This window comes from Limosilactobacillus avium (assembly GCF_947381485.1).
Taxonomy (GTDB): Bacteria; Bacillota; Bacilli; order Lactobacillales; family Lactobacillaceae; genus Limosilactobacillus; species Limosilactobacillus avium.
Genome location: NZ_CANCWN010000004.1, coordinates 57,535 through 106,582, shown reverse-complemented (window position 1 = coordinate 106,582; position 49,048 = coordinate 57,535). Strand labels below are relative to the sequence as shown.

Here is a 49,048-nt window from a genome sequence, read left to right as displayed (position 1 = left end):
CTACCCGATTTGCCTGATCATGGAATTCGTCGTCATCGTGCTAAAGAAAAGCGTGGTACGTTCAGTCACGGCCGCTCCATTGAGGAGCGTCCTCATAAAGTCGAAACTCGCCAAGAATTCGGCCACTTTGAAGCTGATACCGTACTTTCTGGCAAACGTAAAGGTCAAGCTGTGGCCACTTTTGTGGAGCGTAAGAGTCGCCTGACAATTATTAAACGGCTCCATGGTCGCGACAGTCAGTCCATGACTCAAGCCGTACTTGAACTAGTTAGTCAACTTCAAGACAAACTCAAGACGCTGACCGTAGATCATGGTAAAGAGTTCGCTAACTACCAGGCAATTGAGCAGCTAACTGGTACTCCAGTTTATTTTGCCCATGCTTATTCACCACATGAACGCGGCAGTAATGAGAACCGTAACCGAGTTTTACGGCGCTTTATTCCCAAAGGCCAAGCTATTGAAGCGTTAAGCGATCACAAGCTAGTTCAAATTAATTGGTATCTGAATTCACGGCCACTTAAATGTCTTAATTGGCATACACCAATCGAGATCTTCCTGCTTAATCTACGTCATTAAATTCGTTCAAGTTATTTCTTGCAATCTGCCATAAAGTAAAGGAGAACTGATTATGCAAAAGATTGTTACTTTTGGTGAAATGATGATGCGCCTGAAGCCTTCCCACATGCGGCGGGTCCTGCAGACCAACCAGTTTGACGTGGACTACGGTGGCTCAGAAGCCAACGTGGCCGTCTCCCTTAGCCTGTTCGGGGACGACGCCAGTTACGTAACCAAGCTGCCGGAAAACGTCCTCGGTATGGCAGCCCGCAACAAGCTGCGTCAATACGGGGTCGACACCTCACGGATCCTTTACGGTGGTCCACGCTTGGGGATGTATGTCTTTGAAAAGGGCCACAGCGTCCGGTCGACGAAGGTCACTTATGACCGGGCCGGAAGCTCCTTTGCCTCCTCAAAGGCAGCCGAATACGACTGGGCTAAGCTGCTTGATGGGGCAGATTACTTCTACTTCTCCGGAATCACGCCAGCCCTTTCTGAAGAGTTACGGCAAGCGGTCCTGAGTGCCTGTGAATACTGTAAGGAACACGGCATCAAGGTCGCCTGTGACCTGAACTTCCGGGGCAAGCTGTGGACACCAGAAGAGGCCCAGGCTTACATGAAGAAGATCATGCCTTACCTGACGATTTGCCTGGTCAATGATGAAGACTTCGAACAATCCCTCGGCATCCATGCCTTTGACGGTGACATGTCCCACGGAATTGAACAGAAGGCGACCTTTGAAAACGGCATGAAGGAAATCACCAAGCGCTATCCAAACGTCAAGGTGGTGGCCAGTGTTCTGCGGAACATCCAGTCCGTCGACAAGTCCACCTGGATGGGCCTGGTCTTAAAGGACGGCAAGTTTACCGAGAGTCCGGCTTACGACATTGATGTCCTAGAAGGGGTTGCCGGTGGTGACGCCTTTGGTGGCGGTCTGATGCACGGGATTTTGAACAACTTTGCCGACCAGGAGCTAATTGACTACGCCATTGCAGCCAGTGTCCTCAAGTTAACCGTCCTCGGTGACTTGAACGTGACGACGGAAGCAGACGTCCGGGCCGTCATGGACGGCGGTGCCGGTGTCCGGGTTTCCCGGTAAAAACTAAATAGGACTTGTTATCTGCCAGCTAAACTACTAGTATATTAGTTGGCAGATAATTTTTTGACTAAGGAAAGAGGTTTTTCGCCAATGTTACCAAAGTATGAAGCACTGAAAGCTGTTGAAAAGGCCGGTATCCTGGCAGTTGTCCGGGGTCGGAGTGAAGAAAATGCCTACAAGATCTCTAAGGCCAGCATCAAGGGTGGGGTCAAGGCCATTGAATTAGCCTTCACTTCCCCAAACGCTGACGTTACGATCAAGCACTTAAACGAAGAATACGCTGATGACCCCGAAGTTGTTGTTGGTGCCGGGACTGTTCTCGACCCCGCAACTGCCCGGATGGCCATGGTAGCGGGTGCCAAGTTCATCGTCAGCCCGTCCTACAACGAAGAAGTTGCCAAGCTCTGCAACCTCTATACTGTTCCTTACATGCCCGGCTGCTTCACGCCAACCGAAGTTCAAACAGCCCTGATGACTGGTGCGGACGTGGTCAAGATCTTCCCTGGTGCCATTGCCGGCCAGAAGATGATCCCAGAACTGCAAGGACCATTCCCACAGGCAAACATCATGCCAAGTGGCGGGGTTTCCCTGGACAACATGAAGGACTGGTTCAAGGCCGGGACCTTCTGTGTTGGTGCTGGTGGGAGCCTGGTTGGCCCTGGTGCTGATGGTGACTACGACCAAGTAACTGAAAACGCCAAGAAGTTCCACGAAGAACTGCTGCGGATTCGGAATGAAAAGTAATTAAGGAACCGTTTAAAACAGAAGAGACCGGTAGTCCAAGTTCACACTTGGCTGCCGGTTTTATTTGTTGCCTAAAGTGTAATTGATAAAGTAATTAGGGAAGGCTCTGATTAGGCTGTCCTCCTCGGTCAGCATCCGGTGCATGTGGTTGGCGGTCAGTCGCTCAACCTCATTGATATCACGTTCACGGACCGCTTCAAGGAGGGCCTTGTGCTCATCAATTAGGCCAACCCAAGACAGGCCTTCGATTTTGAGCCTTAAAAAGCGGAAGCGGTCGAACTGGATGTTGATTCGCTTAAGCCAGTTCCAAATCCGTAGGTGGTCGGTGATGACGTAGAAGTAGCGGTGGAACTCGTCATCACTGGTTAAGAAGTTGGTAAAGCTATCTTCCTTCATGATCAGGTACTGCTTAGACAGGATCTGCTTGAAGGTATCAACCTCTTCATGGGTGAGACGAACAGTTGTGGCGTCACGCATGATCCGTTGTTCGACACTAGCCCGGACAAGGCGGGCGTCTAATACTTCCTTCATGTCAATCTTTGAAATATATGTTCCTGATTGGGGAATGACATTAATCAGGTTTTCCTGGCGGAGCTGTAAAAGGGCTTCCCGTACCGGGGTCCGACCAATATTAATGTCTGCCTCAATCTTTTTTTCTGAAATCTTCTGGCCGGGCTTGTACTCCGCATTAATAATTTTTTTAATGATGATGTTGTACGCTTGCCCGGTTAGGTTACTTGTTTGCGCGCTATTCATTTCCTCATTCCTCCGTTTGTCACCATTATACCATCATTACTTTTTAAAAATTAGTTTGTGATTTTCTTGACAAAGCAGCTGGAAGCGTTTACTATAATAAGCGAACTGATATATTAGTATATTACTTAGAAGGGAGAACTTTCCATGGTGAAATTATTAGATGACTATCAAAAGGATGCAGGGTCATTTCACCAAGCAGGAATTACGGTTCCAAAGTTTGATCAAGCAGCAATGGTTGCTGAAACGGCGGAAAACCCAGTTTGGGTCCACTTCGGTGGTGGAAACCTGTTTCGGTGCTTCCACTCAACAATCGCCCAGGACTTACTCAACGAGGGGGCAATAAAGAGTGGGGTAATTGTTGCAGAAACTTATGATGACGAGGTAATCGACAAGGTTTACCACCCACTGAAAAACCGCTTCTTATCGGTTGAGATGAAGAGCGACGGGACCTTTGACAAGGAACTGGTTGCCAGTGTTGCCGACAGCATTTACGCCGGCGCCGATAACAAGGCCGGCCGGGCAAAGCTAGAAGAAGTCTTTGAAAAGCCGTCCTTGCAATTTGCCACCTTTTCAATTACTGAGAAGGGGTACGCACTGAAGGACATGAACGGGAAGCTGACCAAGGCTACCGAAGCCGACATTGCTAATGGTCCAGAAAACCCGGTAACAAACATGGCCTTTGTTGCCAGTCTCCTGTTGGCCCGTTACAAAGCAAACCAAGCACCAATCGCAATGGTAAGTACCGATAACTTCTCGCAAAACGGGCAACGCCTTGAAGATGCGGTGATGCTGATTGCTAACGGCTGGCTAAAGAACGGTCACGTTGACCAAGGCTTCATCGACTACCTGAATGACCGGCAGAAGGTGACCTTCCCATGGAGCATGATCGACCGTATCACTCCTAACCCATCCGAAGATGTTGCCTCACTCCTTAAGAAGGACGGTTTTGAGGATACCGAATTAGTTCACACCACAAAGCACACTAACATCGCGCCATTTGGTAACACCGAAGAAATCCACTACCTGGTAATCGAAGACGACTTTCCAAATGGCCGGCCCGCACTAGAAAAGGCCGGGGTAATGATGACTGATCGGGAAACGGTCAATGATGCCGACCAGATGAAGGTTACCGCCTGCTTGAACCCGCTCCACACTTCACTAGCAATCTTTGGCTGCCTGCTCGGCTTCAAGTCGATTGCCGCCGAAGCAGCGGACGAAGACCTCCTGAAGATGATTAAGAACCTGGGCTACGGTGAAGACTTACCGGTTGTTAAGGATCCGAAGATCATCAACCCGAAGGAATTCATCGACACCTTGATTAGCAAGCGGCTGCCAAACAAGAACATTCCGGACACACCGCAACGGATTGCTTCAGATACGTCACAAAAGGTTGGTATTCGTTACGGCGTGACCCTCCAACACTACGTTGACGATCCAAAGCTGGACCCTGCTAAGCTCGAGTTCATCCCACTGATCATCGCCGGCTGGTGCCGCTACCTGATGGCCATTGACGACCAGGGGAATGCATTTACGCCGAGTCCGGACCCACTTTATGACCAGCTTCACAAGTACGTTGCTGATATCAAGCTGGGTGACGATGGGGCAGACGTTCACGAAAAGCTCCAACCAATCCTCAGCAACAAGTCCATCTTTGGCAACGACCTGTACGAGATTGGTCTGGGTGAAAAGATTGAAAACTACTTCAAGCAGATGATTGTTAAGCCGGGAGCAGTTCGCGAAACGATTCAAGCAACCATTCAAAAGTTTGGTAAGTATTAATAAGGAAGAAGGAAAACGTAACTTATGAAGAACATGGGATTTCGCTGGTATGGCGACGGCAACGACTCCATCAAGTTGTCCGATATTCGTCAGATTCCAGGAACAACACAAGTCGTTGGAGCCCTCTTTGATATACCAGTTGGTGAAGTTTGGCCCAAGGAACGGATCGCCGCACTGAAGAAGGAAGTTGAAGACGCCGGTCTCAAGCTGGAAGTCATCGAATCCGTCAACATTCACGACGACATCAAGATTGGCCTGCCGAGCCGGGACAAGTACATCGAAAACTACAAGGAAACGATCAAAAACCTAGCCGCTTACGGCATCAAGGTAATCTGCTACAACTTCATGCCGATCTTTGACTGGGTCCGGACCGACCTCCACTATCCACTGCCGGACGGCTCAACGGACATGGCCTTCCAACACAAGTACGTTGAAGGGTCACCGGAAGAAATCATCAAGTCGGTGGAAAAGAACTCCAACGGTTACGTCCTGCCGGGCTGGGAACCGGAACGGCTGGCCGAAGTTAAGCGCCTGTTTGAAGCTTACAAGGATGTCGACGAAAAGAAGCTCCGTGAGAACCTGAAGTACTTTTTAGACGCCATCATTCCAACCTGTGAGAAGTACGACGTCCGGATGGCTATGCACCCGGATGACCCGCCGATGCCACTGTTCGGTCTGCCGCGGATCTACAAGAACCGGGAAGACATGATCAAGATTGAACAGATGCACGAATCTAAGTACAACGGCTTCACCATCTGTACCGGGAGCCTGGGTGAGAACCCGAAGAACGACGTGCCGGCAATTATCCGTGAGTTCGTCAAGAAGGACCGGGCACCATTCATTCACGCCCGGAACATCAAGTTCATGGGCAACGGTGACTTCCATGAATCCGCCCACCTGTCCTCTGAAGGTTCACTGGACATGTACGAAATCATGAAGGCCCTGTACGACACTCACTTTGACGGTTACATCCGTCCAGACCACGGCCGTGACATCTGGGGCGAAGAAGGACGCCCTGGCTACGGCTTGTACGACCGGGCCCTCGGGATTACCTACCTGAACGGGCTTTGGGAAGCAATTCAAAAGGATAACCAATAAAAATATTTTCTTGTTCTATCATGACCTGACCATATCTCATGATATTAGCCCATGGGGTATGGTTTTTGTTAGCAATTATTTGTGAAAAAATGAACTTCGAAAAATGGTGAAATTATGAATAAACATAAAAAGACCAGTTGGGTTTATACACCGAAGAAGATTAACGTTTGGCGTGGGATTGGATTCGGTATGAACGACCTTATGGGCGGTGGTTGGAACAACATCGTCTCTGGTGTTATCTTCGTTTTCGTTATGAGTAATGGTATCAGTCCGGCCCTGGCCGGGGCGATTACCGGGATTGGCCGGATCTTTGATGCATTGTTCTCCCTGTTCTTCGGGGCAATCACCGATGGCTTTTACCGGAACAAACTTGGTCAAAAGTTTGGGCGGCGGCACTTCTTCATCCTGCTTGGTGGGATCCTGTTTGCCTGCATCTTCCCACTGTTCTGGGTCAAGTCGACTAACTGGGTTTACTACCTGGTTGTCTACGTGGCAATTGAATTGATCATTGCCATGATCCTGATTCCTTGGGAAACCCTGCCAACTGAAATGACCAACGATTACAACCTCCGGACAGTATTGTCTGGTTCCCGGATGGTTATTTCCGCAACGGGGACGGCCTTAGTATTCTTCATCCTGGCTGCTCTGAAGCACGCTCAGAACCCGAACGCTTACCTGGTTACGGGTATTATCTGGACGATTATCTTTGTTATCGCAATCTTTACTTCCTACCGGAGCACTTGGGAACGTCCGTTGACCGAGGACTACGTTAAGAAGCTGAACGCTCAACCACGGTTATCAATGGGTGAGTTCATGAAGAAGACCGTTCATGATTACTTCTCGACCTTCAAGAACAAGGCCTTCCGTCAACACCTGGCAATTTACCTGCTTTCCTTTACTGGGAAGGACTTCTACTCAACCATGCTGCCAACCTTCATCGTTTGTTGTATCAACGGTGCCAAGGAAGACCTTCCTTGGACCCTGCAAGCTTTGTCCGCAGTTGGTATTTTGGCAACCCTGGCTGCTACCCGGATCATGATCACCCACGGTCCACGGTTCCTTTACGGCTTAGGTTACTCCACAATTATTCTGACGATGATTGGTTACATTGTCACCTGGATCTTTGATGTTAACAACCCGGTTGTTATCCTGATTGTTATCTCGCTGTTCTACCAATGTGGTCGTGCCATCCTGGAATTCACTCCATGGAACGTCTTCCCATTCATCCCTGATGTTGACCGGATCATGACCCGCCAGGACCGTGCCGGTATCTACGCCGCTGTTATGACCTTCTTCCGTAAGTCCACTGGTGCCATCGCTTCTTGGATTGCCGGTATCTTACTTGAAGTAATTGGCTTCAACTCTAAGTCAATGCTTAACTACGGTACGACACCACACTCCATTCAATTCGGAATCATGCTGATCTTCTTCGTCGGTCCTGTTCTGTTGATTGGTTGGGCCCTCTGGATCTCACGTAAGTTTAAGCTTAACCGTGATACCCACGAAATCCTTAAGAACGAAATTACCCGTCTGGAAAACGGTGGTTCCAAGGCCGATGTTACCCCTGAAACCAAGGAAGTTGTTGAGGAATTAACTGGTGAATCTTACGACAAGGTATGGCCTGAAAATGTACCAGACCAAACCAAGGCAAACAACTAAGGATAAGCAATTGGAGGTAAGAAAAATGGCGCTTATTGATAAAAACTTTCTGTTAACTAATGACTGGGCCAAGAAACTCTTCTTCGACTATGCAAAGGACATGCCGATCATTGACTTCCACTGTCATCTGGTACCTAAGGAAATTTACGAAAACAAGAACTACAAAAACATCACGCGCCTGTGGTTAAATGATGGCACGTATGGTGACCACTACAAGTGGCGCCTAGAACGGGCCAACGGTGTTCCCGAAGAACTGATTACCGGTGACGGGGACGACTATGACAAGTTCCTGGCCTGGGCGGGAACAATTGAAAAGGCCGTTGGGAACCCAGTTTATGAATGGACCCACCTGGAGTTGCACCGCTTCTTTGGGATTGACGAACCGTTGACCCGGAAGAACGCACCGGAAGTTTGGAAGAAGGCCAATGCCATGCTCCAAACTGACGACTTCAAGCCTCGTAACCTGATTAAGAAGTCCCACGTGGTTGCGGTCTGCACGACTGATGACCCCGCTTCTGACCTCCACTACCACAAGTTATTAAAGAAGGACGAAAAGGAAAACGGCTTCCGGACCCTGCCAGCCATGCGGCCTGACAACCTGATCTACATTGATAAGGAAGGTTACGGCAAGTACCTGGAAGAACTGGGTAAGATTACCGGAATCAAGATCACTTCCTTCAAGGACATCCTGAAAGCAATGGACAAGCGTTTCCAATACTTCAACGACATGGGTGCCCGCTTGTCTGACCACTCCCTGAGTACTTACCACTTCATCGAGGCCAGTGACGAAGAGCTTGACCACATCGTCAACAAGGCTGTCAAGAACGAACAGCTGACTGATCAGGAACGTGACCAGTACCTGACGATGCTGATGGAAGGGCTGATGAAGCTCAACAAGAAGTATGACTGGACGATGCAGTTCCACAACAACGTATTGCGGAGCATCAACCACCCAATGTTTAATAAGATTGGGGCCGATACCGGTTTCGACGCAATGGGGACCCAACCAGACATGATTGCTCAGATCCAGCAGCTCTTCACTAAGATGAAGGACGAAGATGGCCTGCCAAAGATCATCTTCTACTCCCTCAATCCTAACGACTGGATGCAATTGATCACGCTGATGGGCTGCTTCCAGGAAGGCGGCAAGCAACGGATGCAGCTCGGGGCTGCCTGGTGGTTTAACGACACCGCTGAAGGGATGGACACTCAGTTGCGTGACTTCGCCCAACAGAGTCTGTTGCCAAACTTCGTCGGGATGCTGACTGACTCACGAAGCTTCCTGTCGTACCCACGGCATGAGTACTTCCGGCGGGTTCTCTGCAACTTCTTCGGTAAGCTGATCGAAGCAGGGCGGGCTCCTGAAGACAAAGAATACGTTGGCAAGATTGTCCAAGACATTTCCTACAACAACGCTCTGAATTACTTTGACTTCTTCCCAGATGCTAAGCCAAGCGAACTATTTGGTGAGCACGAAAATAAGTTTCAATTCTAACCTAGTATAACGAGGGGGACGGCAAATTTTAGCCGACCCCTCTTTTCGTATTGAAAAAATAAATATAGAAAGGTGTGGTTAAAACATGTCCGCAGATATGGTCTCGCTGCTTTGGATTTTCATCGGCATATGCCTCTTAGTCTTCTTAATTGTTGGCTTGAAGTTACATAACATCATTTCACTTCTCATTGCCGGAATTTTTATTGCGTTTGCGGAGGGGGTGCCAATTACCAAAGTTGTCCCCACCGTTGAAAAGGGGATTGGTGGTGTCCTATCGACACTAGCCCTGATTGTCATCTTTGGGGCGATTGTTGGGGAACTAATGACCCAGTCAGGCGCTTCTCAGCAAATAGCGGATACGATCGTCTCAAAAATGGGACGAAGGTATTTGTCATTTGCCCTGCTCATCATTGGGATGATTTTTGGGATGTCAATGTTTTATGAGGTTGCCTTTCTTATTACGGCACCACTAGTTATCAGTATTGCACGGGAAGCCAAGATTCCTTACATGCGTCTGATTATTCCAACGGTTGCTGGTGCAACGATGGGGCACAGTATTTTTCCACCACAACCTGGTCCAATGGCATTGGTAACGGCTTTTCATGCTGATATCGCCCAGGTTTATATTTGGGGACTCGTCGTCATTATTCCGTCAATCATTTGTTCTGGAATCCTAATTCGACGCTTCATTCCTGGTCTGGACAAGATGCCCCTTGGTAATGTGATGAAGCCGGCACCAAAAATGCCGAAGGATCAGCTGCCGAGCTTTGGTATTAGTTTGCTGGTCCCGTTACTACCAGCGATTATTATCATTGCTTCTTCAATTGTGAAGTCCTTGACTAAGCCATCGGCAATGCCGTACAAGTTAATGTCCTTTATCGGTAGTGCCGAAATAAGTATGCTGATTACCGTGATTGTGGCAATGGTTGCCTTTGGCTATGCGCGTGGCAAAAGTGGAAAGGAGATTACTGACGAGCTAACTAAGGCGATTAAGGGGATTTCCAACGTCCTGCTTGTCATTGCTGCTGGGGGTGTAATGAAGGAAGTTATTATTGATACCGGCGTCGGTAACATTATTGTCACCATGTTTGATAAGCTGCCCGTGTCACCATTTATCTTGGCCTGGTTAATTACGGTTTTGATTCGGATCCTGACCGGTCAAGGGGCGGTGGCCGCAATCACCGCAGCCGGAATCGTTGCACCGATGATTACCGCAATGCACGTTAGCCCGGTACTGATGGTTCTAGCCTGCGCTTGTGGTAGTAACACGATGACCCTGATGTATGATGGGGGCTTCCTGCTGTTCCAACAATCGTTTGGGATTTCAATGAAGGATACTTTCAAGACCTGGGGCGGACTGGAATTCGTTAACTCACTAGTCGGGTTACTGATGGTCCTTCTCTTAAGTGTCTTTGTTCATTAAAAATATATAACTAACATAGTGGATCCTAGCGACTGACTTTGCAGGAGTTAGGATCCTTTTTTGCGGAATTTAAAAAGAAATCCCTTACATACAAAAAGTTAGTGCAAAGGGGTTGAAACTCATAATATATATAGTAGAATACAAACTGTTCATTGATTGTTCACGTTAACATAACATGTTAACTTATCTGTGAGAGGAGAGAATTTCAAATGAATTTTATCAAGACTTTAGCAATTTTCATCGTAGCAAGTATCGCATTAGCCGGGGCCGCTAGCGCTAGTTCAATCTACACGACTACTAATAACAACCACAGCCTTAGTCAACAAATGACAAACGTGGTTGCCAAGAATACCGAAGCTGTTAATACCCAGCTCAACAAATAATTTTTAACTGCTAAGAAGGGTCAAGTCGGCATACCGTCGGCTTTTCTCTTTACTCCAGCTTGATCAATTCTAAACAAATTGCCAAAAGATATTGAATGTTTCACGTTAACATTCTATAATGTAAATAGATTGAGAGCGCATCCATCCTTTGCTGTTCCAACGGTGGTGGTTACGTCTTCAATAATGAGCTTGTCTTGCGATTATTTGCACATCATCCTCTCACAGATGCGACAGCGACTCGGCAGACAAGCGGCTGCAGTAGATATTGGTTAATAAATTCTGGAGGTTTTCTAAGATGGAAAGTCTTAATAATAGTTTTCGTAAATTGCCACAGTACCCCAACAAGGTTATTCAATTTGGTGAAGGTAACTTCTTACGGGCCTTCATTGACTGGCAGATTCACCAGATGAACAAGCAGGGCCTGTTCAAGGGGGGCGTTCAAGTTGTTCAACCCCTGCCAACTGGCCGGATTAAGGAACTGGACGAACAAGACGACCTGTACACTGTTCTTCTCGAAGGAATTTTAAACGGTAAGAAGATTCAAAGCCACGAAATCATCGAATCCATCAACGGGACGGTTAACCCTTACACCGACTACGACAAGTACATGGCCTTAGCAGAAGACGACAACATCGAAGTAATTTTCTCTAACACGACAGAAGCCGGGATTGAATTTGTCCCTGAAGACACGCTGGACGCCGTTAAGAAGGGTGAAAAGAGTTCTTACCCAGCTAAGTTAACGGCACTGCTTTACCACCGCTTTGAATTAGGCAAGAAGGGCTTCCACATCATCCCTTGCGAACTGATCAACCACAACGGGGATGCCCTGAAGAAGGCCATCCTGCAATACGCTGACCTGTGGAACCTTGGCCAAGACTTTGTTGACTGGATCAACAATGACAACGAATTCTACTCAACATTAGTTGATCGGATCGTTCCAGGTTACCCACGTGACCGGGCTGCTGACCTGGAGAAGGAATGGGGTTACAAGGACCAAAACATGGTTAAGACCGAACCATTCCTGATCTTCGTTATCGAAGGTAGCAAGGACATTGAAAAGGTATTGCCACTCAAGGAAGCCGGCATTAACCTGGTCGTTACTGACGACATGCAACCATACCGGAACCGGAAAGTTTCTATATTGAACGGTCCCCACACGACAATGTCCCCAATCGGCCGCTTAGCTGGTCTGGAAACCGTTGGCCAAGTAATGGATGACAAGGACTTCTACAAGTTTATTGATGACGAAATGCACAAGGAAATTATTCCGGTTGTTCCACTTCCAAAGGATGAACTGGAAAGTTACGCCAAGGGGATTCAAGAACGGTTTGAAAACCCATACGTTAAGCACGAACTGAGTGCCTTAGCCCTGAACAGTATTTCCAAATACGCTGCCCGCCTGTTGCCAAACTACAAGCGTTACTACAACAAGTTCGGCAAGCTGCCAAAGCGGATGAGCCTGGCCCTGGCCGCTTACCTGTGGATCTACAACGGTAAGTCCAAGTTTGACATCAACGATACTGCTGACGTCACGGTCGGCTTCAAGAAGATCCAGGGCGACGACAACTTTATTCACGAAGCCCTTTCTAACCCTGACTTCTGGGGCGAAGACCTGACCAAGATCCCTGGCCTGGAAGACTTAGTAACTAAGTACTACAACGAAATTGCCGAGAAGGGCACCCGGGCAATTGTCCAAGAAATTAATGCAGAGGAGTAGTAGTTTCATGGAAAAACTAGTTATCTTAAATGGCAGTGACAACGTGGCCATTGCGACCACTAACCTGACTGCCAAAGATACTGTTGAAGTTGCTGGCCACCAGCTCACACTCACGGCTGATGTGCCGGCCGGCAATAAGGTCGCAACCCAAGCCATTAGCAAGGGTGAAGACGTTATTAAGCTTGGTCAAGTAATTGGCCAGACAACGGCGGATGTTCCTGAAGGGGCACTCGTCAACGAAGGTAACCTGGTTGATAAGACCACAAGTGTTGCCGATCAGGCCCCCGTTGCGGACTTGTCCCAGTACGTATCAAAGCAAAACTTCATGGGCTACCGGCGAAAGAACGGCAAGGTCGGCATTAGAAACGACCTCTTCATCGTCCCAACGGTTGGCTGCATTACCCCACTGATGGACGTGATGGTCCAACAGTTTAAGGCGGTCCACCCGGATAACGGTTCCTTTGATAACATCGTTTTGCTGAAGCACCCATACGGCTGTTCCCAACTGGGTGAGGACTTTGAGCAAACTCGTCAGGTCCTTTGTGATGCGGCCCTCCACCCGAATGCGGGTGGGGTACTTGTCTTCGGCCTTGGTTGTGAAAACAACCAGATGGACGGGATGAAGGAGACCATTGATAAGATGGCCGGTATCGACCCGCAACGGATGAAGTTCCTGGTTGCCCAGGAAGTCAAGGATGAGTTTGCCAATGCCCAACAGATGCTGGAAGAACTGAATGATGCGGCGGCTAATGACCACCGTGAACCGGTTCCGTTGAGTGAATTAACGGTCGGCCTACAAGGGGTTCAACCGGATGCTCTGGCACCAGTCACCGCGGACCGGCTTCTCGGCCGGCTTGCCGATGTCGTTGATGCCAATGGTGGGAAGACCGTCATTACCGGTTTACCGGAAATGGCTGCCAACCAGGCTAACTTGGCCAAGCGGGCCGGGGATGATGCCACGGCCGCCAAGGTTAACCAGGTCTTTGACCACATGCGGAATTACTACGGCGAATTTGACCAGGAAATGGTCAAGAAGCCTGGCCAAAAGGAATTTGCAAAGGGAGTTACGACCGCTACTGAAGCAGCCGTCAACGCGAGCCAAAAGGGTGGCCAAGCCCCAGTTAGCGATGCCCTGTTTTACGGTCACAAGGCTGAAAAGGCTGGCTTAAACATCCTGGAGGCCCCGAACAACGACCTGATTGACTCCTCCGCCGAAGCAGCGGTTGACTGCCAGTTAGTTGTGACGAGCACTGGGGTGGCAACCCCTTACGCCAGCTTTGTCCCATCCGTGAAGGTGGCCACAACGACCGAACTAGCAAGTAAGAAGCAGCGTTGGATTGACTTCGATGGTGGCCAGGTTCTGAACAGGCCATTTGAAGAAGTCGCCAAGGAATTTATCGATGACATCATTGCCATCGCAAGTGGTAAGGAAACGAAGAACGAACAAGCTGGGTTGCACGGCCTTGCGATCTTCAAGATCGGGGTCACCGAATAGTAAGGAAGTTATTTAAATGATTAAAATTGAAAATGCTGACTTTCGTGCAGAAATTGACGAACACGGAGCACAGTTAACCCACCTGGTTAATAAGCAGGCCAACTTTGACTACATTTGGAACGGTAAGGAGTGGGGCAAGCACGCCCCGGTCCTGTTCCCGGCAATCGGTCGGTCCAACGATGACAAGTATGTTCTCGACGGCAAGACCTATGAGATGCCGCAGCACGGTTTCGTCAGTGACCAGGACTTAACGGTCACCTACCAAACCGAAAACGCGGTTACCCTGGAATTAAAGGCTAACGAGGCGACCAAGAAGTACTACCCGTTTGACTTTACCCTGGCAATCACCTTTACCCTGTTGAGCACCGGCCTGTCGCTGAGCTTTGCGGTTACCAACAACACTGACCGCCAGATGCCATACTCCATCGGTTCCCACCCGGCATTTAACGTCCCAATCAACGGGGTGGCTAAGTTTAACAACTACCGGGTTAAGTTTGCCGGTATCGAGGGGCCAATCAACGACTACGAAATTGTCAAAACGCCTAACCCGTACCGGACTGGTAAGGAAGAATTGTTGACTGAAAACAATGAACTGGCCCTGAACTACGAAACCTTCAAGCCCGGCCTGCGGATTATCAGCAATCCAGGGATCAAGAGTATCAAGCTATACTCACCACTGACCTCACATGCGGTCGAGATGGACATCAGTCAGTTTAAGAACGTCTGCCTGTGGACGAAGGAAGACGAAGACTGCGCATTCCTGTGCATGGAACCGTTCAACGGCTTCCCCGACGTTCTCGGTGAACCAGTTGACTGGATGAAGAAGGAGGGCAACATTATCTTGCCTGCCCACGAAACCAAGGTATCCCAGTACGAAATGCACTTATCATAATTAAATTGCAAAAGGAGAAATTGAATTTATGTTACCAAAGTATGAAGCACTGAAAGCCGTTGAAAAGGCCGGTATCCTGGCAGTTGTCCGGGGCCGGAGTGAAGAAAATGCCTACAAGATCTCCAAAGCCAGCATCAAAGGTGGGGTCAAGGCCATCGAACTCGCCTTCACCTCCCCAAACGCTGACGTAACGATCAAGCACTTAAACGAAGAATACGCTGATGACCCCGAAGTTGTTGTTGGTGCCGGGACTGTTCTCGACCCCGCAACTGCCCGGATGGCCATGGTAGCGGGTGCCAAGTTCATTGTCAGCCCGTCCTACAACGAGGAAGTTGCCAAGCTCTGCAACCTCTACGCTGTTCCTTACATGCCTGGTTGCTTCACGCCAACCGAGGTTCAAACAGCCCTGATGACTGGTGCGGACGTGGTCAAGATCTTCCCTGGTGCCATTGCCGGCCAGAAGATGATCCCAGAACTGCAAGGACCATTCCCACAGGCAAACATCATGCCAAGTGGTGGGGTTTCCCTGGACAACATGAAGGACTGGTTCAAGGCCGGTGCCTTCTGTGTTGGTGCCGGTGGGAGCCTGGTTGGCCCTGGTGCTGATGGTGACTACGACCAAGTAACTGAAAACGCCAAGAAGTTCCATGAAGAACTGCTGCGGATTCGGAATGAGAAGTAAAAGGAGTTATGAATAATGAATAATTTCATTATTTTGGATGAACATGATTCCGTTGCGGTCGCTCTGCAGGACCTGCCAAAGGGAACGGTTTTAAAGACCGCCAACCACGGTGACGTAACCACCCTGGAAGACATCACTCGGGGCCATAAGATCGCCCTGGAGGACATCAAGAAGGGTGCCGACATCATCAAGTATGGTTACCCGATCGGTCACGCAACCCAGGACATTAAACGTGGGGAACATGTTCACATTCACAACATCGCAACGAACCTTTCTGGTGAGTTGGAATACAGCTACAAGCCAATTAAGATCACAACGAAGGTCGGCAAGGACGACCGGAAATTCATGGGTTACAAGCGACCAAACGGCAAGGTCGGCATCCGAAACGACCTCTACATTATCCCAGTTGTTGGCTCGGTTAGTGAACTGATTGACCCGCTGGTCACCCAGTTCAAGGCCCTGCACCCGGACAACGGTAACTTCGATAACGTCGTGCCCCTTAAGCACACTTACGGAATTGACACGCCCCAGGATAACTATAAGCGGGCACGGAAGATCCTTGTGGACGCAGCCTTGCAACCTAACGCCGGGGCTGTCCTGATTTGTGGCCTGGGCTGTGCCGACGATGACGAGCTGGCCCAAATGAAAGCTGCTCTTCAAGAGGCCAACGGGAGTATCGATACGGACCGGATCAAGTTCTTGTCATCCGCCGACAGTGATGATGAGATCACTGATGGCTTAGCAATGCTGGAAGAACTGAACGCGGCAGTCAAGGACGACCAGCGGACGCCACAACCACTGAGTGAATTGAAGATTGGTTTGAAGTGTGGGGGCTCTGATGGGCTCTCTGGGGTAACCGCCAACCCGCTTTTGGGGCGGCTCTCTGACTTTGTTGCCGCTCAGGGTGGGACCACGGTCCTGTCCGAAGTTCCAGAAATGTTTGGTGCCGAGACAATCCTGATGTCCCGGGCCAAGGACGAAAAGACCTTTGACAAGACGGTCAACTTGATTAACAACTTTAAGGCCTACTTCGAGCGCTTCCACCAGCCGATTTACGAGAACCCGTCACCAGGTAACAAGGCTGGCGGGATCTCAACCCTGGAAGATAAGTCGCTTGGCTGTACCCAAAAGTCCGGGACGTCCGCCGTTAACGACGTCTTAAAGTACGGGGACAAGATTAAGACTAAGGGCCTGAACTTGCTACAGGCACCCGGTAATGACCTAGTTTCTTCATCGGCCGAGGCTTCGGCGGACTGTCAGATGGTCCTGTTTACCACGGGACGGGGGACGCCATTTGCCACCTACGTTCCAACGGTTAAGGTTTCTTCCAACTCCTATATCGCTAACCTTAAGCCGCGTTGGATCGACTTTGACGCCGGCCAGTTGATGAACGAATCGATGGATGACTTGGCAGCGAAGTTTATCCAGTACATCATCGACGTGGCCAGTGGTAAGAAGACCAACAACGAAAAGTATGATGTTCACGGAATCGCCATCTTCAAGACCGGCGTAACGGAATAGCATTTTGGATGTAACAACCTCAGAAAAAAGGCAAGGTGCCATAAATTGTGACACCTTGCCTTTTCATATTCACATTAGGTAACTAGTTTTGTTGACTGCCACCTGCTGGCTTGTCAGCGGCCTTCTTGAGCTGGGCGTTGGTTTCCTTCAAGCGGGCGTTTTCCTTTAACAGGTCCTTGACCTGATTCTGCAGCTTTTGCAGCTGCTTGGGGTCAACCTTGCTGGCCCGCAACTCCTTGAGCTCCTTATCCTGTTTCAAGTGATTTGAGAAGGAGAGGAGGTAGATGATTAGGGCCCCGATTAAGAAGCAGACCAAAATCAAGAGAATTAACGGCAGCTGGAACTTGGCAAACAGGAGGTTTACCGCCACGGATGCCGTGTTAGCAACCGCAAAAATGGCAATGATGATAATTAGGATAATTGAAATAATAGTAGTTGATTGTTTCTTCAATGTTCTTCCCCCAAACTAAATTTACCTTCATTGTATAACTTATTTTGTTTGGCGCATACCCTTAGGACACAGCTTTTGGTCGTTTCGGGAACTTTTGGTATACTAATAGCGGTATTATTCCAGACTCTTCAGGGCCTGGTTGGCAAGGTGGTGGGCACCGGCATTTTGACTGTCGGGGACCCACTGGGTGACGACGGTCGGGAAGTGGTCAATCAACCGGTTCAGGGTAGCGAGCTGTGCTTGGTAATGTTTTGTATAATTTTTGCCAATTGCGTCACTAAGTAAGCGGCTATCGGTGTAGAATAGGACTGTTTGTTCGCCAGCAAAGTGGTCACAAAGGTACTGAAAGCCAAACGTGGCCGCCGCGAACTCGCCACTGTGGTTATCAGCTCTGGCGACCGTCTTCGTCAGCTGGTACTGCTGGTGGTTGAAAAGGATTAGGACTCCTAAGCCGGTTGGCCCCGGGTTACCCTTGGTTGCCGCGTCAGTATAAATTTTAATCATTAAAAATCACCTCATCGGAAGGATGTTAATCATAAATGGAAGAAGAAATACGTTATTTTTATCAACCAGACCTGACCGGGACCATTATTTCCTGGTGCTGGACCTTCATTATTTTCTTGGCGGGCCTGATTATCTGGTTGGAAATTACTCATTTTCAGTGGATCACGGCCGTCCTGTTCGTCATCTTCGCTGTCCTGGTATTCTTAGAGATCAAGCGGCGGACCGTAGTGGTGACGCCAACCAAGATGACCTTTAGTCGCCTCCTGCAGAAGGACTACCTGGTGATTCCACTGGCTGACATCCGCCAACCCCATTTTACTAAACATACGATGTCAATGACAGTCAACGGCGAGGTTCTCAACTTCACCTTCACGAACAAGGCCATTCGCCGCCTCCAGGCCCTGCTTGACCGCCAGGAAAAAGAAGGGGCCCAGTCATGACCGTGGTTATTTCCTTAATCCTAGCCATTGTCCTGGTGGCTCTCGACCAGCTGGTGAAGCACTGGGTGGTTGCTAACGTGGCCTTAAACACCGCCCATCCCTTGATTCCCCACGTCCTTGCTCTGACGAACCTGCGAAACTACGGTGCCGCGTGGAGTATCCTGGAAGGGCAGCAGTGGTTCTTTTCAGTGGTGACCGTGGTCGCCTTAGCGGTCATCCTCTACCTGTTCTATCGCTGGCGCCACAACCCGCGCCTCCTGTGGCCACTGAGCCTCATCCTCGCCGGAGCGGTTGGTAACTTTATTGACCGCCTCCAGCACGGCTACGTGGTTGACATGTTTGAAACCCTGTTTATGAACTTTCCCGTCTTTAACGTGGCGGACTGCTGCCTGACGATCGGCGTCGTTTGGTTGGTCATTATCATTATTCGTGAGGAAGAGGAATAGTATGGAAGAAAATTTACGGTTAGTGGTTGAAGAGGGGATGACCGGGCGAATTGATAAGCAACTGGGTCACCACTTCAACCAGTATTCCCGCTCACAGATTCAAAAATGGATCGGTGACGGGAACGTAAAGGTTAATGGGCACCCGGTTAAGCCCAAATACAAGCTTGCGGTCGGTGATGAGGTGACTATCGAGCCAGAAAAGCCCCAGAAGATTGACCTGGAGTCCGAGAATATACCCCTCGACATCGTTTACGAAGACGATGACGTGGTGGTCGTAAATAAGCCCCAGGGGATGGTGGTCCACCCGGCACCGGGGCACCCCAATCACACCCTCGTTAACGCCCTCTTGCACCACTGCCCACTCTCGACAATCAATGGGGAATTTCGTCCCGGGATTGTTCACCGGATTGACAAGGACACCTCAGGCCTTTTGATGGTGGCCAAAAACGACATGGCCCATCGCTCCTTGGCTGCCCAATTAAAGGCCAAAACCAATAAGCGGGAGTACGTGGCGCTGGTGCATGGTGTCATTAAGGACGACCAGGGGACCATTGACGCGCCGATTGGGCGGTCAAGAAAGGACCGGAAGAAACAGGCCATCGTCAGTGACGGACGGCACGCCGTTACCCACTTCAAGGTGTTGAAGCGTTACCGGCACTACACGCTAGTTTCCTGCCGGCTGGAGACGGGCCGGACCCACCAGATCCGGGTCCACATGAAGTCGATTGGCCACCCGCTTGCTGGGGACCCCCTGTATGGTCCGCGGAAGACCCTCCCGGGGGCGGGCCAGTACCTTCACGCCCGGCTGCTCGGCTTTAAACACCCCCGGACGGGAAAAGAAATGGTGTTTACGACCCCACTGCCCGACTACTTTCAGAAAATGCTGGATAAGCTGGACAAGACGGATTCTAATTAACAGAAAGCACCAAGTCGTATATAATTGGAAGAGTGAATAAGTGAGCAAAACGTAACCTGCTCAAGAGGGGGATTATTAATGGCATCACGATACCTCATATTTGAAGATGGGTCTATCTTTGCCGGCGATGGTTTTGGCGCCCCGGCCGTGACCTTTGGCGAAGTAGTTTTTAACACCAGCATGACTGGTTACCAGGAGATCGTCACCAACCAAATCTACAATAATCAGATTTTGATTTTTACCCAACCTAATATCGGGAGCTACGGGATTCAGCGCAACATCTATGAGACAATTGTCCCGACAATCAAGGGGGTTGTGGTCCGGTCGCTCTCCAACGTGGCGACTAACAACGTCCGCCGGCTGACCCTGGACCAGTACTTAAAGCAGATGAACATTCCAGGGATCAGTAACGTTGACACCCGGGCCATTGTTCATAAGCTCCGTGCTGCCGGGAAGCCGTTGAAGGGGAGTATTGTGCCTGTCCCTGATGACCACGCCTTCGACCAGCTCCACGCCACGGTCCTGACGAGCCAGCAGGTGGCCCAGGTGGCCACGCCTAAGCCCTACCCGAATCCGGGAGTGGGGAAGAGCGTTGTCGTTATTGACTTCGGCCTGAAGAACGGGGTCCTGCGACAACTAAGCCGGCGGAAGTGCAACGTCACCGTCCTGCCGTACACGGCAACAACGGATGAGATCCTCCGCCTAGATCCAGACGGGGTTGTCCTGTCGACCGGCCCGGGGGATCCCAACAAACTGAAGGCGTCGGTCCTGAAGATGATTCGGGAAGTGGAAGAAAAGGTGCCCCTCTTTGCAATTGGCCTGGGCCATGAGCTCTTTGCAATGGCGAACGGGGCCCAGGTCAAGCGCCTGCCGGTTGAGCACCACGGGATGAACCACCCCCTGCACGAGATTGTGACGGACCACATTGTCTACGCAACCCAGGGTGGGGGCTACCAGGTGGACCGGACGACGATCGACCGCTCCAAGCTCTTCATCACCTATGTCGACATGTTGGATAACAGTATTCAGGGCCTGCGTCACCGGCAGTACCCGGCGTTTTCCGTCCAGTTCTTCCCGGACGGGGCACCTGGGCCCGACGAGACAAACGGCCTATTTGATGAATTTATTGAGATCATGACCCGGAGGGAGGCGCAACGGTAATGACAAAAGAAGTTCGTTCCGTCCTGATTATCGGGGCCGGGGCCAACGATGTCCAACACGGGGATGAACTCGACTCGGCAACCTACCAGGTGGCCACTGAATTCCACCAACTAGGCGTCCACACCATCCTCGTCGATGACAATCCCTTTTCGGTAAGTCTGGAAAGCAGCGACATCATTGACCACGCTTGTGTGGGCCCACTGGAGGTCGATAACCTGATCCGCATCATTGACCAATACAAGCCTCACGCGATCCTCCCAACTTTGGGGAACCGGCGCGCCTTCGAACTGACCCAGAAGCTGCTTGACAAGGGGATTATCCAGGAAAGAAACATCCGCCTGCTGGGCATTCCGGAAGGGACCATCCGGCAGATCAATAACCCGGTCCTGCTTAGTCGGACTCTCCACGCGATGGACGCGCCGACGAAGGCCATCGTCACCGTCAATACCTACCAGGACGCCCTAGAAGAGGCCCGTAAGATTGGTTACCCGGTCATTATCCGGTCGGTCCTTCCCAAGAGCAGCAGCACCCGACAGATTGTCCATGACCAGCGGGAGTTGGCCCCGGCCGTCCAGAAGTGCCTAAAGCAGTCGCGGGCCGACCAGGTCTTTGTTCAGCAGAGCCTGGCGGGCTTTAAGGAAATTGAGGTGGTCGTCCAGCGTGACCAGTCGGGGACAATGATGATGCTTTCGATGGTTGAAGACATGGACCCAATCGGTATTCACGCTGGTGACTCGATTGCCTTTAACCCGCCGCAGACCCTCTTAGACCGGCAAATTCAGGACATGCGGGACACGGCCTTTGCGATTACTCGCAAGCTGCGGATTGTGGGGGTCAACCACGTCCAGTTTGCCCTTAACCCGGAAAATGATAAGTTCTACGTGATCAAGAACAGTGCCTACTTCGACCGGATGACGGCCTTTGTTGCCCAGTCGACGGGGTACCCGATTGCTAAGGTCTGTGCCCAGCTGTACGCGGGTTCGCTCCTGCGTAATATTGACCTCGGTAAGGACTACGTTAACCACGCCGCCCTCGTCGAACCGACGATGGACCACATTGCGGCCCGGGTGCCGATGTGGGGTTTTGATGCGGTTCCCGAAGCCGACCAGCAGCTGACAACTGAGAAGAAGTCGGTGGGGACGGCCTTTGGGATTGGCCGCAGCCCGATTGAGGCCCTGTTCAAGGCCATTGAGTCCCGCTACAAGGAACCGACCGATTTCCACCTGTTAGCCCAGGAGAAGCTCTCTGATGATGAACTCGTCATGAAGCTTGTCCACCCGGCTGCGGGGCGGATCTTCGTCCTGATTGAGGCGATGAAGCGGGGCTATTCGGTCGATGAACTCGCCGAGATGACGAAGATTGATCCCTTCTACTTTGACCAGATCAACCGGATGCGGTTGCTAATTGAAGAGATCATCGAACACCCGCAGAAGGAGCCGGTGTTGATTAAGGCCAAGTATAACGGCCTGAGCAACCAACTGATTGCCCGCCTGTGGAAGACGACTCCGGAGCAGGTCTACCAGATGTATGAGGACCACAAGTTGATGACCAAGTATAAGGAGATCGAGCCCTCCGGTGGGGAGTTCACCCAGCACACCGGGAGCTTCTACTCCGCACTTGAGTCCGAAAACGAGGCCACCAAGACGGCCCAGCCGAGTGCGATGATTATCGGAACTGGGGGCCTGCGGCTGGGGATGAGTAACGCCGGGGACTACTTTGTCGCCATGGTGATGCGCCAATTAAAGGCCGACCACTTCCACACGGTAGTGGTCAATTCCAACCCCAGTTCAGTTACCCTGAGCTACTCACTGGCGGACAAGCGCTACATTGAGCCGGCCACGACGGAAAACATCCTGCAGATCCTGCGAATTGAGCAGCCGCAGTTTTTGTTCGTGCCCGCCAGTTACGGTGACCTTCTGGCGGCACTTAAGAAGGACCAAATTGAAAGCCAGCTCGTGGTGATTCCGGATGATGACCTGTCAATGCTGGATGACTATTCTAACCAGCTGGTTTCCTTTAACTTCCTCTACGATGGCAAGTATGCCTACCCGCTGGGGACCATCACCAACCTACTTTCCGTCGACCAACTTGAATACGAGTCAACGGCGATCCGTTACCCGGCCGAGCTGGATAATGCCGATAACCAGAAGTTAAATGACCAGAGTATGGCCGCGATTGCGGGGCAGTCGGTTCCGGGCCTCTACCAGGTGATCTTTGAAAAACAGGCGAGCGGCGGTTTTAAGCAGGTCGGTGTCCAGCCGATGCCACTGCCGGAGATTGCCTTTTTGGCCAAGGCCCTGGGGTTAAATCTCTCTGCCATTTTGACCCGGATCCTTACCGGGCGGGCACAGAGCGCGGACATTAACGAGTTCTTGAAACACGAGGGCCCATCCGGCAGTGCCACCTACCGGGCGACCTTCCCATTCAAAGCGCTCCACGTTAAAAACGGTGTTCCGGCGGTCGAGAAGATTATCGGCGCCCGGATGCAGTTCATATAGAAAATAAAATTAGGCACTGATGCTCTTTATAAAGCACGGGTGCTAATAATTGATGAGTTTTTGAAAAATGTTCATTAAGTGTTATAATCAATCATGAAAGCGGTTACCTAGCACTCATTCGCGAATGCCGCTTGATCAAAGACTTTTTAAGGAGCGTTTTTTAATATGGAAAGTTTAGTATTACTTTTAGGTTTTGCAATTGAAGCAGTGGTTCTCTTAGTCGTTAAGCAGATATACTCGTAGTTCAAAAAATTAAATTTCACCCTTGACATTCATTAACGTGGATTATACAATAATGACAATCAAATTAAGAAACGCTTAGAAAAGATGAGTAGTGTTCTAATGACTTTACAGAGAATCACCAGTGCTGAGAGGTGATGAGTCAGCGGCTCACGAAGATGGTCTTGGAGCAAGTTGTGATTGCGAGCTACGGTAAGTAATCCACGGTTGACGACCGATAGCAAGTCTAGGTCTACCATACGGTGTACCTATTGAGGGTGGGGATGTGAGTCCCTACCAAATTAGGGTGGTATCACGTTAATGAATTTCTAACGTCCCTAGGAAAGGCACAGTAGTCTTTCCTAGGGACGTTTTTGCTTTTAACCATCTTCTCATTTTGACGTGAAGGGGAGAATTGAACATGAGTGAAAAATTACAAGCACCATACCATTACGATATTGTCGGCAGTTTCTTACGACCAGCTAAGTTGAAGGAGGCCCGGGCCAAGTACAAGGCAGGTGACATTGACGAGGCCACCTTAAAGGCGGTCACCGACGAATGCATCACCGACCTGATCAATAAGGAAAAGGTGGTGGACCTTCACGCGGTGACCGATGGTGAATTTCGGCGGAGCTGGTGGCACCTCGACTTCCTTTGGGGCCTGAAGGGGGTTGCCAAGTATGACTACCAGAAGAGTTATAAGTTCCACGGCGCCAAGACCCGGACGGACAACGCCGAATTAGCGGGGAAGGTGGCCTACAACCCTGATCACCCATTCTTCGCGGCCTTCCAGTTCGCCCAGCAAGCCGCTGGTGAGGGGACGGTAGTTAAGCAAACCATCCCATCACCAACAATGCTTTTCCGGGATAACCGGTCGGACAACTGGCCAGAGTTTTATGACCAGCGGGCTGACTACCTCGCCGACTTGGCAACGGCCTATAACAAAACCATCAAGCACTTCTACGAGCTGGGTTGCCGCTACCTCCAGATCGACGATACGACCTGGGCCTTCCTCATCAGTAAGCTCAACGAAACCGCTGATCAGGAAGCTGAACATGCCAAGTATGTTCAGCTGGCAGAGGATGCGGTGACCGTTATCAACGGTGCCCTGGCCGACCTGCCGGCAGACCTGACCGTGACGACCCACATCTGTCGGGGGAATTTCAAGTCAACTTTCCTCTTCTCTGGTGGCTACGGGCCGGTGGCCAAGTACCTCGCCCAGCTTAACTACGACGGATTCTTCCTGGAGTATGATTCCGACCGGGCGGGGGACTTCTCACCGCTGGCCACGATTTGGAATAATCGTCCGGATGTCCGGATCGTCTTGGGATTGGTTACTTCAAAGTCAGGAGAACTTGAGGATGAGAAAAAGGTGGTTAAACGAATTCACGAGGCGGCCGAACACGTTCCCTTGGCAAACCTGTGCCTGAGTCCCCAATGTGGGTTCGCATCAACGGAAGAAGGTAATATTTTAACGGAAGATCAAGAATGGGCAAAGTTAAAACTGATTAAGAAGATTGCAGAAGAAGTTTGGGACTAAAGAATTAATTAAAGGAGATCATTATTATGGCTAAAGTTGAAAGTTTTACGTTGGATCACACTAAGGTTAAGGCACCATACGTTCGTTTGATTACGGTTGAAGAAGGGCCAAAGGGCGACAAGATTAGTAACTACGACTTGCGGTTAGTCCAACCAAACGAAAACGCCATCCCAACCGCTGGTTTACACACGATTGAACACCTGCTGGCTGGTTTGCTGCGGGACCGCTTGGACGGGGTCATTGACTGCTCACCATTTGGCTGCCGGACCGGCTTCCACTTGATTACCTGGGGTGAACACTCAACTACCGAAGTTGCCAAGGCCCTGAAGTCATCATTAGAGGAAATTGCCTACAAGACAAAGTGGGAAGACGTTCAGGGAACGACAATCAAGACCTGTGGGAATTACCGTGACCACTCACTATTCTCCGCTAAGGAATGGTCTAAGAAGATTTTGAGCGAGGGAATTTCCGATAAGCCATTTGAACGGCACGTTGTTGACTAGTTGACGAAATAAGAGAGGAAGATTGGCATGCGCAAGAAGAGAAGACGTAAAATTTGGTGGTGGGTGATCGGGATCATCGTTGTCCTGGCGGCAGCGGTCGGCCTCGGCTTTGCCAGCAATAGTGGCCCACTCGGTAATAAGGAGATTACCATTGGGACGATTGGCCCGGACGTCCAGGTTTGGCAGCACATTGCGAAGAGCAAGGAGGCCAAGCAGGCGGGGCTTAAGATCCGGGTTAAGGACTTTACCGACCCGGTTGCTTTGAACAAGGCGACGGCGAACGGCCAGATTGATGTTAATGCCTTCCAGTCCTGGTCCTACCTCCAGGCCTACAATAAGGAAAACAAGAATGGTCAGTTAGCGGCCCTCGGGACCACCTACCTGGAACCAATGGGGATTTACTCCGACCGCTACAAGAAGATTAGTCAGGTTCCGGATGGCGCCACGGTGGCAATCGCCAATAACCCGGCCAACACGGCCCGGGGTCTTCTCCTCTTGCAAAGCGCTGGTTTAATCAAGCTAAAGAAGAGTTTTGGGGCCACGAGCGGGACAAACGAGATTGCCGCTAACCCGAAGCACCTCAAGTTTAAGGAAATCGACGATACAACGGGTCCCCGGGTCCTAAAGTCGACCGACCTGGTCCTGATTGGGAATACGATCGCCTTGACGGGGCACCTAAACGTACTGAAGGATTCTATCTATCACGAAAAGGTGGACCAAAGCACCAAGGACAACATCAACGTCCTGGCAACCGCCGAGAAGAACCGCAACAATGCTCGTTACAAGAAACTGGTAACCCTGTACCACAACCACCAGATTCAACAGTGGATCAACAAGAAGTACCAGGGGACCAAGGTAAATGTTCAAAAACCACTTAGTTATTTAGAAAAGTAGGGTGATTTTAATGAATATTGTCCACTACCTCGAAACAAACTTACTCCGCAAGCAACGGCTGGTTAAAACTCCCGTAGGCCACAAGATTTGGCACTGGTTAAACCAACCAGTTAAATAAACAATTAGCTCTCCATCTGCTGGGGAGCTTTTTTTATGGAGGCGGCTTTAGAAGAGAATATTTACTTTAACTAAACTAAAACACCAACCATTTAAACCAAAAAGCCACGCCCAGAAAAAGGACGTGGTCATTGGCAAAATTAACTAGTTATTCAGTTTGTGCGGCGTCACATATAAAGTCTTTTGGCCGGTGAAAGTAACGAAACCGGGCTTAGCACCGTTTGGCTTGTGGAGGCGCTTGACCGGCAGGTAGTCAACGGGTACGTTGTCGGAATCACGTCCCTTTGAGAAGTAGGCTGCCAGTTGGGCCGCCTCCAGAATGGTCTGATCACTTGGGTGGGTATCACGGATTACAACGTGGGAACCAGGGATGTCCTTGACGTGCAGCCAGATTTCATTCTTGTTGGCGATTTTAAAACTGAGGCGGTCGTTTTGCAGGTTGTTCTTACCGACAAGCACAAGGGTCCCATCGCTCGTGTGGAACTGTTCGGGCTTGCTGACCCGGACCTTGCGCCGCTTCTTGCCCTTCTTCTTGTTCTTGATGTAGCCTTCCTCTTGCAGCTCAAGACGGATTTCCTGAATGTCAGATGGCGAGGCAAGGTCAATCTGATTCTGGATATTTTCAAAGTATTCGATCTCCGCGTTGGTTAGCTTGAGCTGCTCGTCGACGTAGGCTACAGAGCTCTTCAACTTATCGTACTTGGTAAAGTACTTCTGGGCGTTTCGTGATGGGGAAAGCTCCGGGGAGAGGCTGATCTTAAGGGGCTTATTGTCATCGTAGAAGTTAGGAAGGGTGATTTCCTTCATCCCGTGCTTCAACTTACCGAGGTAGGTGGTCAGGATCTCGCCACGGATCCGGTACTTATCCGCTTCGCTGGCGTCTTCAAGCTGTTTATTGAGCTTCTTAACCTTGCGCCGGTCCTTCTTGAGTTCGTTTTTAATGACCTTGATTACTTGCCCGGCCAGTTCTTTGGAACGGTCCTGCTGGGCCTTCTGGGCGTAGTAACTATCGAGCATTTCAGATAGCGTTGAGAAGTGCTGGATGGCGTTTTCGTCAGCCCCGGCTGGTGGGAAGGCCATGAACTGCTTCTTTTTGCCATCAAGGATAACGGGGTCTGGGTTGTCAAAGTGGTGGATAAACTGCTGGTAGGTGGTTGGCAGGTGGTCACTGGCCAGAAGCCGGTTGGCCAGGTCTAAAGACGTATCATGGCCCAACCCCTCATAATGGTCTTGCAGCTGCTTGGCCAGGTCACGGGGGTCAGAAAACTCCCGGACCAGATCACTGTAAAGCTGGTTGGGCAAGTAGGGGTTGGCCTTGTCCTGCTTCGGCGGCATGACAAAGGTGGCACCCGGCAATAGAAGACGAACCCGGTTCTGGTCCGAGCCGACGTGCTTAATGGTATCAATAATCTTGCCTGTCTTATCATTGACCAGGGAAATGTTACTGTGGCGGGCCATGATTTCACTAACTAAGATGAGTTTCTGACTATCCCCGAGCTCATCGCGGGTGTTAAAGGTGAGCCGGATGATCCGGTCGTTACCAACCTGTTCGATCTTTTCCAGGATGGCCCCGTCAAGGTACTTCCGAAGGGTCATCGTGAAGTTAGCGGGGACGGCGGGATTCGTGAACGGGACCGTCGTGATTTGAATCCGGGGGTAGGTCGGGTTCGCAGAAATTAAGAGGGAATAGTTGTGACGCTGGGCCCGAATGGTCATGATTAATTCAGCAGGGTATGGTTGGCTGATCCGGGCCACCCGACCGGTCTTTAAAGTCGTATTCAGTTCGTGTACTATGGCATGGGTGAAGAAGCCATCAAAAGACATTGTAATTACTCCTTTATTTTTTACGTTCATTAAAAGTGCGGTATTAATTATAACGTTTTTACCAGTGAAGCGCCAAAACAAAGCACTCTGGTGGGGGAAACAATAGTTGGTTTATGCCTGCTCTTGTGGTATGCTTCTTATATTATGGATATTTTCTAATATCATTTGCAATTATTCTATTAAATTTATAACGACTTGGAGGAAGATAAGATGAAAATTGCTGTTGTTACGGACAGCACCGCCAACATCACTCCTGAAGAGGCAGCGAAAAACAACATTCACGTTGTGCCAATTCCGTTTTCGATTGATGGGAAAAACTTCCGTGAAGGGGTCGACATTTCAACCGGTGACTTCTACCAGTTGCTGAAGACCTCGAGTTCTTTTCCAAGTACTTCCCAACCATCGATTGGTCAAATGATGGAACTCTACCAGAAACTGGCTGACGACGGCTATGACGCGGCCATCAGTATCTTTTTGACCGGTTCCATTTCCGGCTTCTTGGGCAACGTTGCGCAAATTGCCGAGGAAATGAAGGACACAATCAAGATTATTCCGTTTGACTGTCACATTACCTCTGAACCAATGCACTACATCGTCTTGGAAGCAGCTAAACTGGTCCAAGAACATGAAGACCCAGACGAGGTAATTACTAAGTTAAGGACCCTGAGTGACACGGTCAACGACCTGTTCGTCGTTGATGACCTACAGAACCTGGTCCGGGGCGGCCGTCTTTCTAACGCCTCCGCATTTGTGGGGTCAATCCTGAAGATTAAGCCACTGCTGTCATTCGACAACCCGAACCACTCGATTGAGGCCTTTGAAAAGGTTCGTTCGATGAAGAAGGCCAAGTTGCGCTGTGAGCAGATCTTTAATGAGAAGTTAGCCAAGGTTGACTATCCGGTACGGGGAATGGTTATTCACGCCAATGCTGAAGAGGCCGGACAAAAGTGGCTGGATAAGTTGCAGGCAGAGCACCCCGACATTGACTTCGCGCTGGGCTACTTTGGCCCAGTAATTGGGACTCACCTTGGGCAGGGTGCTTTAGCACTTGCCTGGATGCAAGACACTACTAAGAAGCCCCTGTAATGGATATGAAGAAGAATTGGCTGAAGTATGCGGGGATGATTATCATCGCTGCTATTCTAACCGTTTTGGTGGGGATCGAGAGTTTTCGGATTGTTGCCCCCACGGGGGTGCTAATTGCGCCGTTGGCCGGCTTGATCCCCGTGGCGGTTACCATCGCTATTGGGACCGTTTCTGGAATCATTACGGCCGTCGTTGCCTGTTTAATATTACTGGCGCTGGGTAGTGCGGACTGGTTGATGCTGGTTAACTTTGTCCTCATTACCGCCTTGATCGGCTGGATTATTGGTTGGCAGTTGCCGCTACGGCAGAAGGTCAGCCACCAGCAACTAATCTGGTTAGCACTCGTGGCGGCCATCATGGAGGCGGTCTTGAACCTCATCTTTGTTGGCCTTGTCGGTTGGCGAACGGGTGGTGACTGGTTGGCCTTTATCCGGCTGGACCTGCTGTCCACAATTTTGACGGCATTACTGTACGCCGTTTTAACGGCGCCGCTGGCAATGGCCTTCCGGTGGCTCGCCCGGCAGATTTTACCGGGAAATGACCACCCGGATAATCCACAGGGCCCCGTAGAAATCGACCTAAGTGAACATAATAAAAAGAATAAAGAAAAGGGTGGAAAATAAACTTCCGGCGGCACGGTTGCCGATCCTGGGGAGGTATTTCCCACCTTTTGTTTGGAGGATGAAATGGAAAGTTGGTTATTTTTAGGGGTTGTCTTACTGATCGCCCTGTTCGGAAAAAACATGTCGCTGGTGATTGCGGCGGTGGTTGTGATGGCCCTCAAGCTCCTGCCGATGACTACCAAGTGGTTGCCGGTTATCCAGAGCCGGGGAATTAACTGGGGCGTGACAATCATTTCGGTCGCCATCCTGGTCCCAATCGCGACCGGTCAGATTACCTTTAACGACCTTTTTAAGGCCTTCAAGAACCCGGCCGGATGGATTGCGATTGCGGCGGGAATTGCGGTGGCCATTCTTTCCAAGTACGGCATTAACCAATTGGCCGCGGTGCCCCAGGTAACGGTGGCCCTGGTCTTAGGGACCATCATCGGTGTGGTCGTCTTTAAGGGGGTGGCCGCTGGACCGGTGATTGCCAGTGGGATGACTTACTGCATTATTAGTTTGTTGAATCTGCATTTTTAAAGCGAAACGAAAAAGCATCAGGGTACTCCTAGTGACTAGTCGGGAGCGCTCTGATGCTTTTTAGCTTCTTTAACATTTATTATCCCATTCGTTATGGAATTCGGCGAGAAAGCCTTTCAAGACGGCCTGGCGGTGGACCGCAATCTGCTTTGCTGTTGGGGTCTGTAGCATCCCCGCCAGCTTGAGAATCTTCTCGGAGAAGTGGTTAATGATTGTCTCGTCATCAAGGTTCCGGTATTCCTCATGGGACATGTTTTCCCGCGGCTTGATCCGGGGGTCGTAAATCTTTTCATGGTGGGCACCACCGTAGTAGATGGCCCGGATAATGCCGATTGCCCCGATTGCATCTAGCCAGTCAGCATCACGGACGATTTGACCAATCTTACTGAGGTGGACCTCACCCTTATCGAGGGTGTGGGCAAAGGAGATATTGGCAATGACGTCCATGATGGTGAAGATATCGTTGGCTTCGAAACCGTTCTGTTCCAAGTAGGTCCACAGTTCTTCCTTGGCTTCATCAACGCTTGCCACCAGCTTTTCGTCAATCGTGTCGTGGAGGTAAGCGGCAGCAACGGGAAGGAAGGGGTCGACCCCTTCGCCCAGGGCAATCTTCTTGGCCATCTTAACGACCCGGTTGATATGGTCCATCCCATGGCCGGTACTATCTTCGCCGAGCTTGTCAATCGTGTACCGCTTAACCGCAGCAATTTGTTGTTCGTGCGTCATTCTCTGATACTCCTTCAGTTAGTTAATGCTTTAAGACTAACGGATTTTCCTGACTAGGGCAAGCCTCTTCTTGCTATAATTGTAATTATTAAGGAGGACCCACCATGAATTTACTTTTTTCGATTGACGACCGTTTTGCCCGCCAGCTGGAAACCGTCTTGCTGTCAATCAGCTTAAACACCCAGGCGACAAAGATTGATGTGTACGTCTTGCAGAAAAGGAAGCTTGAAAAGGGTGCCGAGATCGACCACCTTTGTCAGCTCCTGGGGATGACCTACCACCCGGTGCTGGTTGACGAGGGGCTCTTTGTCGACGCGCCGGTGACGGACCGCTACCCGACCACCATCTACTACCGCCTGTTGGCCCACCAACTGCTCCCCGCAACCGTCCACAAGATCCTGTACCTGGACGCTGATACGCTCTGCATTAATAACCTTGACCAGTTTTACCGCCTGGACCTGACCAACTACCTCTATGCATCGGCAATTCATACGGGCTTAACCAACACCACCGATGTGATTAACAAGATTCGCCTGCAAAACTTCGATGCGGACGGTTACTACAACTCCGGCGTCCTGCTAATGAACCTCGATAATATCCGGCAACGGGTCCGGGCAACGGACATCTTTGATTACATTCGTAAGCATATCCTCCTCTTACCGGACCAGGACGTCTTAAACGCCTTGTATGGCAAGTACATCAAGTCGGTCCCTGATGAAAAGTATAACTATGACACCCGCAACGGGCGGACGTACGAGCTCATCAGCTTCGGGGAGTGGGACCTCAACTGGGTAATTGAAAACACGGTAATCCTCCACTACTGTGGGCGCGAAAAACCATGGCTAAAGAGTACACGGCACGGCCGTTTCACCGACCTTTACAAGCATTATGACCACCTGACCCAGCGCATTATCAAGGGCCAAATTGCCCTATAAAATAAGCCGGTCACCGCAAAGAAAGCTCTGGTCAAACTTGGTAGCGGGGTGAAAGTACTGCTTGCCGAACTCATCGATAAGGCCGTGGAAGTCCTGGGCCATGGCGACCGACTGGTAATTACTGAGATTGGGCACCCCGAGCCTGGTAAACAAGGTCCGGGCGTACTTATCAGCGATAAAGGTGGGGTCGTCGAAAATGTAGGTGCGCAGGACGTCCGCTGTCTCGTCCCCGACGCCGTGCAGTTTTAACAGGGTGCCCCGGAGGTTAGTGCCAAGGCTTTGGTGGATCCGGGAGTAGTCGAAGTTGAACTGGGCGAGCCAGGAAAAAACGGCAGCCACCGCCTTGCTCTTATTCTTATAGAAGCCAGCCGGGCGCACCAAACGCTGGATCTCAGTCATTGGTAAATTGGTTATTTTTTCCGGATCAAACCCCGTTTTTTGCTGGAAATTAGCAACCGCCTTGTCGGCATTCTGCCAGTTAGTGTTTTGAATCATCAGGGCCCCAATGATGATTTCTTCCTTTGAATCAGCTGGCCACCAGCCAGAAGGGCCCATCTTCCGGTGCATCTTTTGGTAAAGGCTTAATAAGGTTAGTTCCATCAGTGCCGCCTACTTTTCCCAGAAGAATTTGATGAGGACCCGGTTTACCTGGGGGTTATGGTGGAGGAGCTCATGGGAAGCATTGGGCCCGGTAATCTTAACTTCCTTGTAGGATGCTGTCCGGCCGTTGATCAGGTAGCGGAGGGTCCGACTAGAGTTGTTGCTGACCTGGCTGTCGTTGCCATTCCCGAGGTCCCCGTAGAGGTTGAGAACCTTGATTTGCTTGGGGTAGGTGCGTCGCAGGGGGAGGAGTTTCTTAAAGGAGGCGTTTTCCTTGGACGGTTTGCCCGTCTTCGGGTTGATTGTCAGGTTGGCGGGTTCGTTCCAGTCCATTGCCCCGTCAAAGGTTCCGGCCATTGCGGCCTGCTTTTGAATCTGGGGAAGGTGACGGTTCTGCCCGTTATGGAGGAGGTAGTACATCACGGCGAGGTTGCCCATTGAGTGGGCCTCGATGTTAATCTTCTTGAAATGGTAACGGTCCTGGAGCTTGACAATAACGTTTTTGACCCACTGCCCCTGCATGGTATAGTCGGTGTTGCGGCTGTTTTCAAAGTTCACCATGACAAGGGGGTTCACTGCATTGTGGGGGATATTGCCCAGCAGGGTGACCTTACCATCAGCATCGACCTCCGCGGTGATACTGGTTTTGCTGACCCCGGCCTGCTTAATGCCGTCGACCATGAACTGTTCGGCATGGGCGCCGCTGTTGTAGCCATGGAAGAAAATCGTTGGCGTTGTTGACTGAACGTACTTCGCCGCGTGGGCAGGAAGGGCCCAAATAAGGGTACAGAAGATTACTAAGAGTGGTAGCCAAAATTTACGACGAAAAATCATTTTATAAACTCCTTTTAAATTGAATGTTAATCGCTTGGCAAATAAGGCCAAAGTGTGATAAAGTTTTTTAGTCGGAATAAATTAAAATCATTCCAGAATAACGAGAAGGGAAGGTACGAACGATGAAATTAAAGAAAGCCACCATGGAAGACTACGACCAAATCATGGATATCTTAAAGGACGGCAGCAACCAATTGGCCGAACAAGGAATTGACCAATGGCAAGGCGATTACCCAAACGCAGACGTGGTAAAGAAGGACATCGAAAACGGTTGGGCAATTCTTGCGCAGTCTGACGATGACCAAACAGTTGGTTACGTTGCCGTTGTTGACGGACCAGACGAATCTTACGCTAAGATGAAGGGTAAGTGGCTCATCGATACCGATAAGTACGTGGTCCTTCACCGGGTTGCTGTGCACTCCAAACACACCGGTCACGGGTACGCTTCAAAGCTCTTCGTTTCTGTCCTGGACTACATCAAGGAACACCGGACAGATATTGAAACCATCCGGATTGATACCCACATTGATAACAAGATCATGCAACACTTGATTACCAAGCATGGCTTCAAGAAGGTCGGCGAAGTTTATGGTTACTACCGTCCTGACGAAGTGCTATACGTTTACGCACAATTAACTAAATAATTGTTATAGGGGGACCTGCTAGTGATGACTCATAGCGGGGCCCTTTTTTAGTTACTCCGTTCGGTCACGAACTGGAGGAAGCGCTCGGCCGCCGGGGCCAGCATGTTGTTTTTGCGCCAGATCAGGAGGTGGCCAGTTTCCTTCTTCGGGGTGAAGGGGATAAAGGCGATTTCGGGGTCCGCACTCAAGGCCTGGATCCCCTTAATGCCAATTGCGTAATAGTTACCGGACCGGATCAACTCAATCGTGTTGCTGGGGAGGTTGTTGGTCACCATCCAGTTGAGCTTCGTCTGGTCGAGCTTTAAGATATCACTGACCTCGTCCCGGACGATGTTGCGGTGGGGGAGGATCAACGGCAGCTTATAAAGGTCATTCTTGCTGATGGCGGTTCTTTGCGCCAGGGAATCATCACTGCGCATCAAGAGACCCCACTGCTCCTTAATGGGGAGGACGACGTAGTTATACTTGGCCGCCTCGACGGGCTCAATCAGGCAGGCTAGGTCGAGCCGGCCCTCATCAATTTGGCGACGGAGGGCGTCACCGTCACCATCGAAAATATTAAAGCGAACCCCCGGATACTCCTTTTGAAAGTCGTTTACCATCTTCATCATGAAGGGGGAAACGAGGGAGACAACGCAACCCAGGTTAACGGACCCCACCAATTCCTTTTCCTGCTGGTGGAGGTCATCTTTGGTTTGGTCGACCAGCTGGAGGAGGGTGGTTGCCCGCTGTTGAAATAGGACGCCAGCCTTCGTTAACTGGAGCTGACGCTGGGTCCGGTCGAAGAGGGCGACGTCGAGTTCTTTTTCTAACTCCATGATTTGCCGTGAGAGGGTTGGCTGGGTGATGTGCAGCTGCTTGGCGGCTTTCGTGATATTATTAGTATTAGCAACGGTTAAAAAGTACTTTAAAACGCGGGTATCCATTTAGTGGGGCCTCCAATTCTTAATAAATTAATTATACAACAAGGGGCGATTTATGATGGCACAGCAAGCATTAATCCTTTACTATTCTCAATTTGGTAATACAGCCCGGTTAGCCAGTCAAATTCATGAAATGACGGGCGCTGATATCCTCCAGGTTAAGGTGGCGGACCAGACTTTCCCCCAGGACATGGAGGCGACGGATTCAATTTACAAGAAGCAGCGGCAGACCAACCGCCTTCCGGAAATCACCACCAAGCTTCCTGACCTGTCTTACTATGATGATATTCTGGTGGGTGGACCGGTCTGGGATGGGCAGATTGCCTCACCGGTGATGGCACTGTTGACCAAGCTGCAGGGCTACCAGGGGAAGGTGGCACCATTCTCAACGGGGTGGAGTGATACGGGTAACTACCAGCAGGACTTCATCGCCCATGCCGGGAAGCTAACGGTCCTGGACGGCTACCATGTTCTGACCCATGCCAAACCAGCATATTCTCCCGCCAGCCTGATGTCATGGCTCCGTAAATTATAATACAATTTGAGCATTAGCCATTAATTAAAATAAGTATTTCACATTAATGCCGTGAGCGTCTAAAGTAAAGTTAACAACTTTAAGGAGGCCTTCACATGGCAAAGAATGAAGAAGCAGTGAAAAATGACATGTTTGGTTTTGGTGACAAGAACGTTGCCTATGCCAAGTATTTTATCGGGACTAGTTATTTAAATGGCTTAGTTTCACCAGACGATAACATCGATATTAACGTGTCGAATATCAATTTCGAACCGGGTTGCCGGAACGACTGGCACATCCACCACGACGGCTTCCAGATTCTGCTGGTCACGGCGGGCGAAGGCTGGTACCAAGAAGAGGGTAAGCCCGCCCAACTGCTGAATCCCGGTGATGTGGTCGCAATCCACGAAGGAGTCAAGCACTGGCACGGTGCTACTAAGGACTCCTGGTTCTCCCACATTGCAATCACAAAGGGGACCAGTGAATGGTGCGAAAAGGTTGACGATGATTACTACAACAAGTTGAGTAAGTAGGAGGAGATAACGATGGCTAAAAAACAAACAGCAGGTCGTGACCAACTGGGTGACTTTGCACCCAAGTTTGCGGAATTAAACGATGACGTTCTCTTCGGCCAAGTATGGTCCCGGGAAAAGGAATTAAAGCCGCGTGACCGGAGTATGATTACGGTCACGGCCCTGATTACTAAGGGGGCTTTTGCCCAGCTGCCATACCACATGCAGGCGGCTAAGGACAATGGCGTTACCAAGGAAGAGATTGTGGAGGTCATCACCCAACTGGCCTTCTACGTTGGCTGGCCGAATGCCTGGTCTGCCTTTAACATTGCCAAGAAGGTTTGGGGCGCTGAAAAGTAACCCACATCGATTAAAAAGTGTTAGGTAGACTTTATTTACCTAGTGCTTTTGTTGTTAACAGGCTGTAAAAAGAGTACATTAGTAGTGTTAGCCTAAAATAGGGAGTGAAGAATGGATGAGTTATCATATCCGGCATTGCTGGCTAATACTATTGGTGTTTGCACTGGGTATAACCCTGCCGTGGATAACAGCGGCCGCTAGTAATAATCACATGCGACAGCCGATTAGTTGGGTCAAGTCTTCCGAGACAGTTCCCTATCCCGAGCTGAATGGTCGACCCAACCTCTGGGTGAAGGTTAGCCTGAAGGGCAACCGCACCTACATCTATAGCGGAAAGAAGCTCTTGTACACGATGTACAGCTCGGCGGGGGCTTACCAAAAGGATCCCCAGACGCACAAGATGGTTAGTGCTACGCCAACGGGGACCTTTACCACTTCCAATATCCGGATGGACCGGGTTTATAATCCGAACTTGCGGCTAGGGGCCAACTATTGCCTGTCGTGGAACGGGAACTACATGTTCCATTCGGTTGTCACGACAGCGGACCAACACCACTACATCAAATGTCTGGCAAAGCAACAGGGGAAGCATCCTAGCTCACCCGGCTGTGTCTGCCTGTCAATTGATGATGCCAAGTGGATTGAACATGACCTGCCGACCGGGACTAAAGTCGTGGTGGCCGATAATTAGGATGAAATAAGCATCGGTGCGGAACCGGTGCCTTTTTTATGCGGAAAAGTATGACGAACAATGTTCTCTTTACAGCGATGAAAGTTCGCTATAAACTATAATAAACAATATAAAGAGGGTATTTCGATGGCAGAATTAACAATTCGCGGAACATACTTCACCGCAACTGATCCTAACAACGTTCAAGCAGTTAAGGACGCCCTGATTATGATTGACCAGGATGGGGCCATTCAACGAATCCTCCAGCCAAGTGATCAGGAGTACGCTGGCCAGCTGCAAAGCGCCCGGCAGGCTGGCCGGCTTCTGGAGCTGGGTAGCGACCAATACATCTTACCGGGCTTCATTGACCTCCACGTACACGCGCCCCAGTGACCACAGGCAGGACTAGCCCTTGACCGTCCCCTGGCTGAGTGGCTTAACCACTATACTTTTCCCCTGGAAACTAAGTTCAGCGACCCCGCCTATGCCCAGCGGGTCTATCACGACTTTGTTCACACCCTGCTGGCCAACGGGACCACGGCCGCAATGATGTTTGGGACAATTCACTTCACCGCGAATATGACCCTCGCTAAAGAAGCCGTTAGTCAAGGATTACGCGGTTTTATTGGTCAGGTGGTAATGGATAATCCGGACCAGACGCCTGATTATTACCGCAATCCATCGGCTAAAGCCGCATTACAGTCAACGGAAAAGTTTATCCAAGCGGTTCTGAAGATGCAAAGGCAGACCAGGCAGACGATTACCCCAGTGATTACACCGCGTTTTGTGCCCAGCTGTACCGATGAAGCATTGGTTGGCCTGAGCCAGCTCGCCCACCAGTATGATCTACCGGTCCAGTCCCACCTTAGTGAAAGCAACTGGGAGCACGGCTACGCAATCGAGCGCTTCGGTCAGCACGACACGACCGTGATGGACCACTTCGGTCTCCTTACTGACCGGGCCGTCATGGCTCACGGAACCCAGTTGACTCCCGGTGACTGGCAGGTCCTACGAGAAAGAAGGACGGCGATTGCCCACTGCCCAATTTCGAATATCTACTTTGGCAACGGAGTCCTTCCAGTTAAGCAGATGCTAAAGCTGGGCAATAAACTGGGCCTGGGCTCTGACATCTCCGGTGGGTACACCCCAAGTCTTTACCACAATGCCCGGCAAGCAGTAAAGTCGTCACAGCAGTTGACCGATGGGGTTGATAACCACCTGCCAGCTGAGCATCGGGGTGTCCCAGAATCCCGGATCACAATGGCCAACGCCTTCTACCTGGCGACCCGAGGTGGTGCCCAGGCCCTGCACTTAAAGGCGGGCGTAATTCAGGAAGGCTACGCCGCCGACCTGCAGGTTGTCCGGATGCACCGTGCACTGATGCCTCTGACGACAGCGGATATTTTCCAACGCTTGATGTACCAGACGGAACAAACAGACATCTGTCACGTCTTCGTGGGTGGCAGGGAAGTATACCAGGCGTGAAGCAATCACGACACCAAAAGCAGTAAAAAGCCCTCAGCAAGACCACAACCTTGCTGAGGACTTTCTTGTTTGTCACACTCGCCAAAATTATCTTAAACTCACTTCAACATCAATTTGGGCCCATCATTGCCAATTAGGGTCATGGCAGAGTCCTTGGCCATAAAGCAGGAGTCAAGGTCAATGAACTTGACGTTTTGGTGGCCCAGTGCGAAAGCCAGTCCAGCGGCGAGACCGACTTGAGATTCAATCATGCAGCCAACCATGCAGCCAATCCCCGCCGTGGCACAGAGGTCGTTGATCTTGGCTGCCTGAAAGAGGCCCCCACACTTCATCAGCTTAATGTTGACATAGTCGGCGGCGTCAGCACGGATCACCTTGAGCGCGTCGGCTGGTGAAAAGACGCTTTCGTCTAACATAATGGGGATCGTCGTCTGCATCCGCAAACGGGCCGTCTCCGCAATCCGGTCGGCGGCCAGTGGCTGTTCAACGAAGGCGATGTTGAGGTCCCGTTCTTCTAGCATGGCCAGGGCCCGCCGCGCTTGCTTGTAACTCCATCCTTGGTTAACATCCAGGCGGAGAGAAATTTTGGGCCCGACCGCTGCGGCAATTTCGGTCACGGTGGCGACGTCTTCGGTCACGGGACTGTTGCCGATTTTGATTTTTAGCGCTGTAAAGCCTTCAGCAACCAGTTCGCGGGCTGAAGCGATCATTTGCTTTTGACTACCGATACTAATCGTGTAATCAGTCTCCATCGCTTCCTTGGCACCACCGAGAAGGGCGGGGAGGGGCATTTTAGTGACCTGACTCAGGAGGTCATAAATGGCCATGTCGAAGGCCGCCTTGGCTGGTTCATTGTAGCGAATTACGCTTGCCAGGTCGTTCATCAACTCTTCCAAGTGGTTGAGCGATTTGCCGACCAGTTGGGGCCCGATTACGGAATCCATTGCCTCCTTCAAAGAACTCATCGTGTCACCAGTTACCTTTTCATTGGGGGTGGCGGCACCCGTTCCGGTTAGACCGTTGGCCAGGGTCAGCTTCACCTGGACCGCGTGGATCGCCGTTACCTTGTGCAGGTGGGTAACAAAGGGACGCTTTAGGGGTTCATCAATGACTGCGGTTTTAAAATTTTTGATTACTAGTTGGTCTGTCATTTTATCAAGTCGATTCTTTTTGGAATATCATAATCATATCACGCCTTAGGAGAAATGGTATACTTACTGATAGGAAAGAGGGATGTTAATTTGGAAAAGACAGTAAAACTAAACAATGGCGTTGAGATGCCGCAGATTGGAATGGGCGTTTGGAAAACCAACCCGGATGATACCGCCGCTTTGGTAAGGACCGCTGCCGCCAATGGTTATACCCTGTTTGATACTGCCAAACAGTATGGTAACGAAAGTGGCGTTGGTCAGGGATTGCAAGAGGCGATTAAGGAGACAGGAAAGAAGCGTGGTGACTTCTTCCTAACCACTAAGATCTTTAACGGTGACCAGGGTGACTATGACAAGCTGCGGTCGGCCTTCAACCAGCAACTTCGGGACCTGCAGACCGATTACGTCGACTTGCTCCTTCTCCACTGGCCAGTTTTCGATAAGTACAACGAATCCTGGCGCGCCTTGGAAGGGATTCTAAAGGATGGTCAGGCAAGGGCAATCGGGGTTTGCAACTTTGATGTGGACCACCTGACTGACCTGATGGATCACGCCCAGGTAATGCCGGCGGTCAACCAGATCGAGTTTAACCCCTTTATTCACCAACCCGACACGGTGGCCTTCTGTCAGGGAAATAAAATCCAGCTCGAGGCCTGGTCACCACTGGGGAATGGTCGGGCCCTGGCTAACCCGGTAATAAACCGGATTGCTAAGGAAAAGGGTAAGAATCCGGCCCAGGTTATCTTGCGGTGGGAACTGCAACAGGGCTTCGTGATTATCCCTAAGTCCAGCCATGCGGAACGGATGCGGGCTAACCGTGACCTTGATGACTTCACCCTGACGGCGGACGAGATGGAAGCAATTGCGGAATTAGACGAAGAGAAGCACTCCATTTGGTATGACAAGTACAAGTGGTCAGGCAATCCAAACGGGGTTGACGACTACATTGCTAAACCGAACGAATTCTAAAGAAAATCGGCTAACGAAAGCACTATTTCGTTAGCCGATTTTCTTATTATTTATCCTGGCGAATTAGAAGTACCGAACCGATCGTACTAATGATTGCGAAGATGGCACCGATGTAACCAATCTCACCAATTGCCAGGAAGTTGACACTAACTGAAGCGGTGAATGACCCCACCGTCACCCCAACGTTTGTGCAGATCGGGTTAAGTGAGGAAGCCAGGTTCATCGCCTCTGGGTAGTCACGGTCGGCGACGTTCAAGAACATCACCTGGAGGACCGAACCGGGGATGCCGAGGACCAGGCAAATCACGCACAGGAGGATGATCCCGGTGAATGCGTTGGTAAAGGACAGTCCCATTAATAAGAGGAGCAGGAGGCAGGCACCACTAATCAGCGGCATCTTGCTTGTTCCGTAGCGGCCCGAGATAATGCCGGCGCAGGTGTTACCGATGATGAACATGACCCCAACCAGTCCCAGTAGCCAGTTTAGCTGGGTGGTGCTGTAATGGAGAACATCGGTGATGATGGGCCGAATGTAAGTGTAGAAGGTGTATTCGGCCGCCATCAAGGTGACCATAATTACGATGCCTAAAAAGATTCGGGGGTCCCGCAGCAACTGGAGCTGGTGCCTAATCGATCCCTTGGCCTGTTTCGTATTGCGGGGTACCAGGAAAAACAGGAGGACCGTAATAATCAAGGTGAGAACACTGATGAGGGCAAAACTAGCGTGCCAGGAAAAGGCGGTGCTAATCGTTGTCCCAATTGGTACCCCAATAATGGTAGCGGTGCTGAAGCCCGAAAAGACCGTCGCCACAAGCATCGATCGCTTCTGAATTGGGGCAATGATACTGACGTAGACCAGGATCAGTGAAATAATGGCTCCCGCCACTGCTGCGGTAATGATCCGGGAAGCAAAGAGACAAACCAGGTTGGGTGAGCAGGCCGTCAGCGTGTTACCACACAGGAAAATTACCATCAGGGTCATCAGGACCTTGAAGCGGTCATACTTGCTGGTGACCGTCGTTAAGATTGGCGTGCAGATAGCATAGGTCAAAGCAAACATGGTTACCAGCAGGCCGACCGTTGAGAGGGAGGCGTGATAACTCTTGGCGATGTTTGAGATGACCCCCACCACCATAAACTCGTTGCAACCGAGCAAAAAGGCAACGAGGACAAATACAATACTTTGTAAACGATACTTCATAAAGAACTAATCCAATCCCTTCTTCAAGCATATTAATGCAGTTAGTGTGCACGTTTTGTTTGGACGGGGACAAAATGGGGATATTGCTTTTAAAACCCCGGTATTAGTCAAGGTGAACTAAACCGTTGATATTATAACATAAACGGTTAGGTAAAACGTTATAAGTATTTTATGAACAAAGGGATGGAAGGTATTGAATTCTTTCCATCCCTTTATTTATATTGTTTAAATCAGTTTGGAATAAAAAATGATAATTGCATCGACAATAATAATAATTAAAAGAAAAAGCCAAAAATTAACTCGTTTTGATGGCTTCATATTAATCCTCCTCCTTTTACTAAATACGAACATCTTTATGAGATGGTTTTGGAATTATGGGGTCAACTTTAATATTGTTCAGGTATGTTTTGTTAAACGCATTTCTGTAGTGACTGGCGGTTGTTCCTGTAACCTGTTTGAAAACGCGATAAAAGTATTTTTCATTATCAAAATGGAGTTCAAGTGCAATTTGCTTAACAGCCATATCTGTTGTTAGCAGCAATTCTTGTGCTTGTTGAATCCTAACCTGATTGATATAACGAACAGTCGTTAGTTGATCATGAGTCTGAAAAAGATGAGCTAAATATGTTGGTGAAATATTGAAGTTATTGGCCACTTTAGTAACGGTCAAATTTTCCTTTGCATGAATTCTAATCCAGTTCTTGATTAACTCGTATCGGCTTGTATCCTTTGCTGATCGATGTTTACGACATTCGTGTATGTATTGCGTACTGACCTCAGCTGCTATGCTGGAAACGAAGTAATCACTGTTTAATGGTAATGCCTCAGCTGAGTTTGCTGAATCAAGTAACTGACGCATTAGGAGAGTAATTCGTGTGAAATTATGTAAGTGACAAAAGCGAGGAATTATGATTTCATCGGCATGAATACGCTCAGGAAGATATTCAAAGCTAATGGATTCCTGCGGAAAAAAATGAAGCCAGTAATAAATGGTATTGTTTGGGGATTTCTTAAAGCCAACATGCCGAATACGAGGTGGAATTAGTAAGCAGTCATGGCGATGAAGAGTATACTTCGTTTGTCCAATTTTGATATATGCAGCTCCGTTTAACATGAGAAACAATTCGTAGTCATAATCATTAACAATATCCTTATGCTGCCACCCAGCATCAGCAATGTAGTGACCTGCTTTGAAAAACGAAAATGGCTTGCTGAGATTGAATTTGTATACTTTTCCATTAAGTCGTGCACCTCACTTTATATTTGTATACCTTTTTGCTAATTTTATTAGTTTCAAGCAATTTTGTAAAGGCTTACACTAAAATTGCTCAAACGAAATAATAAGAATTGAGGGTGTCAAGATGCTTTTTGAAAAAGAACACTGTTTATGTTTACGTAATGGAAATGAGCTGTTACAGGTTGAACCATGGGGTAAAAATAGTTTTCGAGTGCGATCAACTAAGTATCCCCAATATACAGGTAACAACAATGCACTAACTGAGCCAGTTAACCATCAATATGGTTCAGTTACCATCAGTTCAGACCAGCAAAGCGGGGAAATTATTAATGGAAAATTAATCGCCAAAATTGACCAATTTAAAAATCTCAGCTTTTTTAATCAAAATGGGAAGGAACTTCTTCGTGGTTATCAGCGAAATAGAATAGCAGATATGTCAGCGGGTGTTGATAGTGAAAAAGTAAATCATTTTAATAGTGCCCTTAACATCGATTCACGGGAATTCATACCAAAAATTGGTGCAGATTATGAGTTGAAAATCCGCTTTGAAGCAAATCCTAAAGAAAAATTATTTGGGATGGGCCAGTACCAACAAGATTTTCTCAATCTAAAATCAGCCCATTTAGAGTTAGCACATCGTAACTCACAGGCAAGTGTCCCATTTGTTCTTTCGAGTCAGGGATATGGTTTTCTTTGGAATAATCCAGCTATTGGTGATGTTAGTTTCGCTAAAAATATGACACTCTGGCATGCACGTTCGACCAAGGAAATGGATTATTGGATTACCGCTGGCGACACACCACGAGAAATTGAGGAACAGTATGCCGATGTAACAGGTAAGGTGCCAATGATGCCTGATTACGGCATGGGGTACTGGCAGTGTAAACTTCGCTACCGAACGCAGGAAGAGTTATTGGCAGCGGCACGTGAGTTTAAACGTCGTGATTTACCAATTAGTGTAATTGTGATTGACTATTTCCACTGGCCAAAATCTGGGGAATATACCTTTGACAAAAAATATTGGCCTAACCCTTCTGGAATGATTAAGGAACTTCATCAAATGGGGATTAAGTTAATGGTTTCTGTATGGCCAACGGTTGATCAAACAAGCAGTCATTATGCTGAAATGAAAGAAAAAGGGTATTTGGTCCAGGTTGAACGTGGCGTGCCAATTACGATGGACTTTCTTGGAAATAATGGATTTGTTGACTTTACCAATCCAGCAGCACGCAAATACCTTTGGAAGTTATTAAAGAAAAATTACTCTGATCAGGGGGTAGATCTTTTTTGGTTGGATGAGGCTGAACCAGAGTATACCATTTACGATTTTGATAATTATCGCTATTACAGAGGTAGTGATTTACAAGTTGGTAATCTTTACCCAGTTAAATATTCACAAATGGTTTATGACGGTCAAAAGGCTGCTGGAAAAAGAAAAATCATTAATTTAGTTCGGTCAGCTTGGGCAGGTAGTCAGAAATTTGGAGCACTTGTTTGGTCTGGGGATATTGATTCAAGTTTTCGTTCGTTACGGAACCAGTTAGCGATTGGCCTGAATATGGGAATTGCGGGAATCCCATGGTGGACAACAGATATCGGTGGTTTTCATGGCGGAATTGACGATGACCCACACTTCCGTGAATTAGTAATTCGTTGGTTTGAATTTGCAACATTCTGTCCAGTTATGCGAATGCATGGCGATCGTGAGCCACATACAAAGCCCTTGAGTAATATTGGCGGTGGTAAGATGCCTTCTGGTGGTGATACCGAACCATGGGCGTATGGTGATAAAGCCCTGGCTATTATGCGGAAGTATATGACACTAAGGGCTAATTTAAAGCCATACATTACCGAACAAATGAAGGCTGCTCACGAAAAAGGGACACCCGTAATTCGTCCCCTATTTTATGACTTCCCTGAAGATAAAGTTGCATGGAATATAGAGGATGAGTACTTATTTGGCCCGAATATCCTGGTTGCGCCAGTTTTGTACTCGCAAGAAGAAAGAAAAACTCAACATATTTACCTCCCTGCTGGTACCGATTGGGTTAACCCTTACACTGGTGCTAAATTGGCTGGTGGTCAAACAATTTCGTTTACACCCAATTTATCTCAACTACCGTTATTTATTAGGAAATCTGAATATCAAAGCTTGCGTAGCGCTTTTAACATATTGAATTAGCTTTCAAAGGAGGAGTTTAAAAATGGACAAGCAAGTTAAGCAAAGTTATCCTTGGGGGTCAAGTAAAGATAAAGTTGGGGCTCTAGAAAAACTCTGTTATGCTAACTTTGACTTTTCGGGTCAACTTGTAGCAACTATTGTTAATAGTTATCTAATGTATTTTTTTACTGATGTTGCCGCTTTATCGGCTGCTGCAACCGGTATTATTCTTCTAGTCGCCCGGGTAGTCGATGCGGTAGGTGCACCGGTATGGGGGACGTTAATAGATATGACTCATTCTAGATATGGAAAGGCTCGGCCATTTTTCCTTTGGCTGACACTTCCCTATGCCGCTAGTGCTATTCTCTTATTTTGGGCACCGGACTTGAGTTCACAAGCAAAGGCAATTTATTGTGGAATAGTTTATATCATCTATGGAATCTTATTCCTGGGTATTAATTCTCCAATCACAACGATTCTGACGTTAATTACGTCTTCGCCAGTTGATCGAATTAAGCTTAATTCATGGCGGATGGTTGGTTCCCAGGCCGGAGTATTTATTGTCAACTCATTGACACTACCGTTAGTTGCACTATTTGGTCATGGTAACGATGTGCTTGGTTTCCGAATCTTTATTGTTGTGTTTGCAACCTTAAATGTTATTGGTACACTCTTTTCATTTGCTAATATTCGGGAACGTATTATTGTGCCTAACAGTCAGCGGGTCACACTTCGTCAAAGTGCTCACGCAATGAATAAAAATTGGCCTTGGTTTATTATTGTTACTGGTAACTTTCTTTTTTGGATTGCCCAACAGGGTCGCCAACAGTCGATGGTTTACTACTTTACTTATTATTTTCATAATAAGGGTTTAGTAACATTCTTTAATTCCATTGCAATCATCCAAGTATTAGGGATGATTTCCATTCCATTGATGAATAAGTATTTCTCAAAGAGTCATATCTGGGCATTAAGCTTAGCAACCGCCGTATTTGGTCAGTTCATTATTATGTTTGCGCACCTTAACATTACTGGGGCGATCATCGGCTGGGTAATTGCCAATATTGGCTCTGGAATCGCCTGTTCATTACCATTTGCATTATTAGGATCAGCAGTTGACTATGGTGAATGGAAGAATGGCGTTAATGCGGCCGGTTTACTAACCACAATTGGCTCTTCCTTCTGCATGTCGATGGGTATGGGGCTCGCTGGTGCATTGAATGGTGGAATAATGTCCGCGTTCGGTTATGTTGCTAACCATGTCCAAACTGCTCACGCTCTTGTTGGTATTGGAATTTCGTTTAACTGGGTAACAATTCTGATGTATGGGTTGGCTATTATTCAAGCACTTATGTATCAGAAATATGAAAACATGGAAGAAAATATTACAGCAGAATTAGCTAAAACGCGTGAATAAAAGATGATGATATAAAAACTTAAGCACCTCAAGATTGTTAGAACTACTTCTAACAATCTTGAGGTGCTTTATTCAACTGGCATGTTTCTATTGATTACTTGCTCTCCTAATCTTGTGGTACAGCTTCTGGCTCAGGAACAGTGATACCAGGAGAAAGAGCAGGCAGAAGGCAAAGCCACTCTGGATTCCCAGGTGGGATGACTGACAGTGAAGGATGTTATTAATGATCCCGACCACGGCGATGATTAAGGCCGTCCCAAACGAGGCCGCAATTTGTCGCATCGTGTTAAAAGTAGCGACGGCGTCCGGGACAATCTCGTTTGGCAAGAGGGAGAGGGCCTGCGTTTGCAGGGGAATCAGCATGGTCACTAATCCAAACTGCCGGACCGTCTGAAAAATGGTAATCATCAGGACAGTGCTCCGTGCCCCGATTGCTGCTTGGCAGGTCGTCCCGATAATGTCAATAATCAGGCCGGCACCGACGAGGACCTTGATTGGGTAGATATCGTAAAAGCGGCCACTGGTTGTTGACAGTAGCCCGGTGAGGATTGCCCCCGGCAGGACACTGATGGCCGAGACAACGGTACTCTTACCCAGGACGACTTGGACGAGGAGGGAAATCAGGATGGTGTTCCCGTACATGGTGGCCGTAATCAGCATGTTAATTACCGTTGCCAGGACGAATTGACGGTGGGCAAAGATACGGAAGTTGATCAACTGATGGTCACTGTGACGCTGGTTGACGTAGAAAAAGGCCAGGGCAACTAACCCAATCCCAATATAACCAACAACATTAAAGCTGGTTAGCTGGTAGTTGGAGACGTTGGAAAGCCCCATCAGCAGAGACCAGAGGCCGACCGTGATGGTGATCAGGCCAACCATGTTAAAGCGTGGTGATTCGTTGTGGGGGATGTACGGTAAGAAAATAAAGGACAAGATTACCGTGGCAATTGCAAAGGGCAAAATCAGGATAAAGAGGTAGCGCCAGGAAAAGTAATTCAACAGGAAGCCAGAGAAGGCAGGGCCCAGGATAGGGGCACAGTTGAAGGCTAAACCAATGATCCCCATGATTTGGCCCTTTTTCCCTGGCTTGGCATAGCGGATGGCGAGCACGTTAACGAGGGGCATCATCATCCCCGCTCCAATTGCCTGGACCATTCGGGCAATGACGATGAAGGTAAAGCTCATTGCCGCCGCGCCCATGATCGTTCCGAGGAGGAAAATTCCCGCAAACAGGATGAAGAGATGACGGAAGGAAAAGCGCTTGATGAGGTAGGAACTGACCGGGATCATCAGGGCATTGACTAGCATGTAGCCGTTAATTACCCACTGGACCCGTCCTTCCGAGATGTGGAAGACGTTCATGAAGGTCGGAATCGCGATGTTCATCAAAGTGGAACAAAAGAGGCCGAAGAAGGTCCCGAAGACCATGATGACAAGGGCTCGACTAATACGTTGATCTTTCATTTAATAATAAAATACTCCTTAAGCTAAAGATTAACAGTAGTTAAGTGTAACAAGACTCCGCTGAATGTCAATTGGCCATCGGTATACTTTCGAAAAGGATCAAAAGATGCTAAGATTAATATATCTACATATGTAAACAATAGGGAGTGAAGTGCATGGCAAAGGATTTACAAATTACACCGGCCGAGTGGCGGGTAATGCGG

The 49,048-nt window shown here is 49.3% G+C and carries 47 protein-coding genes, 1 pseudogene and 1 other annotated feature (1 of these 49 cut by a window edge); of the genes and pseudogenes, 36 read left to right on the top strand and 12 right to left on the bottom strand.

The window, feature by feature from the left end; all coding sequences use genetic code 11:
- The 3 genes from QOS01_RS02740 to QOS01_RS02730 form a co-directional block, all read left to right on the top strand.
- Positions 1-576 (top strand): IS30 family transposase (locus QOS01_RS02740; RefSeq protein WP_283621005.1); only part of this gene is annotated, 576 nt, incomplete at its 5' end.
- Positions 577-628: 52 nt separating this feature from the next.
- Positions 629-1,654, top strand: a complete 1,026-nt coding sequence (locus tag QOS01_RS02735; protein ID WP_283621004.1) for a sugar kinase — start codon at positions 629-631, stop codon at positions 1,652-1,654.
- A gap of 90 nt (positions 1,655-1,744) precedes the next feature.
- A complete protein-coding gene (locus QOS01_RS02730) occupies positions 1,745-2,398 on the top strand; it encodes a bifunctional 2-keto-4-hydroxyglutarate aldolase/2-keto-3-deoxy-6-phosphogluconate aldolase (protein ID WP_283621003.1) in 654 nt (217 codons plus the stop codon).
- 60 nt (positions 2,399-2,458) lie between these two features.
- Here the strand turns inward: QOS01_RS02730 and QOS01_RS02725 are convergent, their stop codons facing one another.
- The gene (locus tag QOS01_RS02725) at positions 2,459-3,154 is read right to left on the bottom strand and encodes a GntR family transcriptional regulator (RefSeq protein WP_283621002.1); all 696 of its coding nucleotides are present in this window, start codon (positions 3,152-3,154) and stop codon (positions 2,459-2,461) included.
- 144 nt (positions 3,155-3,298) lie between these two features.
- Between QOS01_RS02725 and QOS01_RS02720 the strand changes: the two genes are divergently transcribed.
- From QOS01_RS02720 to QOS01_RS02670, 11 genes are all read left to right on the top strand, one after another.
- Positions 3,299-4,933, top strand: a complete 1,635-nt coding sequence (locus tag QOS01_RS02720) for a mannitol dehydrogenase family protein (protein WP_283621001.1) — start codon at positions 3,299-3,301, stop codon at positions 4,931-4,933.
- Positions 4,934-4,957: 24 nt separating this feature from the next.
- Positions 4,958-6,031: a mannonate dehydratase gene (uxuA, locus tag QOS01_RS02715; RefSeq protein ID WP_283621000.1), complete on the top strand. Its 1,074-nt coding sequence runs from the start codon at positions 4,958-4,960 to the stop codon at positions 6,029-6,031.
- 114 nt (positions 6,032-6,145) lie between these two features.
- Positions 6,146-7,690, top strand: coding sequence for an MFS transporter (locus tag QOS01_RS02710; protein WP_283620999.1), 1,545 nt, complete (start codon positions 6,146-6,148; stop codon positions 7,688-7,690).
- A 25-nt stretch (positions 7,691-7,715) separates the two neighbouring features.
- Positions 7,716-9,185 (top strand): glucuronate isomerase, encoded by a 1,470-nt coding sequence (uxaC, locus tag QOS01_RS02705; protein ID WP_283620998.1) that lies wholly within the window; start codon positions 7,716-7,718, stop codon positions 9,183-9,185.
- A gap of 85 nt (positions 9,186-9,270) precedes the next feature.
- Positions 9,271-10,608, top strand: a complete 1,338-nt coding sequence (locus QOS01_RS02700) for a gluconate:H+ symporter (protein WP_283620997.1) — start codon at positions 9,271-9,273, stop codon at positions 10,606-10,608.
- A gap of 209 nt (positions 10,609-10,817) precedes the next feature.
- Positions 10,818-10,991, top strand: a complete 174-nt coding sequence (locus tag QOS01_RS02695) for a hypothetical protein (protein ID WP_283620996.1) — start codon at positions 10,818-10,820, stop codon at positions 10,989-10,991.
- Between the two features lie 295 nt (positions 10,992-11,286).
- On the top strand, positions 11,287-12,708 hold the full coding sequence (locus tag QOS01_RS02690; protein ID WP_283620995.1) for a tagaturonate reductase: 1,422 nt from the start codon (positions 11,287-11,289) through the stop codon (positions 12,706-12,708).
- 7 nt (positions 12,709-12,715) lie between these two features.
- The gene (locus QOS01_RS02685; RefSeq protein WP_283620994.1) at positions 12,716-14,203 is read left to right on the top strand and encodes a UxaA family hydrolase; all 1,488 of its coding nucleotides are present in this window, start codon (positions 12,716-12,718) and stop codon (positions 14,201-14,203) included.
- Between the two features lie 16 nt (positions 14,204-14,219).
- Positions 14,220-15,095, top strand: a complete 876-nt coding sequence (locus tag QOS01_RS02680; RefSeq protein WP_283620993.1) for an aldose 1-epimerase family protein — start codon at positions 14,220-14,222, stop codon at positions 15,093-15,095.
- 28 nt (positions 15,096-15,123) lie between these two features.
- Positions 15,124-15,777 (top strand): bifunctional 2-keto-4-hydroxyglutarate aldolase/2-keto-3-deoxy-6-phosphogluconate aldolase, encoded by a 654-nt coding sequence (locus QOS01_RS02675; protein WP_283620992.1) that lies wholly within the window; start codon positions 15,124-15,126, stop codon positions 15,775-15,777.
- Between the two features lie 15 nt (positions 15,778-15,792).
- The gene (locus QOS01_RS02670) at positions 15,793-17,298 is read left to right on the top strand and encodes a UxaA family hydrolase (RefSeq protein ID WP_283620991.1); all 1,506 of its coding nucleotides are present in this window, start codon (positions 15,793-15,795) and stop codon (positions 17,296-17,298) included.
- 82 nt (positions 17,299-17,380) lie between these two features.
- On the opposite strand, the gene QOS01_RS02665 is transcribed toward QOS01_RS02670, so the two are convergent.
- Entirely contained in the window at positions 17,381-17,749 is a 369-nt protein-coding gene (locus tag QOS01_RS02665) for a LapA family protein (RefSeq protein WP_283620990.1), read from the bottom strand.
- A 114-nt stretch (positions 17,750-17,863) separates the two neighbouring features.
- Positions 17,864-18,253 (bottom strand): ribonuclease HI family protein, encoded by a 390-nt coding sequence (locus tag QOS01_RS02660; RefSeq protein ID WP_283620989.1) that lies wholly within the window; start codon positions 18,251-18,253, stop codon positions 17,864-17,866.
- A 35-nt stretch (positions 18,254-18,288) separates the two neighbouring features.
- Here QOS01_RS02660 and QOS01_RS02655 point away from each other — a divergent pair, with 35 nt between their 5' ends.
- The 8 genes from QOS01_RS02655 (at position 18,289) to QOS01_RS02620 (ending at position 26,870) form a co-directional block, all read left to right on the top strand.
- Positions 18,289-18,693 carry an EbsA family protein gene (locus QOS01_RS02655; RefSeq protein WP_283620988.1) on the top strand — a complete coding sequence of 135 codons (405 nt, stop codon included), beginning with the start codon at positions 18,289-18,291 and terminating at the stop codon, positions 18,691-18,693.
- The gene (lspA, locus tag QOS01_RS02650) at positions 18,690-19,139 is read left to right on the top strand and encodes a signal peptidase II (protein WP_283620987.1); all 450 of its coding nucleotides are present in this window, start codon (positions 18,690-18,692) and stop codon (positions 19,137-19,139) included. The genes QOS01_RS02655 and lspA overlap by 4 nt, the downstream gene beginning before the upstream one ends.
- Position 19,140: 1 nt before the next feature.
- The gene (locus QOS01_RS02645) at positions 19,141-20,055 is read left to right on the top strand and encodes an RluA family pseudouridine synthase (RefSeq protein ID WP_283620986.1); all 915 of its coding nucleotides are present in this window, start codon (positions 19,141-19,143) and stop codon (positions 20,053-20,055) included.
- A 78-nt stretch (positions 20,056-20,133) separates the two neighbouring features.
- Entirely contained in the window at positions 20,134-21,216 is a 1,083-nt protein-coding gene (locus tag QOS01_RS02640; protein WP_283620985.1) for a carbamoyl phosphate synthase small subunit, read from the top strand.
- Positions 21,216-23,714: an ATP-binding protein gene (locus QOS01_RS02635; RefSeq protein ID WP_283620984.1), complete on the top strand. Its 2,499-nt coding sequence runs from the start codon at positions 21,216-21,218 to the stop codon at positions 23,712-23,714. The genes QOS01_RS02640 and QOS01_RS02635 overlap by 1 nt, the downstream gene beginning before the upstream one ends.
- A gap of 310 nt (positions 23,715-24,024) precedes the next feature.
- Positions 24,025-24,276: a binding site (T-box leader), on the top strand.
- Between the two features lie 78 nt (positions 24,277-24,354).
- Positions 24,355-25,473: a vitamin B12 independent methionine synthase gene (locus tag QOS01_RS02630; protein WP_283620983.1), complete on the top strand. Its 1,119-nt coding sequence runs from the start codon at positions 24,355-24,357 to the stop codon at positions 25,471-25,473.
- A 26-nt stretch (positions 25,474-25,499) separates the two neighbouring features.
- Positions 25,500-25,976 (top strand): S-ribosylhomocysteine lyase, encoded by a 477-nt coding sequence (locus QOS01_RS02625; RefSeq protein ID WP_047767155.1) that lies wholly within the window; start codon positions 25,500-25,502, stop codon positions 25,974-25,976.
- A gap of 27 nt (positions 25,977-26,003) precedes the next feature.
- Complete coding sequence (locus QOS01_RS02620; RefSeq protein ID WP_283620982.1) at positions 26,004-26,870, top strand: MetQ/NlpA family ABC transporter substrate-binding protein; 867 nt, start codon at positions 26,004-26,006, stop codon at positions 26,868-26,870.
- 261 nt (positions 26,871-27,131) lie between these two features.
- Here QOS01_RS02620 and QOS01_RS02615 read toward each other — a convergent pair whose 3' ends face one another.
- Positions 27,132-28,811, bottom strand: a complete 1,680-nt coding sequence (locus tag QOS01_RS02615; RefSeq protein ID WP_283620981.1) for an NFACT RNA binding domain-containing protein — start codon at positions 28,809-28,811, stop codon at positions 27,132-27,134.
- Positions 28,812-29,021: 210 nt separating this feature from the next.
- Between QOS01_RS02615 and QOS01_RS02610 the strand changes: the two genes are divergently transcribed.
- The 3 genes from QOS01_RS02610 to QOS01_RS02600 all read left to right on the top strand — a co-directional run bounded on the left by QOS01_RS02610 (position 29,022) and on the right by QOS01_RS02600 (position 31,039).
- The gene (locus QOS01_RS02610; protein WP_283620980.1) at positions 29,022-29,897 is read left to right on the top strand and encodes a DegV family protein; all 876 of its coding nucleotides are present in this window, start codon (positions 29,022-29,024) and stop codon (positions 29,895-29,897) included.
- Complete coding sequence (locus QOS01_RS02605) at positions 29,897-30,520, top strand: hypothetical protein (protein ID WP_283620979.1); 624 nt, start codon at positions 29,897-29,899, stop codon at positions 30,518-30,520. The genes QOS01_RS02610 and QOS01_RS02605 overlap by 1 nt, the downstream gene beginning before the upstream one ends.
- A 63-nt stretch (positions 30,521-30,583) precedes the next feature.
- Complete coding sequence (locus QOS01_RS02600; RefSeq protein ID WP_283620978.1) at positions 30,584-31,039, top strand: DUF441 domain-containing protein; 456 nt, start codon at positions 30,584-30,586, stop codon at positions 31,037-31,039.
- A gap of 69 nt (positions 31,040-31,108) precedes the next feature.
- Here QOS01_RS02600 and QOS01_RS02595 read toward each other — a convergent pair whose 3' ends face one another.
- Positions 31,109-31,765 (bottom strand): HD domain-containing protein, encoded by a 657-nt coding sequence (locus tag QOS01_RS02595; RefSeq protein WP_283620977.1) that lies wholly within the window; start codon positions 31,763-31,765, stop codon positions 31,109-31,111.
- A 104-nt stretch (positions 31,766-31,869) separates the two neighbouring features.
- Between QOS01_RS02595 and QOS01_RS02590 the strand changes: the two genes are divergently transcribed.
- Entirely contained in the window at positions 31,870-32,700 is an 831-nt protein-coding gene (locus QOS01_RS02590) for a glycosyltransferase family 8 protein (RefSeq protein WP_283620976.1), read from the top strand.
- Here the strand turns inward: QOS01_RS02590 and QOS01_RS02585 are convergent.
- Together QOS01_RS02585 and QOS01_RS02580 are read right to left on the bottom strand one after the other, a co-directional pair.
- Positions 32,695-33,300, bottom strand: coding sequence for an endonuclease III domain-containing protein (locus QOS01_RS02585; RefSeq protein ID WP_283620975.1), 606 nt, complete (start codon positions 33,298-33,300; stop codon positions 32,695-32,697). The two genes, QOS01_RS02590 and QOS01_RS02585, sit on opposite strands and share 6 nt — an antisense overlap.
- A 9-nt stretch (positions 33,301-33,309) precedes the next feature.
- Positions 33,310-34,131, bottom strand: coding sequence for an alpha/beta hydrolase (locus QOS01_RS02580; RefSeq protein WP_283621012.1), 822 nt, complete (start codon positions 34,129-34,131; stop codon positions 33,310-33,312).
- A 125-nt stretch (positions 34,132-34,256) separates the two neighbouring features.
- On the opposite strand from QOS01_RS02580, the gene QOS01_RS02575 reads away from it, so the two are divergent.
- Positions 34,257-34,778 (top strand): GNAT family N-acetyltransferase, encoded by a 522-nt coding sequence (locus tag QOS01_RS02575; RefSeq protein ID WP_283620974.1) that lies wholly within the window; start codon positions 34,257-34,259, stop codon positions 34,776-34,778.
- A 47-nt stretch (positions 34,779-34,825) separates the two neighbouring features.
- Here QOS01_RS02575 and QOS01_RS02570 read toward each other — a convergent pair whose 3' ends face one another.
- Entirely contained in the window at positions 34,826-35,704 is an 879-nt protein-coding gene (locus tag QOS01_RS02570; protein ID WP_283620973.1) for a LysR family transcriptional regulator, read from the bottom strand.
- 55 nt (positions 35,705-35,759) lie between these two features.
- On the opposite strand from QOS01_RS02570, the gene QOS01_RS02565 reads away from it, so the two are divergent.
- The 5 genes and pseudogenes from QOS01_RS02565 (at position 35,760) to guaD (ending at position 39,242) form a co-directional block, all read left to right on the top strand.
- Positions 35,760-36,236: a flavodoxin family protein gene (locus QOS01_RS02565; RefSeq protein WP_283620972.1), complete on the top strand. Its 477-nt coding sequence runs from the start codon at positions 35,760-35,762 to the stop codon at positions 36,234-36,236.
- 95 nt (positions 36,237-36,331) lie between these two features.
- Positions 36,332-36,748, top strand: coding sequence for a cupin domain-containing protein (locus QOS01_RS02560; RefSeq protein WP_283620971.1), 417 nt, complete (start codon positions 36,332-36,334; stop codon positions 36,746-36,748).
- Positions 36,749-36,760: 12 nt separating this feature from the next.
- On the top strand, positions 36,761-37,087 hold the full coding sequence (locus tag QOS01_RS02555) for a carboxymuconolactone decarboxylase family protein (protein WP_283620970.1): 327 nt from the start codon (positions 36,761-36,763) through the stop codon (positions 37,085-37,087).
- A 115-nt stretch (positions 37,088-37,202) separates the two neighbouring features.
- Complete coding sequence (locus QOS01_RS02550; RefSeq protein WP_283620969.1) at positions 37,203-37,778, top strand: L,D-transpeptidase; 576 nt, start codon at positions 37,203-37,205, stop codon at positions 37,776-37,778.
- A gap of 126 nt (positions 37,779-37,904) precedes the next feature.
- Positions 37,905-39,242 (top strand): annotated as a pseudogene (guaD, locus tag QOS01_RS02545) (guanine deaminase).
- Positions 39,243-39,340: 98 nt separating this feature from the next.
- Here the strand turns inward: guaD and QOS01_RS02540 are convergent.
- Positions 39,341-40,393, bottom strand: coding sequence for a dipeptide epimerase (locus tag QOS01_RS02540; protein WP_283620968.1), 1,053 nt, complete (start codon positions 40,391-40,393; stop codon positions 39,341-39,343).
- Between the two features lie 54 nt (positions 40,394-40,447).
- On the opposite strand from QOS01_RS02540, the gene QOS01_RS02535 reads away from it, so the two are divergent.
- Positions 40,448-41,362, top strand: coding sequence for an aldo/keto reductase (locus QOS01_RS02535; protein ID WP_283620967.1), 915 nt, complete (start codon positions 40,448-40,450; stop codon positions 41,360-41,362).
- A 46-nt stretch (positions 41,363-41,408) separates the two neighbouring features.
- Here the strand turns inward: QOS01_RS02535 and QOS01_RS02530 are convergent, their stop codons facing one another.
- The gene (locus QOS01_RS02530) at positions 41,409-42,563 is read right to left on the bottom strand and encodes an MFS transporter (RefSeq protein ID WP_283620966.1); all 1,155 of its coding nucleotides are present in this window, start codon (positions 42,561-42,563) and stop codon (positions 41,409-41,411) included.
- A gap of 337 nt (positions 42,564-42,900) precedes the next feature.
- Entirely contained in the window at positions 42,901-43,677 is a 777-nt protein-coding gene (locus QOS01_RS02525) for a helix-turn-helix transcriptional regulator (RefSeq protein WP_326521094.1), read from the bottom strand.
- 247 nt (positions 43,678-43,924) lie between these two features.
- On the opposite strand from QOS01_RS02525, the gene QOS01_RS02520 reads away from it, so the two are divergent.
- Both QOS01_RS02520 and QOS01_RS02515 read left to right on the top strand, forming a co-directional pair.
- Positions 43,925-45,982 carry a glycoside hydrolase family 31 protein gene (locus QOS01_RS02520; RefSeq protein WP_283620965.1) on the top strand — a complete coding sequence of 686 codons (2,058 nt, stop codon included), beginning with the start codon at positions 43,925-43,927 and terminating at the stop codon, positions 45,980-45,982.
- Between the two features lie 22 nt (positions 45,983-46,004).
- Complete coding sequence (locus QOS01_RS02515; RefSeq protein WP_283620964.1) at positions 46,005-47,378, top strand: MFS transporter; 1,374 nt, start codon at positions 46,005-46,007, stop codon at positions 47,376-47,378.
- Positions 47,379-47,465: 87 nt separating this feature from the next.
- Here the strand turns inward: QOS01_RS02515 and QOS01_RS02510 are convergent, their stop codons facing one another.
- Positions 47,466-48,845 (bottom strand): DHA2 family efflux MFS transporter permease subunit, encoded by a 1,380-nt coding sequence (locus QOS01_RS02510; protein WP_283620963.1) that lies wholly within the window; start codon positions 48,843-48,845, stop codon positions 47,466-47,468.
- A gap of 155 nt (positions 48,846-49,000) precedes the next feature.
- Between QOS01_RS02510 and QOS01_RS02505 the strand changes: the two genes are divergently transcribed.
- On the top strand, positions 49,001-49,048 hold the 5' end (the start) of the coding sequence (locus tag QOS01_RS02505) for a CopY/TcrY family copper transport repressor (RefSeq protein WP_283620962.1). 381 nt of this gene lie beyond the right edge of the window; only the first 48 of its 429 coding nucleotides appear in the window; the start codon lies at positions 49,001-49,003; its stop codon lies beyond the right edge, outside the window.

Bases quoted from the DNA above. Each gene is read 5' to 3' on its own strand.
- QOS01_RS02735 (WP_283621004.1), top strand. From the start codon at position 629: ATGCAAAAGATTGTTACTTTTGGTGAAATGATGATGCGCCTGAAGCCT.
- QOS01_RS02730 (WP_283621003.1), top strand. From the start codon at position 1,745: ATGTTACCAAAGTATGAAGCACTGAAAGCTGTTGAAAAGGCCGGTATC.
- QOS01_RS02725 (WP_283621002.1), bottom strand. From the start codon at position 3,154: ATGAATAGCGCGCAAACAAGTAACCTAACCGGGCAAGCGTACAACATC.
- QOS01_RS02720 (WP_283621001.1), top strand. From the start codon at position 3,299: ATGGTGAAATTATTAGATGACTATCAAAAGGATGCAGGGTCATTTCAC.
- uxuA (WP_283621000.1), top strand. From the start codon at position 4,958: ATGAAGAACATGGGATTTCGCTGGTATGGCGACGGCAACGACTCCATC.
- QOS01_RS02710 (WP_283620999.1), top strand. From the start codon at position 6,146: ATGAATAAACATAAAAAGACCAGTTGGGTTTATACACCGAAGAAGATT.
- uxaC (WP_283620998.1), top strand. From the start codon at position 7,716: ATGGCGCTTATTGATAAAAACTTTCTGTTAACTAATGACTGGGCCAAG.
- QOS01_RS02700 (WP_283620997.1), top strand. From the start codon at position 9,271: ATGTCCGCAGATATGGTCTCGCTGCTTTGGATTTTCATCGGCATATGC.
- QOS01_RS02695 (WP_283620996.1), top strand. From the start codon at position 10,818: ATGAATTTTATCAAGACTTTAGCAATTTTCATCGTAGCAAGTATCGCA.
- QOS01_RS02690 (WP_283620995.1), top strand. From the start codon at position 11,287: ATGGAAAGTCTTAATAATAGTTTTCGTAAATTGCCACAGTACCCCAAC.
- QOS01_RS02685 (WP_283620994.1), top strand. From the start codon at position 12,716: ATGGAAAAACTAGTTATCTTAAATGGCAGTGACAACGTGGCCATTGCG.
- QOS01_RS02680 (WP_283620993.1), top strand. From the start codon at position 14,220: ATGATTAAAATTGAAAATGCTGACTTTCGTGCAGAAATTGACGAACAC.
- QOS01_RS02675 (WP_283620992.1), top strand. From the start codon at position 15,124: ATGTTACCAAAGTATGAAGCACTGAAAGCCGTTGAAAAGGCCGGTATC.
- QOS01_RS02670 (WP_283620991.1), top strand. From the start codon at position 15,793: ATGAATAATTTCATTATTTTGGATGAACATGATTCCGTTGCGGTCGCT.
- QOS01_RS02660 (WP_283620989.1), bottom strand. From the start codon at position 18,253: ATGATTAAAATTTATACTGACGCGGCAACCAAGGGTAACCCGGGGCCA.
- QOS01_RS02655 (WP_283620988.1), top strand. From the start codon at position 18,289: ATGGAAGAAGAAATACGTTATTTTTATCAACCAGACCTGACCGGGACC.
- lspA (WP_283620987.1), top strand. From the start codon at position 18,690: ATGACCGTGGTTATTTCCTTAATCCTAGCCATTGTCCTGGTGGCTCTC.
- QOS01_RS02645 (WP_283620986.1), top strand. From the start codon at position 19,141: ATGGAAGAAAATTTACGGTTAGTGGTTGAAGAGGGGATGACCGGGCGA.
- QOS01_RS02640 (WP_283620985.1), top strand. From the start codon at position 20,134: ATGGCATCACGATACCTCATATTTGAAGATGGGTCTATCTTTGCCGGC.
- QOS01_RS02635 (WP_283620984.1), top strand. From the start codon at position 21,216: ATGACAAAAGAAGTTCGTTCCGTCCTGATTATCGGGGCCGGGGCCAAC.
- QOS01_RS02630 (WP_283620983.1), top strand. From the start codon at position 24,355: ATGAGTGAAAAATTACAAGCACCATACCATTACGATATTGTCGGCAGT.
- QOS01_RS02625 (WP_047767155.1), top strand. From the start codon at position 25,500: ATGGCTAAAGTTGAAAGTTTTACGTTGGATCACACTAAGGTTAAGGCA.
- QOS01_RS02620 (WP_283620982.1), top strand. From the start codon at position 26,004: ATGCGCAAGAAGAGAAGACGTAAAATTTGGTGGTGGGTGATCGGGATC.
- QOS01_RS02615 (WP_283620981.1), bottom strand. From the start codon at position 28,811: ATGTCTTTTGATGGCTTCTTCACCCATGCCATAGTACACGAACTGAAT.
- QOS01_RS02610 (WP_283620980.1), top strand. From the start codon at position 29,022: ATGAAAATTGCTGTTGTTACGGACAGCACCGCCAACATCACTCCTGAA.
- QOS01_RS02605 (WP_283620979.1), top strand. From the start codon at position 29,897: ATGGATATGAAGAAGAATTGGCTGAAGTATGCGGGGATGATTATCATC.
- QOS01_RS02600 (WP_283620978.1), top strand. From the start codon at position 30,584: ATGGAAAGTTGGTTATTTTTAGGGGTTGTCTTACTGATCGCCCTGTTC.
- QOS01_RS02595 (WP_283620977.1), bottom strand. From the start codon at position 31,765: ATGACGCACGAACAACAAATTGCTGCGGTTAAGCGGTACACGATTGAC.
- QOS01_RS02590 (WP_283620976.1), top strand. From the start codon at position 31,870: ATGAATTTACTTTTTTCGATTGACGACCGTTTTGCCCGCCAGCTGGAA.
- QOS01_RS02585 (WP_283620975.1), bottom strand. From the start codon at position 33,300: ATGGAACTAACCTTATTAAGCCTTTACCAAAAGATGCACCGGAAGATG.
- QOS01_RS02575 (WP_283620974.1), top strand. From the start codon at position 34,257: ATGAAATTAAAGAAAGCCACCATGGAAGACTACGACCAAATCATGGAT.
- QOS01_RS02570 (WP_283620973.1), bottom strand. From the start codon at position 35,704: ATGGATACCCGCGTTTTAAAGTACTTTTTAACCGTTGCTAATACTAAT.
- QOS01_RS02565 (WP_283620972.1), top strand. From the start codon at position 35,760: ATGGCACAGCAAGCATTAATCCTTTACTATTCTCAATTTGGTAATACA.
- QOS01_RS02560 (WP_283620971.1), top strand. From the start codon at position 36,332: ATGGCAAAGAATGAAGAAGCAGTGAAAAATGACATGTTTGGTTTTGGT.
- QOS01_RS02555 (WP_283620970.1), top strand. From the start codon at position 36,761: ATGGCTAAAAAACAAACAGCAGGTCGTGACCAACTGGGTGACTTTGCA.
- QOS01_RS02550 (WP_283620969.1), top strand. From the start codon at position 37,203: ATGAGTTATCATATCCGGCATTGCTGGCTAATACTATTGGTGTTTGCA.
- QOS01_RS02540 (WP_283620968.1), bottom strand. From the start codon at position 40,393: ATGACAGACCAACTAGTAATCAAAAATTTTAAAACCGCAGTCATTGAT.
- QOS01_RS02535 (WP_283620967.1), top strand. From the start codon at position 40,448: ATGGTATACTTACTGATAGGAAAGAGGGATGTTAATTTGGAAAAGACA.
- QOS01_RS02530 (WP_283620966.1), bottom strand. From the start codon at position 42,563: ATGAAGTATCGTTTACAAAGTATTGTATTTGTCCTCGTTGCCTTTTTG.
- QOS01_RS02525 (WP_326521094.1), bottom strand. From the start codon at position 43,677: ATGTTAAACGGAGCTGCATATATCAAAATTGGACAAACGAAGTATACT.
- QOS01_RS02520 (WP_283620965.1), top strand. From the start codon at position 43,925: ATGCTTTTTGAAAAAGAACACTGTTTATGTTTACGTAATGGAAATGAG.
- QOS01_RS02515 (WP_283620964.1), top strand. From the start codon at position 46,005: ATGGACAAGCAAGTTAAGCAAAGTTATCCTTGGGGGTCAAGTAAAGAT.
- QOS01_RS02510 (WP_283620963.1), bottom strand. From the start codon at position 48,845: ATGAAAGATCAACGTATTAGTCGAGCCCTTGTCATCATGGTCTTCGGG.